Annotated in this window: 48 protein-coding genes, 1 tRNA gene and 1 riboswitch (2 of these 50 cut by a window edge); of the genes, 14 read left to right on the top strand and 35 right to left on the bottom strand. The window is 72.5% G+C overall.

The genetic code is table 11. The annotated features are described in order from the left end of the window. Positions 1-1,024, bottom strand: partial view of an acyltransferase family protein gene (locus tag ACZ4WZ_RS12995; protein ID WP_467889041.1) — the 5' portion only. The gene continues 149 nt to the left of window position 1, outside the view; only the first 1,024 of its 1,173 coding nucleotides appear in the window; the start codon lies at positions 1,022-1,024; its stop codon lies off the left edge, out of view. A gap of 131 nt (positions 1,025-1,155) precedes the next feature. Further along, a complete protein-coding gene (locus tag ACZ4WZ_RS12990) occupies positions 1,156-1,692 on the bottom strand; it encodes an acyl-CoA thioesterase (protein WP_467889039.1) in 537 nt (178 codons plus the stop codon). A gap of 107 nt (positions 1,693-1,799) precedes the next feature. Between ACZ4WZ_RS12990 and ACZ4WZ_RS12985 the strand changes: the two genes are divergently transcribed. After that, positions 1,800-3,128 carry an LCP family protein gene (locus tag ACZ4WZ_RS12985; protein ID WP_467889036.1) on the top strand — a complete coding sequence of 443 codons (1,329 nt, stop codon included), beginning with the start codon at positions 1,800-1,802 and terminating at the stop codon, positions 3,126-3,128. A gap of 90 nt (positions 3,129-3,218) precedes the next feature. Here ACZ4WZ_RS12985 and ACZ4WZ_RS12980 read toward each other — a convergent pair whose 3' ends face one another. The 3 genes from ACZ4WZ_RS12980 to ACZ4WZ_RS12970 all read right to left on the bottom strand — a co-directional run bounded on the left by ACZ4WZ_RS12980 (position 3,219) and on the right by ACZ4WZ_RS12970 (position 6,583). After that, positions 3,219-3,935 (bottom strand): polyprenol monophosphomannose synthase, encoded by a 717-nt coding sequence (locus ACZ4WZ_RS12980; RefSeq protein ID WP_467889125.1) that lies wholly within the window; start codon positions 3,933-3,935, stop codon positions 3,219-3,221. A 113-nt stretch (positions 3,936-4,048) separates the two neighbouring features. Continuing rightward, on the bottom strand, positions 4,049-5,131 hold the full coding sequence (gene manB / locus ACZ4WZ_RS12975) for a mannose-1-phosphate guanylyltransferase (RefSeq protein WP_467889033.1): 1,083 nt from the start codon (positions 5,129-5,131) through the stop codon (positions 4,049-4,051). Between the two features lie 294 nt (positions 5,132-5,425). Further along, positions 5,426-6,583, bottom strand: coding sequence for an acyl-CoA dehydrogenase family protein (locus ACZ4WZ_RS12970; RefSeq protein ID WP_385764354.1), 1,158 nt, complete (start codon positions 6,581-6,583; stop codon positions 5,426-5,428). A gap of 239 nt (positions 6,584-6,822) precedes the next feature. Between ACZ4WZ_RS12970 and ACZ4WZ_RS12965 the strand changes: the two genes are divergently transcribed. Together ACZ4WZ_RS12965 and ACZ4WZ_RS12960 are read left to right on the top strand one after the other, a co-directional pair. After that, complete coding sequence (locus tag ACZ4WZ_RS12965; protein WP_467889028.1) at positions 6,823-8,166, top strand: UDP-glucose dehydrogenase family protein; 1,344 nt, start codon at positions 6,823-6,825, stop codon at positions 8,164-8,166. 94 nt (positions 8,167-8,260) lie between these two features. After that, entirely contained in the window at positions 8,261-9,562 is a 1,302-nt protein-coding gene (locus tag ACZ4WZ_RS12960; RefSeq protein WP_467889027.1) for a glycosyltransferase 87 family protein, read from the top strand. Here the strand turns inward: ACZ4WZ_RS12960 and ACZ4WZ_RS12955 are convergent. From ACZ4WZ_RS12955 to ACZ4WZ_RS12940, 4 genes are all read right to left on the bottom strand, one after another. Then, a complete protein-coding gene (locus ACZ4WZ_RS12955) occupies positions 9,559-10,623 on the bottom strand; it encodes a membrane dipeptidase (RefSeq protein ID WP_467889025.1) in 1,065 nt (354 codons plus the stop codon). The two genes, ACZ4WZ_RS12960 and ACZ4WZ_RS12955, sit on opposite strands and share 4 nt — an antisense overlap. A 297-nt stretch (positions 10,624-10,920) precedes the next feature. Next, entirely contained in the window at positions 10,921-12,099 is a 1,179-nt protein-coding gene (locus ACZ4WZ_RS12950) for a dipeptidase (protein WP_467889022.1), read from the bottom strand. Continuing rightward, on the bottom strand, positions 12,096-12,623 hold the full coding sequence (gene purE / locus ACZ4WZ_RS12945; RefSeq protein ID WP_388939153.1) for a 5-(carboxyamino)imidazole ribonucleotide mutase: 528 nt from the start codon (positions 12,621-12,623) through the stop codon (positions 12,096-12,098). The genes ACZ4WZ_RS12950 and purE overlap by 4 nt, the downstream gene beginning before the upstream one ends. Further along, positions 12,620-13,759, bottom strand: a complete 1,140-nt coding sequence (locus ACZ4WZ_RS12940) for a 5-(carboxyamino)imidazole ribonucleotide synthase (protein ID WP_467889019.1) — start codon at positions 13,757-13,759, stop codon at positions 12,620-12,622. Before ACZ4WZ_RS12940 ends, purE begins: the two co-directional genes overlap by 4 nt. Before the next feature lie 206 nt (positions 13,760-13,965). On the opposite strand from ACZ4WZ_RS12940, the gene ACZ4WZ_RS12935 reads away from it, so the two are divergent. Further along, entirely contained in the window at positions 13,966-14,502 is a 537-nt protein-coding gene (locus ACZ4WZ_RS12935) for a GtrA family protein (protein WP_467889017.1), read from the top strand. Positions 14,503-14,505: 3 nt separating this feature from the next. Here ACZ4WZ_RS12935 and ACZ4WZ_RS12930 read toward each other — a convergent pair whose 3' ends face one another. Beyond that, the gene (locus ACZ4WZ_RS12930; protein WP_467889014.1) at positions 14,506-15,771 is read right to left on the bottom strand and encodes an ATP-binding protein; all 1,266 of its coding nucleotides are present in this window, start codon (positions 15,769-15,771) and stop codon (positions 14,506-14,508) included. Between the two features lie 36 nt (positions 15,772-15,807). Continuing rightward, positions 15,808-16,485 carry a response regulator transcription factor gene (locus tag ACZ4WZ_RS12925; RefSeq protein WP_388939157.1) on the bottom strand — a complete coding sequence of 226 codons (678 nt, stop codon included), beginning with the start codon at positions 16,483-16,485 and terminating at the stop codon, positions 15,808-15,810. 470 nt (positions 16,486-16,955) lie between these two features. Here ACZ4WZ_RS12925 and ACZ4WZ_RS12920 point away from each other — a divergent pair, with 470 nt between their 5' ends. Next, positions 16,956-18,476, top strand: a complete 1,521-nt coding sequence (locus ACZ4WZ_RS12920; RefSeq protein WP_467889011.1) for a peptide MFS transporter — start codon at positions 16,956-16,958, stop codon at positions 18,474-18,476. 62 nt (positions 18,477-18,538) lie between these two features. On the opposite strand, the gene ACZ4WZ_RS12915 is transcribed toward ACZ4WZ_RS12920, so the two are convergent. The 8 genes from ACZ4WZ_RS12915 to hutU form a co-directional block, all read right to left on the bottom strand. After that, entirely contained in the window at positions 18,539-19,927 is a 1,389-nt protein-coding gene (locus ACZ4WZ_RS12915) for a hypothetical protein (protein WP_467889008.1), read from the bottom strand. Then, positions 19,924-21,021 carry a neocarzinostatin apoprotein domain-containing protein gene (locus tag ACZ4WZ_RS12910; protein WP_467889005.1) on the bottom strand — a complete coding sequence of 366 codons (1,098 nt, stop codon included), beginning with the start codon at positions 21,019-21,021 and terminating at the stop codon, positions 19,924-19,926. The genes ACZ4WZ_RS12915 and ACZ4WZ_RS12910 overlap by 4 nt, the downstream gene beginning before the upstream one ends. Then, entirely contained in the window at positions 21,018-22,022 is a 1,005-nt protein-coding gene (locus ACZ4WZ_RS12905) for a COG1470 family protein (RefSeq protein WP_467889003.1), read from the bottom strand. The genes ACZ4WZ_RS12910 and ACZ4WZ_RS12905 overlap by 4 nt, the downstream gene beginning before the upstream one ends. Positions 22,023-22,037: 15 nt before the next feature. Beyond that, a complete protein-coding gene (locus ACZ4WZ_RS12900; RefSeq protein WP_467889000.1) occupies positions 22,038-22,733 on the bottom strand; it encodes an LPXTG cell wall anchor domain-containing protein in 696 nt (231 codons plus the stop codon). Between the two features lie 138 nt (positions 22,734-22,871). After that, a complete protein-coding gene (hutI, locus tag ACZ4WZ_RS12895; protein WP_467888997.1) occupies positions 22,872-24,050 on the bottom strand; it encodes an imidazolonepropionase in 1,179 nt (392 codons plus the stop codon). A gap of 34 nt (positions 24,051-24,084) precedes the next feature. Continuing rightward, a complete protein-coding gene (locus ACZ4WZ_RS12890; RefSeq protein WP_467888995.1) occupies positions 24,085-25,425 on the bottom strand; it encodes a formimidoylglutamate deiminase in 1,341 nt (446 codons plus the stop codon). After that, complete coding sequence (locus tag ACZ4WZ_RS12885; RefSeq protein ID WP_467889122.1) at positions 25,416-26,606, bottom strand: allantoate amidohydrolase; 1,191 nt, start codon at positions 26,604-26,606, stop codon at positions 25,416-25,418. The genes ACZ4WZ_RS12890 and ACZ4WZ_RS12885 overlap by 10 nt, the downstream gene beginning before the upstream one ends. 62 nt (positions 26,607-26,668) lie before the next feature. Next, complete coding sequence (hutU, locus tag ACZ4WZ_RS12880; RefSeq protein WP_467888993.1) at positions 26,669-28,354, bottom strand: urocanate hydratase; 1,686 nt, start codon at positions 28,352-28,354, stop codon at positions 26,669-26,671. A gap of 105 nt (positions 28,355-28,459) precedes the next feature. Between hutU and ACZ4WZ_RS12875 the strand changes: the two genes are divergently transcribed. Continuing rightward, positions 28,460-29,806 carry a type III PLP-dependent enzyme domain-containing protein gene (locus tag ACZ4WZ_RS12875; RefSeq protein ID WP_467888990.1) on the top strand — a complete coding sequence of 449 codons (1,347 nt, stop codon included), beginning with the start codon at positions 28,460-28,462 and terminating at the stop codon, positions 29,804-29,806. Positions 29,807-29,833: 27 nt separating this feature from the next. Here ACZ4WZ_RS12875 and ACZ4WZ_RS12870 read toward each other — a convergent pair whose 3' ends face one another. Beyond that, positions 29,834-30,676, bottom strand: coding sequence for a MurR/RpiR family transcriptional regulator (locus tag ACZ4WZ_RS12870; protein WP_467888987.1), 843 nt, complete (start codon positions 30,674-30,676; stop codon positions 29,834-29,836). Positions 30,677-30,823: 147 nt separating this feature from the next. On the opposite strand from ACZ4WZ_RS12870, the gene ACZ4WZ_RS12865 reads away from it, so the two are divergent. Then, on the top strand, positions 30,824-31,186 hold the full coding sequence (locus tag ACZ4WZ_RS12865; protein ID WP_467888984.1) for a hypothetical protein: 363 nt from the start codon (positions 30,824-30,826) through the stop codon (positions 31,184-31,186). Positions 31,187-31,648: 462 nt separating this feature from the next. On the opposite strand, the gene ACZ4WZ_RS12860 is transcribed toward ACZ4WZ_RS12865, so the two are convergent. Beyond that, complete coding sequence (locus ACZ4WZ_RS12860) at positions 31,649-33,031, bottom strand: cystathionine beta-synthase (protein ID WP_467889119.1); 1,383 nt, start codon at positions 33,029-33,031, stop codon at positions 31,649-31,651. 125 nt (positions 33,032-33,156) lie between these two features. Here ACZ4WZ_RS12860 and ACZ4WZ_RS12855 point away from each other — a divergent pair, with 125 nt between their 5' ends. The 3 genes from ACZ4WZ_RS12855 (at position 33,157) to ACZ4WZ_RS12845 (ending at position 36,760) form a co-directional block, all read left to right on the top strand. Beyond that, positions 33,157-34,167 (top strand): SGNH/GDSL hydrolase family protein, encoded by a 1,011-nt coding sequence (locus ACZ4WZ_RS12855; RefSeq protein ID WP_467888981.1) that lies wholly within the window; start codon positions 33,157-33,159, stop codon positions 34,165-34,167. Between the two features lie 264 nt (positions 34,168-34,431). Further along, positions 34,432-35,652, top strand: a complete 1,221-nt coding sequence (locus ACZ4WZ_RS12850; RefSeq protein ID WP_467888978.1) for an acetyl-CoA C-acetyltransferase — start codon at positions 34,432-34,434, stop codon at positions 35,650-35,652. Between the two features lie 304 nt (positions 35,653-35,956). After that, positions 35,957-36,760, top strand: coding sequence for a hypothetical protein (locus ACZ4WZ_RS12845; RefSeq protein ID WP_467889117.1), 804 nt, complete (start codon positions 35,957-35,959; stop codon positions 36,758-36,760). Here the strand turns inward: ACZ4WZ_RS12845 and ACZ4WZ_RS12840 are convergent. Next, complete coding sequence (locus ACZ4WZ_RS12840; protein ID WP_467888975.1) at positions 36,744-37,100, bottom strand: hypothetical protein; 357 nt, start codon at positions 37,098-37,100, stop codon at positions 36,744-36,746. The genes ACZ4WZ_RS12845 and ACZ4WZ_RS12840 overlap by 17 nt on opposite strands. A gap of 102 nt (positions 37,101-37,202) precedes the next feature. On the opposite strand from ACZ4WZ_RS12840, the gene ACZ4WZ_RS12835 reads away from it, so the two are divergent. Next, entirely contained in the window at positions 37,203-37,433 is a 231-nt protein-coding gene (locus tag ACZ4WZ_RS12835) for a DUF4287 domain-containing protein (RefSeq protein WP_361601228.1), read from the top strand. Positions 37,434-37,544: 111 nt separating this feature from the next. On the opposite strand, the gene ACZ4WZ_RS12830 is transcribed toward ACZ4WZ_RS12835, so the two are convergent. Both ACZ4WZ_RS12830 and ACZ4WZ_RS12825 read right to left on the bottom strand, forming a co-directional pair. Further along, positions 37,545-38,399 (bottom strand): Bax inhibitor-1/YccA family protein, encoded by an 855-nt coding sequence (locus ACZ4WZ_RS12830; RefSeq protein ID WP_467888972.1) that lies wholly within the window; start codon positions 38,397-38,399, stop codon positions 37,545-37,547. Between the two features lie 136 nt (positions 38,400-38,535). Then, positions 38,536-38,618: transfer RNA gene (locus ACZ4WZ_RS12825), tRNA-Leu, on the bottom strand. A 419-nt stretch (positions 38,619-39,037) separates the two neighbouring features. Here ACZ4WZ_RS12825 and ACZ4WZ_RS12820 point away from each other — a divergent pair. Together ACZ4WZ_RS12820 and ACZ4WZ_RS12815 are read left to right on the top strand one after the other, a co-directional pair. Next, the gene (locus tag ACZ4WZ_RS12820) at positions 39,038-39,808 is read left to right on the top strand and encodes an ABC transporter ATP-binding protein (RefSeq protein ID WP_467889114.1); all 771 of its coding nucleotides are present in this window, start codon (positions 39,038-39,040) and stop codon (positions 39,806-39,808) included. 76 nt (positions 39,809-39,884) lie between these two features. Further along, positions 39,885-42,434 carry an ABC transporter permease gene (locus ACZ4WZ_RS12815; protein WP_467888969.1) on the top strand — a complete coding sequence of 850 codons (2,550 nt, stop codon included), beginning with the start codon at positions 39,885-39,887 and terminating at the stop codon, positions 42,432-42,434. 61 nt (positions 42,435-42,495) lie between these two features. On the opposite strand, the gene ACZ4WZ_RS12810 is transcribed toward ACZ4WZ_RS12815, so the two are convergent. The 9 genes from ACZ4WZ_RS12810 to ACZ4WZ_RS12770 all read right to left on the bottom strand — a co-directional run bounded on the left by ACZ4WZ_RS12810 (position 42,496) and on the right by ACZ4WZ_RS12770 (position 53,484). Beyond that, complete coding sequence (locus ACZ4WZ_RS12810) at positions 42,496-43,884, bottom strand: class I SAM-dependent methyltransferase (RefSeq protein WP_467888967.1); 1,389 nt, start codon at positions 43,882-43,884, stop codon at positions 42,496-42,498. 249 nt (positions 43,885-44,133) lie between these two features. After that, on the bottom strand, positions 44,134-45,519 hold the full coding sequence (locus tag ACZ4WZ_RS12805; RefSeq protein WP_467888964.1) for an NAD(P)/FAD-dependent oxidoreductase: 1,386 nt from the start codon (positions 45,517-45,519) through the stop codon (positions 44,134-44,136). Positions 45,520-46,061: 542 nt separating this feature from the next. Continuing rightward, the gene (locus tag ACZ4WZ_RS12800; protein WP_467888961.1) at positions 46,062-47,039 is read right to left on the bottom strand and encodes a Ppx/GppA phosphatase family protein; all 978 of its coding nucleotides are present in this window, start codon (positions 47,037-47,039) and stop codon (positions 46,062-46,064) included. Beyond that, positions 47,036-47,578 (bottom strand): DUF501 domain-containing protein, encoded by a 543-nt coding sequence (locus ACZ4WZ_RS12795; protein ID WP_467888959.1) that lies wholly within the window; start codon positions 47,576-47,578, stop codon positions 47,036-47,038. The genes ACZ4WZ_RS12800 and ACZ4WZ_RS12795 overlap by 4 nt, the downstream gene beginning before the upstream one ends. A gap of 43 nt (positions 47,579-47,621) precedes the next feature. Beyond that, entirely contained in the window at positions 47,622-48,110 is a 489-nt protein-coding gene (locus ACZ4WZ_RS12790) for an FtsB family cell division protein (RefSeq protein ID WP_467888956.1), read from the bottom strand. A 123-nt stretch (positions 48,111-48,233) separates the two neighbouring features. Continuing rightward, on the bottom strand, positions 48,234-49,520 hold the full coding sequence (eno, locus tag ACZ4WZ_RS12785; protein ID WP_467888954.1) for a phosphopyruvate hydratase: 1,287 nt from the start codon (positions 49,518-49,520) through the stop codon (positions 48,234-48,236). 314 nt (positions 49,521-49,834) lie between these two features. Continuing rightward, positions 49,835-50,569 (bottom strand): transglycosylase family protein, encoded by a 735-nt coding sequence (locus ACZ4WZ_RS12780; protein WP_467888951.1) that lies wholly within the window; start codon positions 50,567-50,569, stop codon positions 49,835-49,837. A 2-nt stretch (positions 50,570-50,571) separates the two neighbouring features. Then, positions 50,572-50,743, bottom strand: a riboswitch (cyclic di-AMP (ydaO/yuaA leader). A gap of 274 nt (positions 50,744-51,017) precedes the next feature. Further along, positions 51,018-52,076: a LysM peptidoglycan-binding domain-containing protein gene (locus ACZ4WZ_RS12775; protein ID WP_467888949.1), complete on the bottom strand. Its 1,059-nt coding sequence runs from the start codon at positions 52,074-52,076 to the stop codon at positions 51,018-51,020. 115 nt (positions 52,077-52,191) lie between these two features. Then, positions 52,192-53,484: a cytochrome P450 family protein gene (locus ACZ4WZ_RS12770; protein WP_467888946.1), complete on the bottom strand. Its 1,293-nt coding sequence runs from the start codon at positions 53,482-53,484 to the stop codon at positions 52,192-52,194. Positions 53,485-53,606: 122 nt separating this feature from the next. Here ACZ4WZ_RS12770 and ACZ4WZ_RS12765 point away from each other — a divergent pair, with 122 nt between their 5' ends. Then, complete coding sequence (locus ACZ4WZ_RS12765) at positions 53,607-54,809, top strand: globin domain-containing protein (protein ID WP_467888944.1); 1,203 nt, start codon at positions 53,607-53,609, stop codon at positions 54,807-54,809. Between the two features lie 28 nt (positions 54,810-54,837). Here ACZ4WZ_RS12765 and ACZ4WZ_RS12760 read toward each other — a convergent pair whose 3' ends face one another. Together ACZ4WZ_RS12760 and ACZ4WZ_RS12755 are read right to left on the bottom strand one after the other, a co-directional pair. Further along, positions 54,838-55,839 carry a nucleoside triphosphate pyrophosphohydrolase gene (locus ACZ4WZ_RS12760; RefSeq protein ID WP_467888942.1) on the bottom strand — a complete coding sequence of 334 codons (1,002 nt, stop codon included), beginning with the start codon at positions 55,837-55,839 and terminating at the stop codon, positions 54,838-54,840. A gap of 28 nt (positions 55,840-55,867) precedes the next feature. Then, positions 55,868-56,322: the 3' portion of a SurA N-terminal domain-containing protein gene (locus ACZ4WZ_RS12755; RefSeq protein ID WP_467888939.1), read on the bottom strand. The gene runs 172 nt beyond the window's last position; the window shows 455 of its 627 coding nt (coding positions 173-627); its start codon lies beyond the right edge, outside the window — the gene reads right to left on this strand; it ends in the stop codon at positions 55,868-55,870.

Raw genomic sequence — 56,322 nt, 5'->3', positions numbered from 1 at the left:
GGGGGAACGGCGCGAGCCCGTGGTCGCGGCCCCACCGGATCAGCGCCCAGCCGATTTCCTGGTGGAGCAGGTACAGGGGGTAGGTGAGGGCGCCGGCGACCGTGAGCCACTTCCACTGGATCCTGTTGAAGGCGCCCGTCGCGGCGGCCAGCATCACCAGGAAGAACACGGCCGTGACGGTGGCGGCGACCGGCCACGACAGGGCGTGACCCACCTCGTGCCGGTAGGCCCCCACGGTGACGTGCAGCCGGTTCTGCGCGATCAGCCAGGAGAAGGCGACGACCGCGATCAGCAGCGGGTTCGCACCGAACCGGTAGATCAGGTACATGGCCACGCCCGCGATGAAGTACGGGGCGTCGTTCGGCAGGAACAGCAGGTCCATCAGGCCGAGCTGCGTGTACGGGGCGATCACGGCCAGGATCGTCCAGATCCCGCAGAACGCCAGGACCCGGCGGTAGGTGAGGCCCATGACGGCGAGGACGGCGAAGAGCAGGTAGAAGCGGAGCTCGACCCACAGGGTCCAGTAGACGCCGTCCGCGTCGGGCACCCACAGGGGCTTCTGCAGCATCGTGAGGTTGGCCAGCAGTTCGCTGAAGCTCAGGGGCTTGCGGGCGGCCCGCACCGTGGCGGCGAAGTTCACCACGAGGGCGGTGGCGATGACGGCGAACCAGTAGCCGGGGTAGAGCCGCACGACACGGGAGATGAAGTACTCGCGCGGGGAACGGCCCCAGCACGACATGCAGATGACGAAACCGCTGATCAGGAAGAAGAGCTGGACTCCCATCCAGCCGTACGCGGTGATGCCGTTGACGGTCGGCATCAGCGCCTCGGGCTTCTGTCCCCACACCTCCGGGTGGAGGTTGACGCCGGTCCAGTGGAAGGCCACCACGGCCAGCGCGGCCATGAGGCGCAGCGCGTCAAGGACGTACAGGCGGGGGCGGCGCGCACGGCTCTCGCCCCCCTGTTCCTTCTGCTGCGGTATGGCGTCGAGCAGTACGGGGACTTGTGCGGCAGACGTCGTCATGAGGGGAACAGCTCCACGAAGTGTCCGGCTGGGAATCCGACGCCCCCCGGTCGTCGCCCGACACTCTAGGGGGTGTTCGGGCGCGGACGCCGCCCTGATGGCCGTTCAGTGCCCGCCGCCCCGCACGGGCGTCAGTCGTCGAGCCCCTCGGCCGCCCGGCGTTCGCGCAGCTCGGTGATCGCCTGGCGGCGGGCGAGCCGGTGGGTGCGGCGGATCTGGGCCTCCTGGTAGCGGCGTTCGTCCTGCTCGGTCTCCGGGATCACGGGCGGGACCGGGCGGGGCTTGCCGTCGGAGTCCACCGCCGTGAAGACGAGGTAGGCGCTGCCGACCTGGGTGGCGGGGGTGGACTCGTTCCACCGCTCCGCGAGGACCCGTACGCCGATCTCCATCGAGGAGCGGCCCGTCCAGTTGACCTGCGCCCGGACGTGCACCAGGTCGCCGACGCGGACGGGGGCCAGGAAGGCCATCTCGTCCATGGACGCGGTGACGGCGGGCCCGCCGGAGTGGCGTCCGGCCACGGCGCCCGCCGCGTCGTCCACCAGCTTCATGATCACGCCGCCGTGCACGGTGCCCAGGAGGTTGGTGTCGTTGGCGGTCATGATGTGGCTGAGGGTGGTCCGGGACGCCGAGATCGGCTTGCCCTCGGGTGCCTCCGGTATCTGTGTCATACAGCCACCTTAAAGTGCGTCCCGGAGGCATCAGGTGTGCAACAGCCCCGGTACGAAGACCGGGCCGGGGTGTCGTGCGGCGCTCCCGGCCAGGCATCCTTGTCCGCATGAGTGACTGGGACGGGTGGAACGGCGAGCGCGACGCGCGAGGCCGCCGCGATGACGGGTACGGGCGCGGCAGCGGGCAGCCGCAGCCGGAGGGGGCGCAGCGGATGCGCCACGTCCAGCGGCAGCCCCAGCAGCGGCAGCCGCAGCGCCCGGCGCGGCCGCCGGTCCCGCCGCAGGCCCCGCCGCCGGGCGCCCGTCCGGGGCGCGGGGTGCCGCCGCAGCAGGCGCAGGGCCCCGACGCCGCGTACGACAGCGGGTACAACACCGGGCAGGTCTACGGCCGCCCCGCCGGCCCCGGCGGTCCGGGACAGCGTCCGCCGGGCGGTCCCGGCCGTCCGCAGGGGCCCGCCCCGGACTGGCGCAAGCGGATCAAGATCGGCTCGATCGGGGTGGTCTCCGTCCTGCTCGTGACCGGGATCGGCACCTACTTCTGGGCGGACTCCCAGGTCCGCCGCGAGGTCGACCTGTCGAAGGTCATCGAGCGCCCGAAGGAGGGCGACTGCACCACGTACCTGATCGTGGGCTCCGACAGCCGCGAGGGGATGTCCGACGAGGAGAAGAAGAAGCTCCACACGGGCTCGGCCGACGGCAAGCGGACCGACTCGATGATGATCCTGGCGAAGTGCTCCAGCGGGAACACGATGATCTCCCTGCCCCGTGACTCGGACGTGGAGATCCCCTCCTTCGTCGGCTCCCAGTCGGGCAAGAAGTTCCCCTCGCAGGGGCGCCGGGTCAAGCTGAACGCCGCGTACGCGGAGGACGGGCCCGAGCTGCTGGTGCGGACGGTGGAATTCAACACCGGCCTGCGCATCGACCACTACGCCGAGATCGGCTTCGCCGGTTTCGCGAACATCGTGGACGCGCTCGGCGGGGTCGAGCTGGACATCGAACAGGCCTTCAAGGACGACAAGTCGGGAGCCGACTTCAAGGCGGGCCGCCAGACCCTGAACGGCGAGCAGTCCCTGGCCTTCGTACGCACCCGGTACGCCTTCGCCGAGTCGGACCTCCAGCGGACGAAGAACCAGCAGAAGTTCCTCTCCGCGCTCGCGAGCCAGGCCGCCACCCCGGGCACGGTCCTCAACCCCTTCTCCCTCTACCCCGTCCTGGGCGCCGGCCTGGACACGCTGATCGTGGACAAGGAGATGGGGCTGTGGGACATGGGGCAGATGTTCTTCGCGATGAAGGGCATCAGCGGCGGTGACGGCGTGTCGATGAACATGCCGATCTCCGGCCAGCGGGGCGGCAACCTCGTCTGGGACAAGGCGAAGGTGCAGCAGCTGGTCAAGGAGATCCAGAACGACCAGAAGGTGACCGTCAGGGGCCAGTGACCCGGCCGTGGGATCCGGCCGCTGAGGGCCCTGTGGACGAAGAAGGAGGAGGGGCGCCCCCGTCGGGGCGCCCCTCCTCCTCGCGTGCTGCTACTTGCCGGCGCGGGCGCGGAGCTTCCACGGCATGGCGATGGACTCCAGCTGGACGGCCAGGTTCATCTTGGACTCGCCGACGGTGCGGTCCTCGAAGTGGATCGGGACCTCCATCACCCGGAAGCCGCGGCGCAGGGCCTTGTACTTCATCTCCACCTGGAAGCTGTAGCCGGCACTGCCGATCGACGCCAGGTCGATCGCCTTCAGCGCGGGGGCGCTCCACAGGTTGAAGCCGCCGGTGATGTCGCGGACCCGGGTGCCGAGGATGGTGCTCGCGTACGCGTTGGCCCAGCGGGAGAGCAGCTTGCGGTGCGCGCCCCAGGCGTCGGAGAGGGTGCCGCCCGGCACGTAGCGGGAGCCGACGACGAGACCGGCGCCGGTGGAGCGGGCGACGCCCAGCATCTCGGCGATCTTGCCGGCCGGGTGGGAGCCGTCCGCGTCCATCTGGAGCACGTACTCGGCGCCGTCCTCGACGGCCTTGGCCATGCCGGCCGCGTAGGCACGGCCGAGGCCGTCCTTGGCGGTGCGGTGCAGGACCGACATGCGGGGCTTGCCGTCCTCGGTGACGAAGCCCTCGGCGAGCTCGTCGGCGATCTTGCCGGTGCCGTCGGGCGAGGAGTCGTCGACGACCAGCAGCCGCAGGCCCGGCTGCTCGAGACCCATGAGCAGCTCCACCATGCCCGGCAGGTTGCCCGCCTCGTTGTAGGTGGGCATGACCACGGTGAGCGGCGTGTCCGCCCAGGCGTCGGGGAGCTTCGTGGTTGCGACGTCCGTCGCGCGGGGAGTCTGCTGCTCGCCTATCACAGGTTGTGCCTCACTGAAGTTGGTCACCGGTCGGAGGAGAAGCGGACGGCGGCGTCGGGCAGTTCAGCCTCGCACCACACCCGCACCCCTGCGCGAAGTTCGTTGTCAGCCCCCACGACGGCACCGTCGCCGATGACCGCGCCCGTCACGACCGTGCGCGTACCCACCGAAGCGCCCGCGCCGATGAGGCTGGCGCTCACCACCGTGTCCGCGCCGAGGATCGCGCCGTCCAGCACGATGGAGCCCTGGACGACAGCACCCGATTCGATCCGGGCGCCGGCACCCACAACGGTACCGCCCGAGAGCTTGGCGTCTTCCGCCACCTCGGCACCGGGGAGCACGAGGGCCTCGCCGCGCGGTCCGGGGACGGCCGGGGAGGCCACGACTCCGCGCACGAGGTCGGCGGAGGCCTGGACGAAGGACTCGGGCTTGCCGAGGTCCAGCCAGTAGGTGTCCTCGGTGACGCCGTGGAGCTTGGCACCGGAGGCGAGCAGACCGGGGAAGGTCTCGCGCTCGACGGATACCGATCGGCCGGCCGGGATGGAGTCGATCACGCTGCGGCGGAAGACGTAGCAGCCGGCGTTGATCTGGTCGGTGATGATCTCCTCGGGAGTCTCCGGCTTCTCGGTGAAGGCCAGCACCCGCCCGTCGGCGTCGGTGGGGACCAGGCCGAAGGCGCGCGGGTCCTCGACGCGTACGAGGTGCAGGGAGACGTCGGCGTCGGCCGCCCGGTGGGACTCGACCAGGCCGGCGATGTCGAGACCGGTGAGGATGTCGCCGTTGAACACGAGGACCGGGGAGTCCGGACCGCCCGTCAGACGCTCGGCGGCGTTGCGGATGGCGCCGCCCGTACCCAGCGGCTCGTCCTCGACGACGTACTCGAGGGTGATGCCGAAGTCGGAACCGTCGCCGAAGTACGGCTCGAAGACCTCGGCGAGGTAGCAGGTGGCCATCACGATGTGCGTGACACCGGCGGCTGCGGCCCTGGCTATCTGGTGGGCGAGGAACGGGACGCCCGCTGCCGGAACCATCGGCTTGGGGGTGTTCACCGTCACGGGGCGCAGTCGCGTCCCCTGCCCGCCGACCAGCAGGATCGCTTCCGTCATTTTGTTCTCTCCCCAACCGGTTCGGGCGTACGAAGCTTCAAAGTTAGCCCATCCCGGGCGGTGCGAAGCCCGGAGGCGGGCCGTGCGGGCCGCCTCCGGCAACGTTCCGGTTACGGCGGGTTCCTCACTCTGCGCATGCGCGGTGTCCCGCCGTCCCCTCTTCATGAGCGGCGTCCGGAGCCGGGCGCGGCAGATCCGCTGCCCGATGGATCGGAATCGTTACAAAGGAGGGGACATGCGGAAAGGCCCCCGGCGGACGCGGGGGCCTTTCACATGGCTGCGGGCCGGGCGCCGTTACGGCAGGTTCCTGGCCATGACGATGCGCTGGACCTGGTTCGTGCCTTCGTAGATCTGCGTGATCTTGGCGTCGCGCATCATGCGCTCGACCGGGTAGTCACGGGTGTAGCCGTAGCCGCCGAGGAGCTGGACGGCGTCCGTGGTGACCTCCATCGCGACGTCGGAGGCGAAGCACTTGGCCGCGGCGCCGAAGAAGGTCAGGTCGCCGTCGACGCGCTCCGACTTGGCGGCGGCCGCGTAGGTCAGCTGGCGGGCGGCCTCGATCTTCATGGCCATGTCCGCGAGCATGAACTGGACGCCCTGGAAGTCGCCGATCGGCTTGCCGAACTGCTTGCGCTCCTGGACGTAGCCCTTGGCGTAGTCCAGGGCGCCCTGGGCGATGCCGAGGGCCTGGGCGGCGATGGTGATGCGGGTGTGGTCGAGGGTCTTCATCGCGGTGGCGAAGCCGGTGCCCTCGGCGCCGATCATGCGGTCGGCCGGGATGCGGACGTTGTCGAGGTAGACCTCGCGCGTCGGGGAGCCCTTGATGCCGAGCTTCTTCTCCGGGGCGCCGAAGGAGACGCCCTCGTCGGACTTCTCGACCACGAAGGCCGAGATGCCCTTGGAGCGCTTCTCCGGGTCGGTGACGGCCATGACCGTGTAGTAGTCGGAGACACCGGCGTTGGTGATCCAGCGCTTGACCCCGTTGAGGACCCAGAAGTCGCCGTCGCGCACCGCGCGGGTCTTCATGCCGGCCGCGTCGGAGCCCGCGTCGGGCTCGGAGAGGCAGTACGAGAACATGGCGTCGCCCTTGGCGAGCGGGCCGAGGTACTTGGCCTTGAGCTCCTCGGAACCGGAGAGGATCACCGGGAGCGAGCCGAGCTTGTTCACGGCCGGGATGAGGGAGGAGGAGGCGCAGACGCGGGCCACTTCCTCGATCACGATGACGGTGGCCAGGGCGTCGGCGCCGGCGCCGCCGTAGGTCTCGGGCACGTGGACGGCGTGCAGGTCGTTGGCGACCAGGGCGTCGAGGGCCTCCTGCGGGAATCGGGCCTCCTCGTCGACCGCGGCCGCGAACGGGAGGATCTTCGCCTCGCAGAGCGCGCGGACCGACTCGCGGAGCATGTCGTGCTCCTCGGCCGGGCGGTACAGGTCGAAGTCGGCAGAACCCGCCAAGATCTCTCACTCCCCAGGGTGACGCGCCGTGGAACGCAGACAGCGGTGTGTCGCTGTCGTGCCCTTGGCGCGGGATGCTAACTACCGTTAAGTAACCCAAATTCTAGTTCCCGGCGCCCACGCAGCGATATGCGGCACGTACGTGAGCTGCGTGACAGCCGGGTCCTCGGGGGAACGTCCCCCCGGACCGGCCCGACTATGCTCGGGGCCGCAAACGGCCCCGCACCTCTGGAGCATCCATGGCCCCCCTCAAGATCACCGTGATCGGCACCGGCTACCTCGGCGCCACCCACGCCGCGGCCATGGCGGAGCTCGGCTTCGAGGTGCTGGGACTGGACGTGGTCCCGGAGAAGATCGAGATGCTGGCCGCCGGCCGCGTCCCCATGTACGAGCCGGGGCTGGAAGAGCTGCTCGCGCGGCACGTGGCGGGCCTGCCGGGGTCCAGCGGGCGGCTGCGTTTCACGCAGTCGTGGGAGGAGGTCGGGGAGTTCGGCGACGTCCACTTCGTCTGCGTGAACACCCCGCAGAAGCACGGCGAGTACGCCTGTGACATGTCGTACGTGGACTCGGCGCTGGAGTCGCTGGCTCCGCACCTGACCCGCTCCGCGCTGGTGGTCGGCAAGTCGACGGTGCCCGTGGGCTCGGCGGACCGGCTCGCCGCGAAGCTGTTGGCGCTGGCCCCGGCGGGTGCGGACGTGGAGCTGGCGTGGAACCCGGAGTTCCTGCGCGAGGGCTTCGCCGTGCAGGACACCCTGCACCCGGACCGGATCGTCATCGGCGTCCGGGGCGAGCGCGGCGAGAAGCTGCTGCGCGAGGTGTACGAGACCCCGATGTCCGAGGGCACCCCGCTGGTGGTCACCGACTTCCCGACCGCCGAGCTGGTGAAGACCGCCGCCAACTCGTTCCTGGCGACCAAGATCTCCTTTATCAACGCCATGGCGGAGGTCTGCGAGGCCGCCGGCGGTGACGTGGTGAAGCTGGCGGAGGCCATCGGCTACGACGAGCGGATCGGCTCGAAGTTCCTGCGCGCCGGGATCGGCTTCGGCGGCGGCTGCCTGCCCAAGGACATCCGCGCCTTCATGGCCCGCGCCGGCGAGCTCGGCGCCGATCAGGCACTGACCTTCCTCCGGGAGGTCGACTCCATCAACATGCGCCGCCGCGGTCACATGGTCGAGCTGGCGCGGGAGGCCGTCGGCGGCTCCTTCCTCGGCAAGCGGGTCGCCGTCCTCGGCGCCACCTTCAAGCCCGACTCCGACGACGTCCGCGACTCCCCCGCGCTCAACGTCGCCGGGCAGATCCACCTCCAGGGCGGCCAGGTCACCGTCTACGACCCCAAGGGCATGGGCAACGCCCGCCGCGTCTTCCCCACCCTCGGCTACGCGGACTCCGCGCTCGAGGCGGCCCGCGGCGCCGAGGTCGTCCTGCACCTCACCGAGTGGCGGGAGTTCCGCGAGCTGGACCCCGCCGCGCTCGGCTCGGTGGTCACCGACCGCCTCGTCCTCGACGGGCGCAACGCGCTCGACCCCGTGCGCTGGCGCGCGGCCGGCTGGACGTACCGGGCGATGGGGCGCCCGCACGCCTGAGGGATTCCGGGCGGCGGGGGGCCGTGCGGGGACGCCCGGTCGTGCGGATCTCGGTCAAGGAGGCCGTACGGGCGCCTGGGTAGACTGCGGCCCGATGTCCACGACCAGCAGCCCCCCGGCCGGCCTCGCCGCACCCGCGACGGCGACGCCCGCCGCGCACCACCGGCGGGGGTCCTTCGAAGCGGCCCTGCGCGGACGCGGCGCCCTGCTCGGCATCGCCGGTTTCTGGCTGGCCAGCCGGGCGGCGATGCTCTGGATGCTCGTCAACGACTTCTTCAGCTCGAACGTCGTACGGGTGGAGGTCACCGCGACCTACCACAACTGGTACGACGTCCTCGTCACGTGGACGCTGCCGCAGAACGACATCATGTGGCAGTACCCGCCGGCGGCCGCGGCGATCTTCCTCTCCCCCGACCTGCTGCCGTTCCTCACCTACTTCCAGGCCTTCGTCGCCCTGACGGCGCTGTGCGACGGCGTGGTCCTGCTGGGCCTCGTCCGGGCGGCGCGCAGGAGCGACGGCAGCATGGCCGGGGCCCTGGTGTGGCTGGTGACCCTGCCGATGATGATGGCGACCCCGTTCGCCCGCTACGACATCCAGGTCACCCTGCTCGCGGTCTTCGCGCTGCTCGCCCTGGGCCGCCGCCCCGTGCTCGGCGGGGTCATCGCCGGCATCGGCGCGATGGTCAAGGTGTGGCCGCTGCTGACCCTGCTCGGCACCCCCCGCGGCAGGTCGACGCGGGAGGCGCTCGTCGCGGCGGCGCTGTCCTGCGCGGCGCTGCTCGCCGTCTTCGCGGCACTGTTCCGCGACACGCTCGGCTTCCTCGGCAACCAGGGCGACCGCGGGGTGCAGATCGAGTCCCTCGGCGGATCGGTGCTGATGGCGGCCCGCCTGCTGGACCTGTGGCCCGGGGAGATCGACTACCAGTACGGCGCCTTCGAGTACGTCGGCCCGTACGTGCCGGGCATCGCGCGGGCCTCGCTCGCCCTGACGGTGGCCGGGTTCCTGCTGCTCCTGCTGTGGCGGGTCAGGGCCAACCACTGGTCGAGCGCGACGCCCTTCGACGCCGCGCTCTTCGCGATCATGGTCTTCACCGTCACCAGCCGTGTCATCAGCCCGCAGTACATGATCTGGCTGCTCGGTCTGGCCGCCGTCTGCCTGACCTCCAGGCACACCACCCAGCGTCCGGTCGCCTGGCTGCTCGTCGCCGCCAACCCGCTGACCACGCTGATCTTCCCCGTCCTGTACGGCACGGACATCCTCGCCGGCACCACGCTCGGCACGGTCCTGCTGTGCACGCGCAACGGCCTGCTGCTCTACGCCACGGTGTGGTCCGGCGTCCGGCTGTGGAAGGCGACCGTCCTGCCGGAACAGGCCCTGGCCGCCCGCTCCGCCTAGGGAGTCCTGCGGCGCTGTGCGGCGCGGGCCGTGAACTCCGCGTCGCGCAGGACGCGCTGGGCGTTGCCCCAGGTGAGCAGGGCGATGTCGGCTTCCGGCCAGCCCCGTTCCAGCAGTTCCGCGATCAGGTGCGGGTAGCCCGAGGGGTCGGTGAGGCCCGCGGGGCGGGGGCCGCCCCGCTCGGCGCCGAAGGCCGCGCCGAGTCCGACGCCCTCGGGGCCCGCGATCGCCCGTACGTGCTCCAGGTGGTCGGCGACGGCGTGCAGGGAGTCCCCGGTCCGGGCGGTGTCGAAGGTGACCATCGCCAGGCCGTTCGCCGCCCGCAGGGCGAGCAGTACCTCGTCGGTGACGTTCCCCGGATGCGGGTTGAGGGCGGCCGCCCCCGTGTTCGAGACGATGACCGGCGCCTTGGAGGCCGCGGCGAGCTGGCAGGCGGCGGCCGGCGGGCAGCCCGTCAGGTCGAGCAGCATCGCCAGCCGGTTCACCTCCTTGACCACCTCGTGGCCGAAGGCCGTCAGGCCCTCCTCGGCCCAGGGGGCGCCCGCGGGCGCGAGGATGCGGACGCCCAGTGCGTGGAAGGCCCGCAGCGCACCGAGGGAATCGGTGAGGGTGCTGCCGGGGACGGGGCCCAGGAACGAGGCGATCAGGCCCCGGTTGCGGGCGTCGGCCATGTCGTCGGCGCTGAGCGCGAGGCACAGGCTGTCGGCATAGCGGCGCATCACGGACCGTGCCACGTCGATCTGTTCGAGGGTGTCGGAGACGACCTGGTCTGCGGCGGCGTCCTCGGCGCGCGGCGGCCCCGGGGGCACGAGCAGCGTCCAGAACTGGGCGCCGACCCCTCCGGCGCGCAGCCGGGGGATGTCGGTGTCGACTCCGGTGTCGGGGGTGTCGATGTCGTGGTACGGGCTCTGGCGCAGGGTCCAGACGAGGGTGTTGCACCCGTCGGCGACGGGGTGGTCGGCGAGCAGGGCGGCCGCCCGGTCCAGGGCGGCGCCGGCGGGGGCGGGGACGTCTTCGGCTCCGACGCCCACGGAGTGGGGTTCATCCTGCAGGTCGGCCATGGCGTTGGCTCCGGTCTCGGCGGCAGCAGGGAGAGAAGATGGTGCCACCGTGACACGTGGGGCGCCGGGGCCGCCCGGCGGGTGTGGCGTTCGGGTGGTGACCCGGCCCGGGGCTCCGACGGGGTCCCGGGCCGGCGGCCGGGGGTCAGGGGGGTCCCGGCCGGGGGGCCGGGGTCAGGGGTCCCGGCCGGGGGCCGGGGTCAGGGGTCCCGGCCGGGGGCCGGGGGTCAGGGGGGTCCCGGCCGGGGGCCGGGGTCAGGGGTCCCGGTCCGGCCCCCGGCCCCGGCCGCCGGGGCGTCAGAGGCAGGCGTTGGACGGTCCCCGGGTCGCCGAGAGCTCCCGGGCGGCCGATTCCGCGTCGCGCAGTACCCGTACCGCGTTGGACCAGGTCAGCTTCGCCAGGTCGGTCCGGGACCAGCCGCGTCCGAGCAGTTCGGCGATCAGGTTCGGGTAGCCCGACACGTCGTCCAGCCCGGCCGGGGTGAAGGCGGTGCCGTCGTAGTCCCCGCCGATGCCGATGTGGTCGACCCCCGCCACCTCGCGCATGTGGTCCAGGTGGTCGGCGACGGTGGCGGCGGTGGCCACCGGGCGCGGGCGGCCCGCTTCGAACGCGCGGTGCAGGGCCATCGCCTCGGGCGTGGTGTCGAGGTGGTGGAAGCCGTGCGCGCGCAGGTTCTCGTCCGCGGCACGCGTCCACTCGACGGCCTCGGGGAGGATGAACTTCGGCACGAAGGTGGCCATCGCCACCCCTCCGTTGGCGGGCAGCCGCTCCAGCACGTCGTCGGGGACGTTGCGCGGGTGGTCGCAGACCGCGCGCGCCGAGGAGTGCGAGAAGATCACCGGCGCCCGGGAGGTGTCGAGGGCGTCGCGCATCGTCGTGGGGGCGACGTGCGAGAGGTCCACGAGCATGCCGATGCGGTTCATCTCGCGCACGACCTCGCGGCCGAAGTCGGTGAGGCCGCCGTGGCGGGGTTCGTCGGTCGCCGAGTCCGCCCAGTCGATGGTGTCGTTGTGGGTGAGCGTCATGTACCGCACGCCCAGCCGGTGCAGGGCGCGCAGGGTGGCGAGCGAGTTGTTGATGGAGTGGCCGCCCTCGGCGCCCATCAGCGAGGCGATCCGGCCGTCGGCGCGGGCCGCCTCCATGTCGTCGGCCGTCAGCGCGCGCACCAGTGAGCCGGGGTAACGGGCGATCAGCTGGTCGACGGCGTCGATCTGCTCCAGGGTGGCGCTGACCGCCTCGTCGCCGCTGTAGTCGGAGCGGACGTAGACGGACCAGAACTGCGCGCCGACCCCGCCGGCGCGCAGCCGGGGGAGGTCGGTGTGCAGGTGGCCGGACTGGTCGCCGGCGATGTCCCGCTGGTCGAGGTCGTAGCGGACCTGCTGGCGCAGCGCCCAGGGCAGGTCGTTGTGCCCGTCGACGACCGGGTACTCGGCGAGCAGCTCCCGGGCCCGCGCGAGCAGGTCCGCCGCGCTCACTTGCCGAACCCGAAGGAGTCCGCGCCCGCGACCTTGGTGCGCAGCCGCTTGCCCTTCTCGGTGGCCTGGTCGTTCAGCTCCTGCTGGAAGTCCCGCATCCGGCCCAGCAGCTCCGGGTCGTGCGCGGCCAGCATCCGTACGGCCAGCAGGCCCGCGTTGCGCGCGCCGGCGACGGAGACGGTGGCGACGGGAACCCCGGCGGGCATCTGGACGATCGACAGGAGGGAGTCCATGCCGTCGAGGTACTTCAGCGGGACCGGCACGCCGATGACGGGCAGCGGGGTGACGGAGGCGAGCATCCCGGGCAGGTGCGCGGCTCCGCCGGCGCCCGCGATGATCGCCTTCAGGCCGCGGTCGGCGGCCTGCTCGCCGTACGCGACCATCTCGCGCGGCATGCGGTGGGCGGAGACGACGTCGACCTCGTAGGGGATCTCGAACTCGGCCAGCGCCTGGGCTGCGGCCTCCATGACCGGCCAGTCGGAGTCCGAGCCCATGACGATGCCTACGACGGGGGAGGTGCTCATTCGGTGATCGTTCCTCTGAGGTAGCCGGCTGCGTGACGTGCGCGCTCCAGCACATCGTCCAGGTCGTCGCCGTAGGTGTTGACGTGGCCGACCTTGCGGCCGTGTTTCACGTCCTTGCCGTACATGTGGATCTTCACCTGCGGGTCGTGGGCCATGCAGTGCAGGTAGGCCGCGTACATGTCGGGGTAGTCACCGCCGAGCACGTTCGCCATGACCGTCCAGCGGGCGCGGGGGCGCGGGTCGCCCAGGGGGAGGTCCAGGACCGCGCGGACGTGGTTGGCGAACTGCGAGGTGACCGCGCCGTCCTGGGTCCAGTGGCCGCTGTTGTGCGGGCGCATGGCCAGTTCGTTGACGAGGATGCGGCCGTCGGTGGTCTCGAACAGCTCCACGGCCAGGTGGCCGGTCACGTCGAGTTCCCGCGCGATGCGCAGGGCCAGGGCCTGGGCCTCGCCGGCGAGGGTTTCCGAGAGGCCCGGGGCGGGGGCGATCACCGTGTCGCAGACGCCGTCCACCTGGATGGACTCGACGACCGGGTAGGCCACCGCCTGGCCGTGCGGGGAGCGGACGATGTTGGCCGCGAGCTCGCGGACGTAGTCCACCTTCTCCTCGGCGAGGACCGGGACGCCCGCCTTGAAGGGGGCCTCCGCGTCCTCCGGGGTGCGGACGAACCACACTCCCTTGCCGTCGTACCCGCCGCGCACCGTCTTGAGGATGACGGGGAACCCGCCGACCTCCTCCGCGAAGGCCGCCGCGTCCGCCGGATCGCTCACGATCCGGTGGCGGGGGCTGGGGGCGCCGATCTCGTCGAGCTTGGCGCGCATCACCCCCTTGTCCTGGGCGTGGACCAACGCGTCGGGCCCCGGCCGGACGGGGATGCCGTCCGACTCCAGGGCCCGGAGGTGCTCGGTGGGTACGTGCTCGTGATCGAAGGTGACCACGTCGCAGCCGCGCGCGAAGGCGCGCAGCGTCTCCAGATCGCGATAGTCGCCGATGACGACATCGCTCACGACCTGGGCCGCCGAGTCCTGTGGGGTGTCACTGAGGATCTTGAACTTGATGCCGAGGGGGATGCCCGCCTCGTGGGTCATGCGGGCGAGCTGACCGCCGCCGACCATGCCGACTACCGGAAACGTCACGCCTCCAGGGTATCCGGCGGTATTCCGCCATTCGGACGTGACCCTGGCGCGGACCCGCCACCGGGCCGCCGAGCCCCGTGTGCCGTGCGTCGCACGGGGTGCCGGGGCGCGGACTCCCGCCGCGGGGGACACTTAGCATGGTGGGGTTGACGAGATCGGGTGACGCGCGGCCGCGGGCGGCGATGACGGACAGGACTGGACCATCCATGAGCAGCACGCCGAAGGCCGTACCGCTGTCCGAGCGCTTCCGCGGTCTGGCCCGGGAGGTCGTCAAGTTCGGAGCGGTCGGCGGAGCGGGCGTCCTGGTCAACTTCGGCGTCTTCAACCTGCTGCGGAGCACGACCGACCTGCAGACGGTGCGCGCGAACGTCATAGCCATCGTGGTCGCCATCATCACGAACTACATCGGCTTCCGTTACTTCACCTACCGTGACCGGGACCTGGGCAGCCGGCGCCGCGAGATGACCCTCTTCGTCCTGTTCAGCCTGATCGGCATGGTCATCGAGAGCGGTGTGCTCTACGTGGCCACGTACGGCTTCGGTTTCGACGGCTCGCTGGCGAACAACGTCTTCAAGTTCCTCGGCATGGGTGTGGCCACCGTCTTCCGCTTCTGGTCCTACCGGACCTGGGTCTTCAAGGCCCTGCCCACGCCGGCCGCGCCCTCGCTGGTCGTCGAGCAGCGCGACGGGCACGAGGCGCCGCTCGCCCCCCGCACCCCCGCGCCCGCGGGCAACCAGGGCTGACGGTTACCTGACCGTCCGCTCCGGCTCCGCGCGTTCCGGGGCGGTGCGGCTGAGGAAGAGCGCGAACACCGGCGGCCGGCCCTGGAGGAGCTCCAGGCGGCCGCCGTCCGCTTCGGCGAGGTCCCGGGCGACGGCCAGGCCGATGCCGGTGGAGTTGCGGCCGCTGATGGCCCGCTCGAAGATCCGGTTGCCGAGGTCGGGCGGGACTCCGGGCCCCTCGTCCGTGACCTCGATGACGGCCTGGTTGCCGGTCACGCGGGTGCGCAGGGCGACCGTGCCGCCGCCGTGCATCAGCGCGTTCTCCACGAGGGTCGCCAGCACCTGGGAGACCGCCCCGGGGGTGCCGACGGCCCGCATGCCGGTCTTGCCGGAGCGGACGACGGCCCGTCCGGCGCTGCGGTAGGCCGGCCGCCACTCCTCCAGCTGCTGCTTGACGACCTCGTCCAGGTCGAAGGGGACGGCCGAGCCGGTCCGCGGGTCCCGGGAGTTCGTCAGGAGCCGCTGGACCACGTCCGTGAGCCGCTCCACCTGGGTGAGGGCGATGGTCGCCTCCTCCCGTACGGTCTCCAGGTCGTCGGTGACCGTGATCTCCTCCAGCCGCATCGACAGGGCGGTCAGCGGGGTGCGCAGCTGGTGCGAGGCGTCGGCGGCCAGGCGCCGCTCGGCGGTCAGCATGCGGGCGATCCGCTCGGCGCTGGAGTCCAGTACGTCGGCGACCCGGTCCAGCTCGGGGACCCCGTAGCGCTTGTGCCGGGGCCGCGGGTCGCCGGACCCCAGCCGTTCGGCGGTCTCGGCGAGGTCGGTGAGCGGGGAGGCCAGCCGGTTGGCCTGGCGTACGGCGAGCAGTACGGCCGCCACGACCGCCAGCAGCGCCACCGCGCCGACCACGGCCAGGGTGCGCCCGACCTCCCTGGTGACCGTGTCGCGGGTCTCCTCGACCACCACGAGCACGCCCTGTTCCCCGCGCGCGGTGCCCCGGATGACGCTGTCGTCGATCCGCTGGCCGACCTCGATGGCGGGCCGGCCGGGGATGGTGATGCGGGCGTACGTGCCGAGATCGAGCTGTTCGGCGAGCGCGCCGGCGTCGACCGGCTGGTGCTCGAGGACGTCCGCCTCGACGATGCCGAGCAGCCGCAGCGCTTCGGAGCCGATGCGGTCCTGGGCGCTGCTGGTGATGGTCCGGGTCTCCACGATGACGAGGGAGACCCCGAACACGGCGATCACGACGAGCACCACGGCGAGCGTGGAGTTGATGAGGCGGCGGCGCATGCCCTAGAGCATGCCCGATGCCCCGGGGGCGGGGGGTCAGCTCCTCTCGAAGCGGAAGCCGACGCCCCGGACGGTGGCGATGTAGCGGGGGTTGGCGGCGTCGTCGCCCAGCTTCTTGCGGAGCCAGGAGATGTGCATGTCGAGGGTCTTGGTGGAGGACCACCAGGTGGTGTCCCAGACCTCGCGCATCAGCTGGTCGCGGGTGACGACGCGGCCGGCGTCGCGGACCAGGACGCGCAGCAGGTCGAACTCCTTGGCGGTGAGCTGGAGCTCCTCCTCCCCTATCCACGCGCGGTGCGATTCGACGTCGATGCGCACGCCGTGGGTGGCGGGGGCCTGGCTGGCCTCGGTGGCGCCGCGCCGCAGCAGGGCCCGGACGCGGGCCAGCAGCTCGGCGAGGCGGAAGGGCTTGGTGACGTAGTCGTCGGCGCCCGCGTCGAGGCCGACGACCGTGTCGACCTCGTCGGCCCGGGCGGTGAGCACCAGGATCGGGAAGCCGTGGCCTTCGGCGCGCAGTCGCCGGGCCACTTCCAGGCCGTCCATGCCGGGCAGGCCCAGGTCCAGGACGACGAGGTCGACGCCGCCCTGCAGTCCGGCGTCCAGGGCGGTGGGGCCGTCCTCCCGGACCTCGACCTCGTACCCCTCCCGGCGCAGGGCGCGGGCGAGGGGTTCCGAGATGGATGCGTCGTCCTCGGCGAGCAGTACACGCGTCATGTGGGTGATGGTAGTCCGCGGCGGCTGGAAGCAGGCCCCTACCTGTACACCCCTCTCGAACAGGGGTTATTGACTACTATCTGCCTTCGAACATGATGGATCGGTTCCCTGAAAGCCTGTGATCCATCTCTCAAGTCCTTCCATATGCGGCGGTGTCCTGTCGTATGGTGGCGAGACGCCTGATGCACTACCCAGGGGATCTTTGTGCCGAAATCCGCGCCGAAGACCTCAAATTCTGCTCTGGTCGGTTGATCCGGCCCAGATGACAGGGAATGACCTATGGGCCGGGCCCGGCGCGCGAGGAGGCGCGCAGGGCGTGGATCCCGGTTACGGCTGCTCCTTCGCCCCCGCCACCACGGGGGACGAGACCCCTGGGCGTGGGGTAGGCGGCCGCCGCCGGTGCCGGCCGCCCCCCACCGGGCGCTGAACAGCTCACGAAGCCGAGCGTCCCGAGCAAGCAAGGATCGACCATGGCTTCCAGCCTGACGAAGGACTCGCCGAGCGCAGCTCACGAGAAAACCGTCCTCGGCCACCCCGTTGGCCTGGCCACGCTGTTCATGACCGAGATGTGGGAGCGCTTCTCCTACTACGGCATGCGTGCGCTTCTCGTCCTGTACTTGGTCTCCGGCGGTGTCGACGCCGCGACCGACAGCCAGGGCGGTGGCCTCGGCTTCACGGCGGCGACGGCCACGGCGATCTACTCCGTGTACGTGGCGATGGTCTACCTCATGGCCATGCCCGGCGGCTGGTTCGGTGACCGCGTCTGGGGCGCCCGCAAGACGGTCGCCATCGCCGGTGGCGTGATCATGGCGGGCCACCTGTCGCTCGCGCTGCCCGGTCAGATCGCGTTCTTCGTCGGTCTGCTGCTGGTCGCGGTCGGCTCCGGTCTGCTGAAGGCCAACATCTCCACGATGGTGGGCCACCTCTACAAGAGCGTGGACGACCCGCGCCGCGACAGCGGCTTCACGATCTTCTACATCGGCATCAACGTCGGTGCCCTCCTCGCCCCGGTCGGCATCGGCATGGTCGGCGAGCTCGTGAACTGGCACCTGGGCTTCGCGCTCGCCGCCGTCGGCATGGGCATCGGCCTCGTGATCTACCTGCTCGCCGGCCGCACCCTGAGCCCGCAGAGCAGCCTGGTCCCGAACCCGCTGTCCGCGGCCGAGCGCAAGGCCGTGATCGTCAAGGCCCTCGCCGCCCTGGCCGTCGTCGCCGTCTTCTACGGCGCCGTGGTCGCGGCGGACATGTTCACCATCAAGTGGGCGCTGTACCCGATCACGATCGCCGGTCTGATCATTCCGGTCGCCGTACTCGTCCGCATCAAGCGGGACAAGGACCTGTCCGCCGTCGAGCAGACCCGGATGAGCGCCTACATCTGGTTCTTCGTGGCCGCCGCCGTCTTCTGGATGATCTACGACCAGGGCGGTTCGACCCTCTCGCTCTTCGGCGACAAGAACTCCGAGCGCAGCCTGCTCGGCTGGGAAGTCCCGACCACCATCTTCCAGTCGCTGAACCCGCTCTTCGTGGTGGCCCTGGCCCCGGTCTTCGCCGCCGCGTGGGTGGCCCTGGCCCGCCGCAACCGCGAGCCCAGCACGATCGTGAAGTTCTCGGCGGCCCTGGTCATGGTCGGCGCCTCGTTCTTCGTCTTCGCCATCCCGCTGAGCCAGACCGCCGGCAACGACACCAAGGTCACCATGTGGTGGCTGGTGCTCATCTTCCTGATGCACACGCTCGCCGAGCTGTGCCTGTCCCCGGTCGGCCTGTCGGTCACCACGAAGATGGCTCCGCAGAAGTACGGCTCCCAGATGATGGGCGTCTGGTTCCTGGCCGTCACCGCCGGTGACTGCATCACCGGTCTGCTCGGTCTGGCCGAGGTGCAGCTGAACGGCGTGGGGATCATCCTCTTCCAGGCGGCCGCCGCCGTCCTCGCCGGTGTCGCGATCTACATGTACCGCCAGAAGGTCAACGCGCTGATGGGCGACATGAACTGACCCACCCCGCGCGAGCGGTGAACGGCCCGGCACACCGGAAGGTGTGCCGGGCCGTTCGCGTGTCAGCGGGTGCCGCGCAGGCGGCGCCAGGGAGTGAAGGTGAAGACCGCGCCGCCGAGGAGGATCACGGTGCCGGCGACCAGGGCCAGCGCCTTGACGCCCCCCTCGTCGTCGGCGCCGGTCTCGGCGAGGCCGCCGGAGGCGGCGGCCGAGGAGCCGCCGGTGGTGGAGCCGCCGGTGGTGGAGCCGCCGGTGGTGGAGCCGGAGCCGCCCGGCTGGGCGGTGGTGTCCAGCTCCAGGGAGACCCCGCTGCTGGCCGCCTTGCAGGGCACGTTGATCGGGGTCGAGCCCGGGGCCATCGTGACGTCGATCGTCAGCTGGTCGGGGCTCAGCGTCACCTTGCCCGTCTTGCCGGGCTTGTAGGTGCCGGTCATGTCGCTGAGGCTGACCGGGGCCTTGTCGGGGATCGGCTCGGCGTTCGCCGGGCCGGTGACCTTGACCGTGCCGCTGTCGGCGCCGCCCAGCTTGATGTCCATCGAGGGCTTGAGGGCGCCGGCGGGCAGGGCCATGGGCGCGGCCATGGCTCCCTTGGCGGTCTTGACGGTGAGGTCGTAGGCGCCGGCCGCGTTCTTCCTGGCGTTGACGGTGACCGGGGTCTTGATGCCGCCGGGGACGACCGCGCCGCAGTCGTAGGCCACCTCGACGGGCTTGCCGGGGAAGTCGGTCTGGCCGCCGCCACCCCCGGTGGTGCCGCCCGTGGTGGTGGTCGAGCCGCCCGTGGTGGTGGACCCGCCGGAGCTGGTGGACCCGCCGGAGGCGCCCCCGCCGGCCGTGCCGCCGCTCGTCGTGCCCCCGCTGGCCGTGCCGCCCGTCGTCGTGCCCCCGCTGGACGTGCCGCCGCTGCCGCCGCCGCCCGACACGTCGATGGTCGCCCCGCCCTTCACCTCGCCCACCGGGGAGCACTTGGTGACGAAGGTGCCGAAGGAGAAGGTGACCGCGACCTCGTACTTGCCCGGGGTGACGGTGATCTTCCCGGCCTTGGTCAGCTTCAGCTTGCCCTTCATGGTGGACATCACCATGGGGGCCTTCTTCGGGATCTCCGGGTTCTTCTTCTCCCCGACGACCTTGACCTCCCCTCCCCCGCCGCCGACGGTGAGCCAGCCGGTGGGCTGCACCGAGTCCTTCGGGATCACCATCAGGTCGGTGTTGTTCGAGGCGGGCTTCACCGTCTCCCACGACACGTCGACCTCGTCGCCGACCTTGGCCGTGGCCGGGGCGGTGATCCTGGCGGTGGTCTCGCCCTCCACCGGATCGCCGCCGCCGGCCGGCGGTACGCACTTGACCTTGAACGTGGCCTCGGCGGCCTGGGCGGGGGAAGCCGCCACGGCGATCCCCGCGCCGCCGAGCAGCAGCGCGGCCACGGCCGCGCTCGCCCTCCGTTGGGTCTTCACGATGGTCCCTTCGTCGTCGGACTGTGATCGGACGGTGCGGACGTCTGTGGGGGCCGCGGTTCCTGCGGTCCCGGGGTGAACCACGGCAGGACCGCCGTCGGGGCGTCGGAGGCCCGTACGGCGGGGAGCTCCGGCAGGCGCGCGGTCGCCGCCGGGGCCGGGGAGGCCGCGTCCGGGGCCTTCCGGGCGCCCCGGTGGCGTCCGGGGGCCCCGGGGCGGGGGCGGACCCGGTCGACGACGGCCATGCCCAGCCGGAAGAGCGCCGTCGGGATCACCACCAGGAGCAGGCCCCAGAACAGCAGCACCCCGTACGGGCGGTCCACGCCCCAGGGCTGGGTGGCCAGGACCGTGTCCCCGTACTTGAGGGAGACGGTGTAGTCGCCGTGGGCGCCCGCCGGCAGGGCCACGTCCAGCGCGACCTCCGCCTTGCCGCCCGGCGGGATCGTCCCCTTCCAGCGGGCCTCCTCCCACACCGGGGCGAAGACCCCGTGCGCGGTGCCGAGCTGGAAGACGGGGTCCTTGACCGGGGCCGCGCCGAGGTTGCCGACGGTGGCGGTGAACGTGCGGCCGGGCGGGGCGCCGAACCAGGTCAGCACTCCGTCCCCGCCCTTGAGCCGGACCCCCGTCAGCAGCGCCAGCCGGGCGGTGCCGGACTCGGCGGGCAGTTCCGCCACCGGATGGCCGGTGATCCTGATCGGCACCGCCACCGTGGACCCGTCCCCGTTGACGGAGGTCACATGGACCACGCAGGGACAGGGCTTGGGCGGTTCCGCGACGGGCAGCCGGGCGGTGAAGCGGCCGTCGTCGGTGACGGAGACGGCCGCTCCTTCGGCGTTGGCGCAGCTGTTGGTGCCGCCGATCATGTTCTGGCCGCAGACCAGCAGCATGACGAGGGTCTTCGCCCGCCAGCCGGTGCCGGTGACCGTGATCTCGGTGCCCTTGGCCGCCTCCTGGAGGGAGAGCGCCGCGGTGGGCTTCGCGTCGTCGGCGGCGGCGGGGGCGGCGGCCTGGAGCAGCGGGAGCAGCGCCAGGGCGAGCGCCGCCAGGGCCGCGCCGAGGAGGGTTGCGGGCTTCGCGCCGGCCGTGCGGCTCACCTGGGGGCTCCCGTCAGCTCGTGCTCGTGTTCCGGGTCGCGCACCTGCGGGCGCCCCGGCGGCCCGTACGGCTCCGCGCGCCGCGAGCGCCGGGCGCGCCGGGCGCGTACGAGGAGCAGCGCGGCCAGTACGGTCCCGCCTGCGGTGAGGGCTCCGGCGGCCAGGGTGGCGCTGCCGCCGGGTGCCAGCCACACCGGGGCGGTGGCGGTGGCCGGGGCCGCGCCGGGGGCGGTGACGGTGAGGGTGAGGGCGACCCGGTCGAGGGCGGGCGCGGCGGGCCAGGGTTCGCTCAGCCGGGCCCGCTGTCCGGGCAGCAGCTCGACGGGCAGGTTGCGGGCGGGCCGGGCGGGGATCTGGCGGAGGGTGCCCTCGGCGCTCAGGGCGAGCTCGGGGGCGAGGGCGACGTTGCCCCGGTTGACCAGGGTGTAGTCGATGACGGTGGCCGCGCCGTGGCCGCGTACGGAGAGGTCCTCGACGGTGAGGGCGGCCACCGCGGGGCCACCGACCCGCAGGTGGACCCGTACCCCGGTCTCGCGGCCGGTCTCCGAGGCGACGACGGCGGCGGGGTGGTCGCCGGGCGGGGCGGCGGGCGGCACGGTGACGGTGAAGGGGACCACCGCGCGGGTGCGGGGCGGGAGCTTCACCGTGGTGGCGCCGCCGAAGCTGATCCAGGAGCCCGCGCCGGACCCGGGGCCCGCCGGGCGGGCGCCGGACCCCGGCGCGGCGGGGCGCACGGCGAAGGCTCCGTCGGGGGTGTTGTGGGCGTCGGCCCCGCGCAGGGTGACGGTGTGCTCGCGGTCGTCGGGGTTGTCGAGGGCGAGGCGGTCCTCCAGGACGGTTCCCGCGGGGCCCGTGAGGTAGAAGTACGGGCGCGCGGGGCCGGGGCGGGCGGTGGCCGGTCCGGCGGTCCAGCCGGGCTCTTCGGCGGCCGCGGTCGGGGCCGCGTACAGGGTGACGGCGGCGAGGAGTGCGGCGCCGGGCCGCTTGAGGGCGTGGAGCACGGGCGGGCGCTCCGTTCAGGACCGGGTCCGCTGGGGCTGCCGGCCTCGCCGGGTCAGCCAGAGCACCCCGGCGGCGCCGGAGAGCAGCACGGTGGCGCCGAGGGTGCCGAGGGCGAGGGCGGAGTCGGCGGGGCCGGTCTGCGGCAGGCTGGGCTCGCCGCCAGGGCCGCCGGGGCCGCCGGGCGGCGGGGCGCCGCCGCCGGCCGCGGTGACGTCCAGCTCCAGGGACGGTCCGGGGCCGTTGCCCGGGGTGCAGGTGGTGGTGGTCCCCATGGCCTTGATGGTGAGGACGCCCGCGGTGAAGGTGACCTTGCCGCTCTTCTTCGGGGTGTAGGTGCCCGAGAGGTCGGTGATCTTGATGGGGGTGTTGGCGGGGGCGGCCTCGGGGTTGGGCGGTCCCGAGACCGGTATGGAGGCCTTCTCCGCACCGTCGGCCATGATCACGGCGCTGGGGTTCATCGCGCCCTTGCCGAGCTCGATGGGGCTGGAGGAGACGCCCTTCTGGAAGGACATCGTCAGCTTGTAGCCGTCGCCCTCCTTGACGGCCTTGATGTCGATGGGCGAGACCGCCGACTTGTCGCCGATCGGGGTCTGGCAGTCGTAGTGGACGTCGACCACGTCGGCGTGGGCCGCGGGGGCGGCGAGCAGGACCGCGGATCCGGCGAGCGCGGACGCCAGCGCGAGTGCGGTGGAACGTTTCCGGTCGGACACCTTCGTCTTCCCCTCGGCCACAAGTTACTGACGACACATCAGATCGGTGGCACAAGGTACGCCCGGGACCTCGCGGAGGGAAGACAAAGGGCGGCCGGCGCTTCGGGCGGTGCGCGGGCGGGCGGGCGCCGCCGCCGGTCAGGCGGCGCGCACCCCCCGCTGCCAGACGGCGGAGACGAGCGGGACGCCCGGCCGGTAGGCGAGGTGGACGTGGCTCGGGGCGTCGAGCAGGGCCAGGTCCGCGCGGGCGCCGGGCGCCAGACGGCCGATGTCGCCCCGGCGCAGGGCGCGGGCCCCGCCGGCGGTGGCGGCCCACAGCGCCTCGTCGGGGGTCATGCCCATGTCCCGGACGGCGAGGGCGATGCAGAACGGCATGGAACTCGTGTACGAGGAACCGGGGTTGCAGTCGGTCGACAGGGCCACGGTGGCGCCCGCGTCGAGCAGCCGGCGGGCGTCGGGCCACTGGGCGCGGGTGGAGAACTCGGCGCCGGGCAGCAGGGTCGCCACGGTGACGCCGGCCGCCTGGGCGAGGGCGTCCACGTCGGCGTCGGTGAGGTGGGTGCAGTGGTCGGCGGAGGCGGCCTCCAGCTCCACGGCCAGCTGTACGCCGGGGCCGTGGGAGAGCTGGTTGGCGTGGACGCGCGGGATCAGTCCGGCGGCGGCGCCGGCGGTGAGGACGGCGCGGGCCTGCTCGCCGTCGAAGGCGCCCTTCTCGCAGAAGACGTCCACCCAGCGGGCGTGCGGGGCGCAGGCCTCCAGCATCTCGCCGGTGACGAGGTCGACGTAGCCCGCCGGGTCGTCGGCGTAGTCGGGGGAGACGATGTGCGCGCCGAGGTAGGTGACCTCCTCGGTGTGCGCGGAGGCGATGCGCAGGGCGCGGGCCTCGTCGGCGACGGTGAGGCCGTAGCCGGACTTGGTCTCGAAGGTGGTGGTGCCCTGGCGGCGGGCTTCGTGGAGGTGGCGCAGGAGGTTGGCCTCCAGCTCCGCGTCGGTGGCGGCGCGGGTGGCGGCGACGGTGGTGCGGATGCCGCCGGCGGAGTAGGCGCGGCCGGACATCCGGGCGTTGAACTCGGCGGTGCGGTCCCCCGCGAAGACGAGGTGGCTGTGGGAGTCGACGAAGCCGGGGATGACGGCGCGGCCCTTCGCGTCGAAGGACGCGTCGGCGGCGGGGGCGGCGCCGGCGGGGCCGGTCCAGGCGATGGTGTCGCCGTCCATGACGAGGGCGGCGTTCTCGATCAGGCCGAGGGGGCCGCCGTCGCCCTGGGCGGGGTCGTTGGTGACGAGACTGCCGATGTTGGTGATGACGGTGGTGCTCATGGGTTCCTCTCGGGAGGTTCCGGTCCCGGCGGCGTCAGCCGCGGACGGCCGCGATCGATGCGGCGAGGGCGGCGGCGACGTCCCCGACCAGCGTGTGGGCGCCGTCGCGGACCACGTGCCGGCCCCCGACCACCGTGTGGCGGACATCGGCGGCCGAGGCGGCGAAGACGGCCGTCTCCGCGCCGAGGCGCGGCGGCGGGCCGGCGGTGCGTACGGAGTCCAGCGCGACGGTGGTGAAGTCCGCCAGGGCGCCCGCCTCCAGGCGGCCGGCGTCCGGCAGGCCCAGCGCGGCGTGCCCGTCGGCGGTGGCGGCAGTCAGCAGGGCGTTCGCGGTCCAGTGCCCCCGCGTCCGGCTGCGCAGCCGCTCGTTCAGCTCCATCGCCCGCGCCTCCTCCAGCAGGTCGATCACGGCGTGGCTGTCGCTGCCGAGCGACAGCGGGCTGCCGGCCCGCTGGAGCCGGCCGGCCGGGCCGATGCCGTCGGCGAGGTCGCGTTCGGTGGTGGGGCACATGCAGGTGCCGGTGGAGGTCCCGCCGAGCAGGGCGATGTCCGCGTCCGTCAGGTGCGTGTTGTGGACGCCGGTGGTGCGCGGGCCGAGCACCCCGTGGTCGGCGAGCAGCTGCGCGGGCGTGCGGCCGTGGGCGGCCCGGCAGGCGTCGTTCTCGGCGGTCTGCTCGGACAGGTGGACGTGCAGGGGCGCCCGCCGCTCCCGCGCCCAGTCGGCGACCGTGGCGAGCCGGCCGGCGGGTACGGCGCGCACGGAGTGGATCGCCGCGCCGATCAGCGCGTGTTCCCGGGGCTTGAGCGCGGACACCCGTTCGGCCCAGGCGTCGGCGGTGCCGTCGGAGAACCGCAGCTGGTGCGCGTTCGGAGCCTCCCCGAAGCCCGAGGACAGGTACGCGGTGTCGAGGAGGGTGATGCGGATGCCCGCCGCGGCCGCGGCCTCGATCAGGGCCTCGCCCATGGCGTTCGGGTCGGCGTAGGGGGTGCCGCCGGGCGCGTGGTGGACGTAGTGGAACTCGCCGACGTTGGTGATGCCGGCCAGGGCCATCTCGGCGTACACGGCGCGGGCGAGGTCGAAGTAGCTGTCCGGGGTGAGGTTCTGGGCGACCTTGTACATGACGTCGCGCCAGGTCCAGAAGGTGCCCGAGCCGACCTGGACGACCGAGCGCAGGGCCCGGTGGAAGGCGTGGCTGTGGGCGTTGGCCAGGCCCGGCAGGGTCAGGCCGCGCAGCACCTCCGCGCCGGGGGGCGGGGTGGCGGTCCCGGTGCGCAGGGCGGCGATCCGCCCGTCGGCCGACACGTCGAGGGCCACGCCCGGCTCGACGGCGCCGCCGAGCCAGGCGTGTTCCAGCCAGTACGTCTTCAGCGGCATGCCAGGCCTTCCAGTACGTCGGCGAGGGCGAGGACACCGGCCACGCAGTCGTCCTCGGCCGCGAACTCCCTCGGGGAGTGGGAGACGCCGGTGGGGTTGCGTACGAACAGCATCGCGGTCGGGGCCGATCCGGAGAGGATTCCGGCGTCGTGTCCCGCGCCCGTGCCGAGGACCGGGACGGACCCGCCCAGGATGCGGTCGATCTCGTCGCGCAGGGCGTGCTCGAACTCGACGACCGGGGTGAAGGACTCCCGTACGACGGTCAGGTCGATGCCGTCGCGGTCGGCGTGCTCGCGGGCCGCCTTCTCGACGGCCGTGACGACCGTGTCGAGGGTGGCCTGGTCGGCGGCGCGGGAGTCGAGCCAGCCCCGGACGAGGGAGGGGATGGCGTTGACGCCGTTCGGCTCGACGGAGATCTTGCCGAAGGTGGCGACGGCGCCGGCGAGGGCCGCCTCCTGGCGGGCGGCGAGCACGGTCTGCGCGTACGCGAGCATCGGGTCGCGGCGGTCCACCAGGCGGGTGGTGCCCGCGTGGTTGGCCTCGCCGTGGAAGTCGAACCGCCAGCGGCCGTGCGGCCAGATCGCGGAGGCGATGCCGACGCGGTCGCCGGACAGGTCGAGGGCGCGGCCCTGTTCGACGTGCAGCTCGACGAAGGCGCCGATGCGGGCGAGGCGTTCGGGGTCGGGGCCGATGGTCTGCGGGTCGTACCCGGCGGCCTCCATGGCCCGCGGCAGGCTGATGCCGTCGGCGTCGCGCAGTTCGTACGCCTTCTCCCTGGTCAGCTGTCCGGCGGCGAGCCGGGAGCCGACGCAGGCCAGCCCGAAGCGGGCGCCCTCCTCGTCACCGAAGTTGGTGATGGCCAGCGGCCGGGTGAGGACGGCGCCGCGGGCGCGGAGCTCGTCGAGGGCGGCGAAGGAGGACACCACTCCGAGGGGGCCGTCGAAGGCCCCGCCGTCGGGGACGGAGTCGAGGTGGGAGCCGGTGACCACGGCGTCCCCGGCGAGGGGGTCGCCGAGCCAGGCCCACTGGTTGCCGTTGCGGTCCACCTCGTACGCGAGCCCGCGCGCCTCGGCCTGCGCCCGGAACCAGGCCCGGCAGTCGGCGTCGGCGCCGGTCCAGGCGTAGCGGCGGTAGCCGCCGCTGCCGCTGTCGCGGCCGATCGGGGCGAGGTCGGCCCACATGGTGTGGAAGGAGGACACCGCCCCCGGCCGGGCGGCGGCCGGGGACGGGTCGTGGGGCGAGGTCACGCGGGGTCACCCTCGCGCATCGGGACGCGGACGCCGCGCTCGTCGGCGACCGTCTCGGCGATGTCGTAGCCGGCGTCGACGTGGCGGATGACGCCCATGCCGGGGTCGTTGGTGAGGACGCGGCGGATCTTCTCGCCGGCCAGCGGGGTGCCGTCGGCGACGGTGACCTGGCCGGCGTGGATGGAGCGGCCCATGCCGACGCCGCCGCCGTGGTGGATGGACACCCAGGAGGCGCCGGAGGCCACGTTGACCATGGCGTTGAGCAGCGGCCAGTCGGCGATCGCGTCGGAGCCGTCGAGCATGGCCTCGGTCTCGCGGTAGGGGGAGGCCACGGAGCCGCAGTCGAGGTGGTCGCGGCCGATGGCCAGCGGGGCGGCCAGCTCGCCACTGGCGACCATGTCGTTGAAGCGCTCGCCGGCCCGGTCGCGCTCGCCGTAGCCGAGCCAGCAGATGCGGGCGGGCAGGCCCTGGAAGTGCACGCGCTCGCCGGCCATCTTGATCCAGCGGTGCAGGGACTCGTTCTCCGGGAAGAGCTCCAGCATCGCCTTGTCGGTCTTGGCGATGTCCGAGGCCTCGCCGGACAGGGCGGCCCAGCGGAAGGGGCCCTTGCCCTCGCAGAACAGCGGGCGGATGTAGGCGGGGACGAAGCCGGGGAAGGCGAAGGCGCGGTCGTAGCCGGCCAGCTGGGCCTCGCCGCGGATCGAGTTGCCGTAGTCGAAGACCTCGGCGCCGGCGTCCATGAAGCCGACCATGGCCTCGACGTGCCTGGCCATGGACTCGCGGGCGCGGGTGGTGAAGCCCGCCGGGTCCTTGGCGGCGTAGTCGGCCATGTCGTCGAATTCGACGCCGACGGGCAGGTAGGAGAGCGGGTCGTGGGCGCTCGTCTGGTCGGTGACGATGTCGATCGGCGCGCCCTCGGCCAGCATCTGCGGGAGCAGCTCGGCGGCGTTGCCGAGGAGGCCGATGGAGAGCGGCCTGCGGGCGTCGCGGGCCTCGGTGGCCAGCTGGAGGGCGTGGGCGAGGCTGTCGGCCTTCACGTCGAGGTAGCGGTGCTCGATGCGGCGCTCGATGGCGCGCGGGTCGACGTCGACGCAGATGGCGACGCCGTCGTTCATCGTCACGGCCAGCGGCTGGGCGCCGCCCATGCCGCCGAGGCCGGCGGTGAGGGTGATGGTGCCGGCCAGGGTGCCGCCGACCCCTCCCTTGCCCATCGAATGCAGCTTGGCGGCGACGGCCGCGAAGGTCTCGTAGGTGCCCTGGAGGATGCCCTGGGTGCCGATGTAGATCCAGGAGCCGGCCGTCATCTGGCCGTACATGGTCAGGCCCAGGTGCTCCAGCCGGCGGAACTCCTCCCAGTTGGCCCAGTCGCCGACCAGGTTCGAGTTGGCGAGCAGGACGCGCGGCGCCCACTCGTGGGTCTGCATCACGCCGACCGGGCGGCCGGACTGGACGAGCATGGTCTCGTCCTGCTTGAGGGTGCGCAGGGTGCGGACCATCGCGTCGAAGGAGCGCCAGTCGCGGGCGGCCTTGCCGGTGCCGCCGTAGACGACGAGCTTGTCGGGGTGTTCCGCGACCTCGGGGTCGAGGTTGTTCTGCAGCATCCGGAGGGCGGCCTCCTGCTGCCATCCCAGGGTGCTGAGCTCGGTGCCTCGCGCGGCCCGTACGGGGCGGGGTCCTGACATGGCGGGTGCCTCCTCCGGTGTTGGTCAATCCATTCACATCCTCGCGGCATGAATAGTTCCAGTCAACAGCTGCGGGCGGGTCGGCCTGATGATGGGATGGCGGACATGGCCGCCGACACGCACACGCAGGGCACCGCCGAGCGCCGTGACCGGGCCGTACGGGCCGCCGTGGAGCAGGGACTGCTGGAGCGCGAGCCGGTGGTCTGCCTGCTGGACGTGGCCGGTATCCGCGCCTCCGCCGCCGCCCTGGCCGGCGCGTTCGAGGCCGCCCTGCCACCGGGCACGCCCGTCCTGCACACCTTCGCGGTGAAGGCCGCCCCACTGGTCCCCGTCCTGCGGCTGCTCGCGGAGGCCGGGATCGGCTGCGAGGCGGCCAGCCCCGGCGAGCTCGCCCTGGCCCGGGCCGCCGGGGTCCCGGCGGAGCGGACGGTGCTGGACTCCCCCGCGAAGACGGCGCGGGAGCTGCGCGCGGCGCTGGCCCTGGGGGTCGCCGTCAACGCCGACAACCGGCAGGAGCTGGAGCGCCTCGACGCCCTCGTGGCGGCGGCCCCCACCCGCTCCCCGGTCGGGCTGCGGATCAACCCCCAGACCGGCGCCGGGGCCATCGACGCCCTGTCCACGGCCACCGCCACCTCCAAGTTCGGCTTCCCGCTGCGCGATCCGGGGGCGCGCGAGCGGCTCGTACGGGCCTTCGTGGAACGGCCGTGGCTGACCCGGCTGCACACCCACTCGGGCTCGCAGGGCGTGCCGCTGCCGCTGATCGCGCAGGGGGTGCGGGAGCTGCACGCGCTGGCCGAGGAGATCAACGCGGCGGCCGGGGAGCGCCGGGTCGACACCCTCGACATCGGCGGCGGGCTGCCGGTGAACTTCACCTCGGACGAGCACACCCCGGGCTGGGAGGCGTACGCGACGGCCCTGCGCGAGGGCGTGCCGGGGCTCTTCGACGGCTCGTACGGGCTGGTCACCGAGTTCGGGCGGTCGCTGCTGGCCAAGCACGGGCTGGTGCTGGCCCGGGTCGAGTACACGAAGGAGGCGGGCGGCCGCCGCATCGCCCTGACCCACGCGGGCGTCCAGCTGGCCACCCGTACCGTGTACGCGCCGGCGGCCTGGCCGCTGCGGATCCTGGCGTACGACGCCGGGGGCGCCCCCAGGAACGGCACCCCGGTGGCGCAGGACATCGCGGGCCCGGCCTGCTTCGCGGGGGACCTGCTGGCCACCGCCCGGGAGCTGCCGGAACTCTCCCCGGGCGACGTGATCGCCGTCCCGGACACCGGCGCGTACTTCTTCACGGCCCACTACGGCTACAACAGCCTCCCCCGCCCGGCGGTCCACGGCTTCACGACCGGTCCCGGCCCGGAGGGCGCCATCCGCTTCGCCCTGGCGCGCCCGGCGCAGTCCCTGGCGGAGATCGTCGCCGAGGCGGGCGGCGCGTACCGGGACGCGCTGCTGTAGGGGCCGGGGGCCCGGGCCGGCCGGCGGCTATTCCACGAAGAGGCCGCGCGCCGCCGCCCGCGCGTCGAAGGACTCCAGCCGTGCCTGCGCGTCCGGCAGGGCGTCCGCCATCGCCTCCAGCAGCACCCGGCCCAGCAGCATCGGGGCGCACGCCGTGTCGAAGGCCAGCCCGGTGCCGACCGGCGCCGGGATCAGCAGGTCCGAGTGCCGGGCGACGGGTGCGAAGGCCGAGTCGGCGACCGTCACCGCCGTCAGCCCGGCCGCCCGCGCGTGCTCCAGGGCCTCCACCACCTCGCGGGGGTGGCGGGGCAGTGCGAAGCACAGCAGCGCCGAGGCCCCGGCGGCGGCCGCCGCGTCGATCCGGTCGGCGAGCATGGAGCCGCCCTCGTCGAGGAGGCGTACGTCCGGATGCACCTTGGCGGCGAAGTACGCGAACCCGCGCGCCTGCGAGGACGCCGCCCGCAGCCCCAGCACCGGCAGCGGCGCCGAGGCCGCGAGCAGCCGGCCCGCCTCCTCGACCGGCGACGGGTCCGCCAGCATCGCCGAGAGCCGCTGGAGGTTCTCGATCTCGCCCTGGACGGCCTGCTGGTACTCGTTGTGCGCGTCCTCGCGCGCGGGCTCCGGACGCCCGGCCGGAGCCACCTCGCGCAGGTGCCGGCGCAGCGCCGGGTACCCGTCGAAACCGAGGGCCACGGCGAACCGGGTCACCGAGGGCTGGCTCACCCCGGCCAGCTCGGCGAGTTCCACGCTCGACAGGAAGGGCACCTCCGCCGCGCCGCGCACCATGCAGTGCGCGATCCGCCGCTGGGTCGGCGTCAGCCGGTGTCCCTCGAACAGCCGTTGCAGCCGTGCGGCCGGGCTGTCGTTCATCGCCGCCCCCTCCGTCCCGTCCCCGGTGAGATATTCAGTCACCCTGCACTCTGCATGCATCTATGCAGCGGAGCAAGCCGTGACCGCGATCCGGATACGGGGGCTATCCCCAGTGCGGGGCCCGGCGGCGGTTCCTAGCGTGGCCTCATGACAGAGCTCGAGAAGGAACTCGCCGCCACGCTGGAGGCCCGGCGGGAGCTCGGGCCCGAGTACGAGGCCGCGCTCGTGGAATCCTTCGTGGACAAGGTCGACACCCAGGTCCGGCGCCGGCTCGCCGAGGAGCGGCTGCACCGGGAGCGCGGCGGACCGGGCTCCGGCGGGACCCCGGTGAGCGCATTCGGGGAGCGCTTCGGCTTCGCGATCGTCACGCTCGTGCTGGCCGTCCCGCTGTCGGCCATCGCCGTCACCCAGGGCACCGGCGGGCTGGTGGTCGCCTGGGCGGGCATCCTGGGCGTGAACCTCGCCCACGCCGGGCGCGCACGTCGGCCCGCCCGCGACCCGCTGGCCTGACCCGACGTCGCTCAGGCCCGACGTCGCTCAGACCCGACGTCGCTCAGACCCGACGTCGCTCAGGCCTGACGGCCTGACGGCCGCTCCCGGCCGGCGGGCGCCCGTCGCGCAAACGGTACGGGGGCGACACGTGACGGCAGCACCGGCTTAACACGGCTGCGCCACAGTGGTGTCGTCGGCGGGGAAGCCCGGGAAGCCGGAACGGCCCCCCGACACCTCGCACGGCGCCTGCGCATCCCCGGAGCGGCTCCCGGAGCACGCCGGCGCCACGGACGCGGACGGCCCTGACCCGGCCCGTGTCCCGGGCGGGGACCGCCGTCGTCCCGCCCCCCGGCCCGCCGGGGTGCGGCGGTCCCCGCCTCCTTCCCGCAGCGGACCCGCGCACACCCCGCACCGCACACCGCACAAACGGGGCGAGGCGGCGGCCCCGTGGCCCGCCGCCCCCCACCGCGCCGCGTCCTGTCAGGCCGTCTTGGCCAGGAACGCCAGCAGGTCCTGCCGGCTCACCACACCGGTGGGCTTGCCCTCGACCAGCACGATCGCCGCGTCGGCCTCACCGAGCACCGCCATCAGCTCGGACACCGGCTCGCCGGAGCCGACCTGCGGCAGCGGCGCGCTCATGTGCTTCTCCAGCGGGTCGCCGAGCGAGGCCCGCTGCGCGAACAGCGCCGCGAGGAGCTCCTTCTCCACGACCGAGCCGATGACCTCGGCGGCCATCACGTCGGGGTGGCCGGCGCCCGGCTTGACGATCGGCATCTGCGAGACGCCGTACTCGCGCAGCACCTCGATGGCCTGGCCGACGGTCTCCTCCGGGTGCATGTGGACGAGCGACGGAATGCCGCCCTCCTTGTCGGCGAGGACATCGCCGATGCGCGCGGCGGGGCCCGCCTCCTCCAGGAAGCCGTGCCCGGCCATCCACTCGTCCGAGAAGATCTTGCTGAGGTAGCCGCGGCCGCTGTCCGGCAGCAGGACGACGACCACGTCGTCCGGGCCCAGGCCCTCGGCGGCGCGCAGCGCGGCGACGACCGCCATGCCGCAGGAACCGCCGACCAGGAGGCCCTCCTCCTTCGCCAGGCGGCGGGTCATCTGGAAGGAGTCCTTGTCGGACACCGCGATGATCTCGTCGGTGACGTTCGGGTCGTAGGCGGTCGGCCAGAAGTCCTCGCCGACACCCTCGACGAGGTACGGGCGGCCGCTGCCGCCGGAGTAGACGGAGCCCTCCGGGTCCGCGCCGATGACCTTGACCTTCCCGCCGCTGACCTCCTTGAGGTAGTTGCCGGTGCCGGAGATGGTGCCGCCGGTGCCGACGCCCGCCACGAAGTGCGTGATCTTCCCGTCCGTCTGCTCCCACAGCTCCGGACCGGTGGTCTCGTAGTGCGAACGGGGGTTGTTCGGGTTGCTGTACTGGTCCGGCTTCCAGGCGCCCGGGGTCTCGCGCACGAGGCGGTCGGAGACGTTGTAGTACGAGTCCGGGTGCTCCGGGTCGACGGCGGTGGGGCAGACCACGACCTCGGCGCCGTACGCGCGCAGCACGTTGATCTTGTCGAGGGAGACCTTGTCAGGGCAGACGAAGATGCACTTGTAGCCCTTCTGCTGGGCCACGATGGCGAGTCCGACACCCGTATTGCCGCTGGTGGGCTCCACGATGGTGCCACCGGGCTTGAGGGCACCGCTCTGCTCGGCGGCCTCGATCATCCGTACGGCGATCCGGTCCTTCACGGAACCGCCGGGGTTGAAGTACTCGACCTTGGCAAGCACGGTGGCCTGCAGGCCTTCGGTCACGCGGTTGAGCTTCACCAGCGGGGTGTTGCCGACGAGGCTGATCATCGAGTCGTGGAATTGCACCATGTTCTCCAAGAAGGGGACTCCACGGGTTCTCCGGGAGGTCCGGCCAGAGTAAGCGGAAAGGGATTGGCCGACCGGCAGTACGGGGCAGGAAGGTCAACACGACGGAGGAGGTGGCTCGGAGGATGTCCAGGGCGAGGACGGCCCGCCGGATCGCGGCGGGGGCGGCGTACGGCGGAGGCGGACTCGGGCTGGTCGGGGTCGCCGCGGTCGGGCTGGTCCTGGCGGAGGTGCAGTTCGCGAAGCGGACGGTGGGCAACGGGCTCGGCGATCCGCCGCGCGCCGACGGCCTGTACGGGAGCGAGTTCAGCGGGCCGGAGCTGAGCCCGGGGCCGCTGCGGATGGGCATGCTGGGCGACTCCACGGCGGCCGGGCTGGGCGTGCACCGGGCCCGCCAGACCCCGGCCGCGCTGCTGGCGTCCGGGCTGGCGGCGGTGGCCGAGCGGCCGGTGGAGCTGCGCAACGTGGCCCTGTCCGGGGCCATGTCCGACGACCTGGACCGCCAGGTGAGCCTGCTGCTGGACGGGAACCGCCCCGCCCCGGACGTCTGCGTGATCATCATCGGCGCGAACGACGTGACCAAGCGGATGCCGCTCACCCAGTCGGTGCGGCTGCTGACGGCGGCGGTACGCAGACTGCGGCTCGCGGGCTCCGAGGTGGTGGTCGGGACCTGCCCCGACCTCGGCACGATCGAGCCGGTGTACCAGCCGCTGCGGTGGATGGCCCGCCGGGTCTCGCGGCAGCTGGCGGCGGCCCAGACGATCGGCGTGGTGGCGCTGGGGGCGCGGACGATCTCGATGGGGGACCTGCTGGGCCCGGAGTTCGCGGCGAACCCGCGCGAGATGTTCGGCCCGGACTCCTACCACCCCTCGGCGGAGGGGTACGCCACCGCGGCGATGGCCGTGCTGCCGACGCTGTGCGCGGCGCTGGGGCTGTGGCCGGGCTCCGACCGGCTGGACGTCTCGCGGGACGAGGACATGCTGCCGGTGGCGAAGGCGGCGTCCGCCGCGGCGGGCGAGGCGGGCACGGAGGTCACCCCGGCCCGCGGCCCGTGGGCCCTGCTCAAGCACCGCCGCCGCCGGCGCCTCCCGGAGACCCAGAACCCGGAGCCGACCCCGGCCGGGGACCACGCGTAGCCGCCGATCCGCGGGCGCGCCTCCGCCCGGCCTCCGGCGCGCCCCGGCCCGGTCTCCACTCCGGCGGCCGCCGGGGCGGGGTACCGCCGCCTCAGGGGGCCCCGCGCGCCCGGGCGGGGCCCCCGGCCGTTCACGCCGTTCCGGCGCGGGCGGCGGGCACAATGGCGAGAGCGACCGGCATCACATCCCGACCCCGGTGACCTCGACGGTACGGGGCGGTAACTTCGCATGCGGTCCCGCAACGACGCACCCCTTGGAGTCCCGATGCCCGAAGCCGTCATCGTTTCCACCGCCCGCTCCCCGATCGGGCGCGCCGGCAAGGGCTCGCTCAAGGACGTCCGCCCGGACGACCTGACCGCCACGATCATCCAGGCGGCCCTCGCCAAGGTCCCCGAGCTGGACCCGCGCCAGATCGACGACCTGATGCTCGGCTGCGGCCTCCCCGGCGGCGAGCAGGGCCACAACCTCGCCCGTATCGTCGCCGTGCAGATGGGCATGGACTACCTGCCCGGCACCACGATCACCCGTTACTGCTCCTCCTCCCTCCAGACCTCCCGCATGGCGCTGCACGCCATCAAGGCGGGCGAGGGCGACGTCTTCATCTCCGCCGGCGTCGAGACCGTGTCCCGGTTCGCCAAGGGCTCCTCCGACGGCCTGCCGGACACCCACAACCCGCTCTTCGCCGACGCCGAGGCCCGTACCGCCGCCGTCGCGCAGAGCGAGGGCAGCGACTGGCACGACCCGCGCGAGGACGGCCTGATCCCCGACGCCTACATCTCCATGGGGCAGACCGCCGAGAACCTGGCCCGCCTCAAGGGCGTGACGCGCCGGGACATGGACGAGTTCGGCGTGCGCTCGCAGAACCTCGCCGAGGAAGCCATCAAGAACGGCTTCTGGGCCCGCGAGATCACCCCCGTCACCACCCCGGACGGCACGGTGGTCAGCAAGGACGACGGCCCGCGCGCCGGCGTCACCCTGGAGGGCGTGGAGGGCCTCAAGCCCGTCTTCCGCCCCGACGGCCTGGTCACGGCCGGCAACTGCTGCCCGCTCAACGACGGCGCCGCCGCGCTCGTCATCATGAGCGACACCAAGGCGCGGGAGCTGGGCCTGACCCCGCTGGCGCGGATCGTCTCCACCGGCGTCACCGCCCTGTCCCCCGAGATCATGGGCCTGGGCCCGGTCGAGGCGTCCAAGCAGGCCCTGAAGCGGGCCGGGCTGACCGTCGGCGACATCGACCTGTTCGAGATCAACGAGGCCTTCGCGGCCCAGGTCATCCCGTCCTACCGCGACCTGGAGATCCCGCTCGAGAAGCTGAACGTCAACGGCGGGGCCATCGCCGTCGGTCACCCGTTCGGGATGACCGGTGCCCGTATCACCGGCACCCTGATCAACAGCCTCCAGTTCCACGACAAGCAGTTCGGCCTGGAGACGATGTGCGTCGGCGGCGGCCAGGGCATGGCCATGGTGATCGAGCGCCTGTCGTAGTCCCGCGGGGTCGCCGCTCGACCGGGACCCCCAAGCCCCGCAAGGGATCCTCGAGGTCCGTGCGCTCTACTGACGGCAAATCCAATCCCGTCGCGGCCGACCTGTGACCGAATCTCCCCCAGGATGTGACCTTTGTCCTGGGGGAGCGGCATTTGCCCAGGTCAGACGCCATCCCCCTAGGCCCGCGAGGACGAAAGACCTGTCCAATTCATGACGTAATGCACTGCACGCCATTCACAGCACGGGACAAGCTGATGTAGGAAGTCGGGGGATCGAATCAACCAGGAGTTAGTCAGTGAGCGCCATGTCTCTTGCCCTGCTGCTGACCACGGCCGCTGCCACGGCCGTGGGCGCTGCTGCGCTGCACGCCGTCCACGGACTGCGCAAGCAGGTCACCGCCCTGCGCGGTGAGCTTGCGGTGTCGGCCGATCCGCGCGCCGCGACCGTTCCGCACGCCCGCAGCGCGGTGCAGTCCCCCGCCGCCGAGATACGAGCCGCCGTGGCCGAGGCCCTGGCCGAGGAGCGCGAGCGCGAGCTGGCCGAGGCGCGGGCCTTCTGGGCCGCGCAGGAGGCCCGCGACGCCGCGGACGCGCCGTCCCTGCTGGGCGGCCTCTCCGGCCTCGGTGAGGACAGCCCGGTCTTCCTGCCCCGGCAGGCGGACCTGGTCGGCCTGGAGCCGGTCCTGGGCGACGACCTCGCCGACGAGTACCCCGAGGATTCGGCCGAGCTCGCCGCGGCCCGCCGCCGCCACCCCTCGCACCCGGACTTCGTCCCGGTCCAGCCGCACCCCGGCGCCGACCACGAGCGCACCGTCAGCCGCCTGGAGGAGCTCGCGGAGGCCCGTACGGCCCTCGCGGACGTCCGCCCGGGCCCGCTGGGCACCCTCGACGTGTACGTCTTCACCGACGGCACCACGCTGTGCATGACGCCGGGCCACCGGGAGACCGCGGAGCGGCTCGCCGAGGCCCTGCGTTCGGGCACCGCCCCGGTGCTGCTCGGCGGCTCGGGCATCTCCGGCGCCTACGCGCTGACGTTCTCCTGCGGTGACGCCGAGGACCCCGACAGCAACGTGTACATCCTGGCGGACCGGGTCATCGCATCGCTCTGATCTCCGCCTGCTCCACCAGCGCCACGGCCTCGTCCAGCATCTCGGACGGGGCCTTCGCGCCGTCCGCCCCGCCACCGGCCTCCGCCGCGCGCAGCGCCTCGGCGAGGTCGAGCCCGGCCACGGCCACCTGGTCCCCCACGACGAAGAGACCCGCGTCCGGCACCACACGCGCCGGAGCCGCCCCCTCCGGCTCCTCCAGCCGCTGGGCCCGCAGCGCGAGCTCCCGGGCCAGCTCCAGGGCCTCGGCGGCGGCGCCCTTCAGGAGGCGGCTCTGCGGCGCGGCCCGCAGCCGGTCGGCGAAGCGTTCCACGGCGGCGTCCAGGGGTGAGGTATCGAGCACCCGGCCGACCTTACGCGCCGTCCCGGCGCCATTGCCAACGGGCGAACTCTGCGGCACGGTGACGTGAAGAGAACAGCACGGCGACACCCCCCGGAGGCGCCCATGTCCGTAGAGTTCTCCGAGCAGACCCACCGCAACATGATCGACAGAATCCCCCAGACCACCGGTCGTGAGATCTCCGACTGGCTCCGCACCGTCGACGAGGGCCCCTCGCTCGTCCGGTTCGAGGAGAAGGTCAGCTGGCTGCTCGGCGCGCACGACCTGTCGTACGGCCAGGCCAAGGCGATCATCCACGAGCACGGCCTGCGCAGAGCCGCCCGCAGGTTCGGCTGAGCCGCCCGGCGACCTCTTACCCCCTCACGAGCCCAGGACGCGGGAAGGCCCCGCGAGCGGTCCGCTCGCGGGGCCTTCCCCTGGTCCTGCCGGCTCGTACCGCCGGTACGGCTAGTCGTCGCCCGAGAGGATCTGGAACAGGCGCAGCAGCTCCAGGTAGATCCACACCAGGGTCAGCGTCAGGCCGAAGGCCGCCAGCCAGGCCTCCTCGCGCGGAGCGCCGTACGTGACGCCGTCCTCGACCTGCTTGAAGTCCAGGGCCAGGAAGCAGGCGCCCAGGATCACGCCGACGATGCCGAAGACGATGCCGAGCGGACCGCTGCGGAAGCCGAGGCCGTCACCGCCGCCGAACAGCATGAACAGCGAGTTCGCCACCATCAGCAGGACGAAGCCGAGGGCCGCGGCCATCACGAAGCCGGTGAACCGGCGGGTGACGCGGATCCAGCGCATCTTGTACGCCACGAGCACCGCGGCGAAGACGCACATCGTGCCGAGCACGGCCTGGACGACCACGCCGGGGCTGATGTAGGTGCTGGTCGCCATCGAGATGACGCCGAGGAAGACGCCCTCGAACGCCGCGTAGCCCAGGATCAGCGCCGGCGTCGGCTTGCGCTTGAAGCTCTGGACCATGGCGAGGACGAACGCAATGAGCGCCGAGCCCACGGCGATGCCGTAGGACTTGCCCACGTTGGCCGGGTCGACCGGCAGGACGAGCCACGCGAGGGTCGCGGTGACGATCAGGGTGCCGAGCGTCATGGCCGTACGGGTCACGACGTCGTCGATGGTCATCGCGTTGCCGCGGACCGGGGCCGTCGGCATGCCGGTGGCCGGGTCGGTGGCGTAAGGATTCGTCGCGTACGGGTTGGGCGCGGTCCCGGCCTGCGCGTGCTGCGCCTCGAAGCCCGCGTAGCCGCTGTTGTCGCGGCTGAACCCCCGTCGCGAGAAGACCGGGTTACTGCTCCTCATCTCACTCCTCCATGGCCTCCGTGTGTGGCCTTGCTTCAAGAGTAATGCGCTCGCAAAGAAAGCACCCTACTGCTGGAGGAGGATCTTAGGAGAAGGTACGGCGAAGCGCCGGAGATAAACGGTGGAGCCGCGGAAGTGCCCGGAGCCGGACTTGAACCGGCACGGCCCGAGGGCCAGCGAGGTTTAAGCTCGCCGTGTCTGCCTTTCCACCATCCGGGCAAGGCGCGGCGGGGCCCCGTGGAAAATGCCTTGTACGCAGTGATGAGCCTATCCGGAAGACCATGCCCGGCCGAGGGCCCTCTATCCGATGTTGTCTGATTTTATTGGCGATTGAGTGGGCGTCAGACCCGATAAGTCGCGGTCGGCACCCTTCCGGACGACGCTCCGCACCGCCCCGGGATTGACCTGATTCCGCTGCCCCCCGCCACCCCGCCCGCCACCCCGGGCCACCCCCTGCCCGGCCCCCCGCGAGCAGCCCTCCTGTCATACCAGAGGAGGAGACACCGTCACTCGCGGTCAGACTCCAGAGGGCCGTCGAACGGGCACCTCGGCTGATCCCCGGCGGGGAGTCCCCCGGTGAGGATGGATGGTCCCGGCACATCGCAGAACCGTTCGACAGGAGTCCCCCCGTGACCGCCATGAACTACGCCCGGCACACCGCACAGGCACAGGCCGTGGCCGCCCGCGCCACGCAGCTCTCCAAGGTGTACGGCCAGGGCGAGACCCAGGTGGTCGCCCTGGACAACGTCTCCGTCGACTTCGGCCAGGGCCAGTTCACCGCGATCATGGGCCCCTCGGGCTCCGGCAAGTCCACGCTGATGCACTGCGTGGCCGGCCTGGACACCTTCTCCGCCGGCTCGGTCCGCATCGGCGACACCGAGCTGGGCTCCCTCAAGGACAAGCAGCTCACCCAGCTGCGCCGGGACAAGATCGGCTTCATCTTCCAGGCGTTCAACCTGCTGCCGACCCTGACCGCCCTGGAGAACATCACCCTCCCCATGGACATCGCCGGCCGCAAGCCGGACAAGCAGTGGCTGGACACCGTGGTGGACATGGTCGGCCTCTCCGGCCGCCTCTCCCACCGCCCCACCCAGCTCTCCGGCGGCCAGCAGCAGCGCGTCGCCGTGGCCCGCGCCCTCGCCGCCCGCCCCGAGATCATCTTCGGCGACGAGCCGACCGGGAACCTGGACTCCCGCTCCGGCGCCGAGGTGCTCGGCTTCCTGCGCAACTCGGTGCGCGAGCTCGGCCAGACCGTCGTGATGGTCACCCACGACGCCGTCGCCGCCTCCTACGCGGACCGCGTCATCTTCCTGGCCGACGGCCGCATCGTCGACGAGATGTACGCGCCCACCGCCGACGGCGTGCTCGACCGGATGAAGGCCTTCGACGCCAAGGGCCGCACCAGCTGACCCGGAGCCGGACCGCCCCGCCCCGCGGAGCTCCCGCGCCCTCCTCACAGACCTCCAGCCCCAGGACCGAGATCCCATGTTCCGTACCGCCCTGCGCAACGTCCTCGCGCACAAGGCGAGGCTGCTGATGACGGTCCTCGCCGTCACCCTCGGCGTCGCCTTCGTCTCCGGCACCCTCGTCTTCACCGACACCCTCAGCAAGTCCCTGTCCGGCCAGTCCGCCAAGAGCTACAGCGGCGTCGCCGTCTCCGTCACCTCCTACGGCCAGGCCCGCGGCGAGGACGGCCGGAAGGAGGGCGACCCCGGCATCAGCCGGCAGACCCTGGAGAAGGTCAAGGCCGTCAAGGGCGTCGCCTCGGTCTCCGGCCGCGTCTCGGGCTTCGCCGGCGTCGGCGACGAGAACGGCAAGCTGATCGGCTCCGGCTGGGCCAACAAGGGCTCCAACCACGCCCCCGTCAAGGACGGCAAGGACCCCCGCTACACCTTCACCGAGGGCGCCGGCCCGGTCCGGGACGACCAGGTCGCCCTCGACAGGGAAACCGCCGCCAAGGGCGGGTACGCGACCGGCGACAAGGTCCGCGTCGCCACCAACGGCCCGGTCCGCGAGTTCACCCTCTCCGGCGTCTTCACCACCGAGGACGGCGCCGTCAACGCCGGCGGCAGCCTCGTCCTCTTCGACACCAAGGTCGCCCAGGAGCTCTACCTCCAGCCCGGCTTCTACGACGAGCTCTCCGTCGCCGCCGCCCCCGGCGCCTCCGCCGAGCAGCTGCTCGCCGACATCAAGCCGCTCGTCGACGGCAAGACCACCAAGGCCCAGACCGGCGCCGCGCTCGCCGCCGAGCAGGCCAAGGACATCGAGAAGGGGATGAGCAGCATGAGCACCATGCTGCTCGCCTTCGCCGGCATCTCCCTCTTCGTCGGCGTCTTCCTGATCTACAACACGTTCACGATGCTGGTCGCCCAGCGCACCAAGGAGCTGGCCCTGCTGCGCGCCGTCGGCGCCAACCGCGGCCAGGTCATGCGCTCCGTGCTCTCCGAGGCCCTGGTCGTCGGCGCCCTCTCGGCCGCCATCGGGCTGGCCGGCGGCATCGGCCTGGCGGTCGCCATGCGCTCCCTGATGGACTCCCTCGGCGCCAAGATCCCCGCCGGGGACCTGGTCGTCGCCCCGGGCACGGTCATCGCCGCCCTGGTCATCGGCGTCCTCGTCACCACCCTCGCCGCCCTGCTGCCCGCCTGGCGCACCGGCCGGATCGCCCCGGTCGCCGCCATGGGCAGCGCCCACCTGCCGGCCTCCGCCAAGTCCCTCGTGCTCCGCAACGTCATCGGCTCCGTCATCAGCCTCCTCGGCATCGGCGTCGTCCTCCTCGGCGTCTCGATGGGCGGCGACGGCCGCGAGGTCATCGGCGGCGGCGCGGCCCTCCTGCTCATCGGCATGATCGTGCTGCTCCCGCTGCTCTCCCGGCCGGTCATCGCGGCTGTCCGCCCGGCGCTCCAGAAGGTCTTCGGCGTCCCCGGCAAGCTGGCCGCGCAGAACGCCGTGCGCAACCCGCGCCGCACCGCCGTCACCGCCGCCTCGCTGGCGATCGGCCTCACCCTCGTCACCACCATGTCCGTGCTCGGCGTCACCATGGGCAAGGCCGTGGACCGGATGAGCACCGACAAGCTCAAGGCCGACTACAAGGTCACCATGTCCGGCGGCAACGGCAGCCTGGACAAGTCGGTGGCCGAGACCCTGGCCAAGGCCCCCGGCATCAAGGCGGTCTCCCCGCAGGCCGACGGCTACTTCAAGATCGGCGACGACTTCCGCGCGGCCTCCGGCGTCAACCCGGCCGCCATCGGCGAACTGCTGAACATCCAGGTCGTCAGCGGCTCGCTGGACAGCCTCCGCAAGGGCGAGGTCGCCGTCGCCGAGAGCACCGCGAAGAAGCAGCGGCTCGCCGTCGGCTCCGCCCTCCCCGCCCAGTTCGAGGACGGCCAGAAGGCCACCCTGAAGGTCGGCGCCGTCTACGAGGACCTGGAGGGCCTGCTCTCCCCGTACGTCCTGGACAACAAGATCCTCGCCGAGCACACGGACGAGCAGTACATCCGCGAGGTCTACGTCAACACCACCGGCGGCCAGTCCAAGGCGAGCCAGCAGGCCGTCATCGACGCCCTCGGCAAGAACCCGGCGATGACCGTCGCCACGCAGCAGGACATGCGCAACGAGATGGGCGGCATGATCAACACGATGCTGAACATCATGTACGGCCTGCTCGGCATGGCCCTGATCATCTCGGTGCTGGGCGTGGTCAACACCCTCGCGATGTCGGTCTTCGAGCGGACGCAGGAGATCGGCATGCTGCGCGCCATCGGCCTCGACCGGGCCCGCGTCAAGAACATGATCCGCCTGGAGTCCGTGGTCATCTCGCTCTTCGGCGCCGTCCTCGGCATCGGCATCGGCGTCTTCCTGGCCTGGGCCGTCGGCTCGACCCTCAAGAAGTCGGTGCCGAACTACGAACTGGTCCTCCCCTACGACCGGATCGGCGTCTTCCTCCTGCTGGCCGCCGTCGTCGGCGTCCTGGCCGCCATGTGGCCGGCCCGCAGCGCCGCCCGGCTGAACATGCTGACCGCCATCAAGACCGAGTAGCGGGCACCGCACCGCGCACACCGAAGGGCCCCGGGGCACACCCCGGGGCCCGTCCCGCTTTTCACACCCGTCCGTCCCGCGCGCCCCAGACGCGCGCCCGCAGCGGCATCCCCGAGGCCCCTCCTTCCACGGGCCGTACCGCCATCACCTGGTTGACCCCCAGGCGGCCCCGCTCGAAGCCGAGCGCGGAGGCCGCCATGTACAGCAGCCACACCCGGGCCCGCCCGGGCGAGGTGAGCCGTACGGCCTCGTCCCAGTGCCGCTCCAGGCGCGCCACCCAGGCCCGCAGGGTCAGCGCGTAGTGCTCGCGCAGCGCCTCCACGTCGCGGACCTCGAAGCCGGCCTTCTCCAACTCGCCGACCGTGGTGCCGATCGGGGAGAGCTCCCCGTCCGGGAAGACGTACGCGTCGATGAACTCGTCGACCTGGTACGCCTCCTCGTCGGGCTCCGGGCGACGGGCGATCTGGTGGTTCAGCAGCCGGCCGCCGGGAGCCAGCAGGGCGTGCAGGATCCCGGCGTACTCGCGGTAGCGCTCGGAGCCCACGTGCTCGGCCATGCCGATGGAGGAAATCGCGTCGTACGGGCCGTCCTTGACGTCCCGGTAGTCCTGCACCCGGATCTCGATCCGGTCGGTCAGGCCCTCCTCGGCGATCCGCTTGCGGGCGTACGCGGCCTGCTCGCGCGAGAGCGTGATGCCGGTGACCCGCACCCCGTACTCGCGGGCCGCGTGCAGGGCCATGGAGCCCCAGCCGCAGCCGACGTCCAGGAGGCGCTCCCCCGGCTCCAGGCCGAGCTTGCGGCAGACCAGGTCGAGCTTGTCCCGCTGGGCGTCCTCGAGGGTGCCGTCCGGGGCCCAGTAGGCGCAGGAGTAGACCATCGAGGGGCCGAGGACGCGCTCGTAGAAGTCGTTGCCCACGTCGTAGTGGTGGCTGATCGCCTCGCTGTCGCGCTTCTTGGAGTGGCGCGGCCCGCCGCGGCGGACGGCCTCCTCCGGCGGCGGCGCGGGCGCCGTCCAGGGGCGCGCCAGGGCCACGAGGTCGCGTACGGCGCTCCGTGCGGCCGGGTCGCGCAGGAGCGCGGCGGTCTCGGCGGCGCCGGAGCCGTGCCCGGGCAGGTGGGGCCGCAGGGCGGCGAACCGGGCCGGGCCCGTACGGGCGGGGGCGGGGGCGGGCGCGGCGGGCTCGCGCTCCCAGAGCAGGCCGGCCACCCGGTCGAGCAGCTCGAACAGGTCGCCCTCGACGGTCAGCTCCCCGGCGACCCAGGCGCGGGCGAGTCCGAGCTCGCCCGGCTTCCACAGGATCCGGCGCAGGGCGCGGCGGTGGTTGATCACCAGCACGGGGCCGGCGGCGGGGCCGGCCTCACTGCCGTCCCAGGCCCTTATCCGCACGGGCACGGGGGCGCCCAGCAGGGTTTCGGCAATCGCTGCCAGCCGCGGCGCGGCGTCGCTCATCTCAGGCACCTCCAGAAGGTCGTGGAACGACTTCCCACTTCCCCTCCGGGGCAATCACGGCCGGGTCGCCCGCTGGAGCGGCCTTCGAGCGGGCCTCCACCCGCCCGCGCCGGACCCGGGGTACGGGCCCTCCGGCCGGGCGGCGGCCGCTCCGGCAGACCTGCGGGTACGCCGAAGGGGCCGCCCGCACCACGGATGGCGGGCGGCCCCTTCGGGGTCGTGCTCAGTGTCCTGCCGGAGCGGCCGGGGTCAGGAGGCCTTGGCCTTCTCGGCCGGGGCAGCGGCGGCGGCCGGGGCCGGCGCCGGCTTGGCGGCCTCGTAGAACTCCTCGCGCGGGGTCTCCAGCGCTCCGAGGGAGACGACCTCGCGCTTGAGGAACATGCCGAGGGTCCAGTCGGCGAAGACGCGGATCTTGCGGTTCCAGGTCGGCATGGCCATGCCGTGGTAGCCACGGTGCATGTACCAGGCGAGTCGGCCCTTGAGCTTGATCTTCATCTTGCCCATGACGATCATCGCGACGCCCTTGTGGAGGCCGAGGCCCGCCACCGCACCCTTGTTGGAGTGCGCGTACTCCTTCTGCGGGAAGCCCCGCATGCCGGAGACCACGTTGTCGCCGAGGACCTTGGCCTGGCGCAGCGCGTGCTGGGCGTTCGGCGGGCACCAGGCGTTCTCGACGCCGGCCTTGCGGGCGGCGACGTCCGGGACCTGGGCGTTGTCGCCGGCGGCCCAAATGTAGTCCGTGCCCTGGACCTGGAGGGTCGGGGCGGTGTCCACGTGGCCGCGCGGGCCCAGCGGCAGGCCGTAGCGGGCCAGCGCCGGGTTCGGCTTGACGCCGGCGGTCCACACGATGGTGTTGGAGTCGACCTCGAGGCCGTTCTTCAGCACCACGTGGCCGTCCACGCAGGAGTCCATGGAGGTGTTGAGGTAGATCTCGATGCCGCGGGACTCGAGGTGCTCCTTGCCCCAGGTGCCGAGCTTCGGCCCGACCTCGGGAAGGATCTTGTCGGCCGCGTCGACCAGGATGAAGCGCATGTCCTCGCGCTTGATCGTGGAGTAGTACTTCACGGCGTCGCGGGCCATGTCCTCGACCTCGCCGATCGTCTCGGCGCCGGCGAATCCGCCGCCGACGAAGACGAAGGTGAGCGCCTTGCGGCGGACGTTCTCGTCCGTCGTGGACTCGGCCTTGTCGAGCTGCTCGAGGACGTGGTTGCGCAGGCCGATGCCCTCCTCGACGCCCTTCATGCCGATGCCCTGTTCGGCCAGGCCGGGGATCGGGAAGGTGCGGGAGACGGCGCCGAGCGCGATCACCAGGTAGTCGAAGGGCAGCTCGTACGCCTCGCCGACCAGCGGCGTGACGACGGCGACCTTGCGGTCCTGGTCGATGGTGGTGACCCGGCCGGTGAGAACCTCAGCCTTGGGCAGCACGCGTCGCAGCGGGACGACAACGTGCCGAGGCGAGATGTTGCCTGCGGCCACTTCGGGGAGGAAGGGCTGGTAGGTCATGTACGACCGCGGGTCGACGACCGTGACGGTCGCCTCGCCGTAGCGCATCTTCTTCATGATGCGCTTGGCCGCGTACAGGCCTACGTACCCACCTCCTACTACGAGGATCCTGGGACGCTCCGTGGTGCTCATGGAACGAGTATCCAGCACCCCAAGGAGTGACGCTCGTGAGCCCCTTCACAAGGTGTTCCGGGGCCTCTGTTACACTGCGCGGCCCGCGTGACCCAGGTCATGGCGCGCAACGGGAACCAACAGGTAACGGGAGTCGTTGTTCACCCGTCCTGAACTGGCCTCCAAGGCCTCAACCGGACTGGACCACTGGGTTTCGTCCTTACCTCTGATACGAAACCCGTTGCGGCCGCGCATCGCACAAACAGGTGCTGAAACGGCCCTGCGACCCCCAAGAAGGTCCCGAAGGGCCCTCTTGTTGACCCGGCGGAGCCTTTTTCCTTGTGAAGAACTTCACGAACCTCGTTCCCGCGGAGGCACTTTCGGCCGCCCCGGGGGCCCCTCACCGCCCTCGCCCTGCCGCCGCACCGGGCCCCCTCCCCCTGCCCACCAGCCGCCCATCGGGCGGAACACGATGTTCAGCCGCACGCCCCGCACAGCCGTCACCGTGTACAGCGCAGCCCGCCCGGAAGCGCCGGCTTCCGGGCGGGCTGCGGCACGGGGCCTCACACGGCCGCGGCTGCCGTGGACCAGGCGATGCCGTCCAGGATGTCGTGCTCGGAGACCACGACCTCCGTGGCTCCGATGCGCTCCATGATCGCGAGCAGGACCAGGGCGCCCGCACCGATCACGTCGACCCGGCCCGGGTGCATCACGGGGATGGCGGCGCGCTCCGCGTGGGTGGCGGTCAGCATGCGTCCGCTGATCTCGCGGACCTGCTCGTAGGAGATCCGGGCGTGGTGGATGGCCGACGAGTCGTACTCGGCCAGGCCGAGGGCGATCGCGGCGACCGTGGTCACCGAGCCCGCCAGGCCCACCAGGGTGCGGGCCTCGGCCAGCGGGACCTTCTCGGCCGCCAGGTCCAGGGCCGCCTCGATGTCGGCCCGCATCGCGGTGATCTGCTCCCGGGTCGGCGGGTCGGTGACCCGGCCGTCCACCACCAGGTGGCGCTCGGTCATCCGTACGCAGCCCACGTCCACCGACCGGGCGGCGCGCACGTGCTCCTCGCCGACGACGAACTCGGTCGAGCCGCCGCCGATGTCCACCACCAGGAACGGCCGTTCCAGGTGCTCGTGGGCGACGAGTTCCCCGGTGGCGCCGGTGAAGGAGAGCTCCGCCTCCTGGTCGCCGGAGATCACCTCGGGCTCGACACCGAGGATGTCCATGACCCCCTGGACGAACTCGTCCCGGTTCTCCGCGTCGCGCGACGCGGAGGTGGCGACGAAGCGGACCCGCTCGGCGCCGAACTCCTCGATCACGGCGGCGTACTCGCGGCAGGCCGCGAAGGTGCGCTCCAGCGCCTCCGGGGCCAGCCGGCCGGTCTGGTCCACGCCCTGGCCGAGCCGGACGATGGTCATCCGGCGGTCGAGCTCGACCAGCTCCTTGACGGCCCCCTCGCCGGAGGCGCCGGCGGACACCGTGCAGTCGGCTACGAGGAGGCGGATGGAGTTCGTGCCGCAGTCGATGGCCGCGACCCGGGTCACTCGGACCCCTCCGCCTTCTGCTCCCCGCACGGGGTGACGCACGCGCCCTTGGCCCACCACTCGGGCAGCATGGCCAGCGCCTCGTCGCCGAACGGGTTCACCCCGGGACCGGCGGCCAGCGAGTGGCCCACCAGCACGTGCAGGCACTTGACCCGGTCCGGCATGCCGCCGGCGCTCGGGAAGCCCTGGAGCACCTCGATGGCGTCACGGCGCCGGATGTAGTCCTCGTGCGCCTTCTGGTAGGCGGCGGCGAGCTCCGGGTCCTCGGCGAGCCGGGCCTGCATCTCCTTCATCACGCCGTTGGCCTCCAGCGTGCCGATCGCGGAGGCCGCGCGCGGGCACGTCAGGTAGTACAGGGTGGGGAAGGGGGTGCCGTCGGGCAGCCGGGGTGCGGTCTCGACGACGTCCGGCTGGCCGCAGGGGCAGCGGTGCGCGATGGCGCGGAGCCCGCGCGGCGGGCGGCCGAGCTGCTGCTCGAACGCCTCGATGTCCGCGTCGGTCGGCTCGGTCCGGTCGGTCTGGGGCGGGGGCGTCTGCATGCCTGGAGGAAGTCTCTTCGTTCGGTCGTACGTGATGGGTGGGTCATTCGCCGGGGCGGTCGGCCTTGTCGACGCCGTCCCAGACGTTGGAGTACCAGGGCCGGTCGGAACCGTCCTGACCGCCGCGGCGGTGCTCCGGGGCCGCGGCCCCGGGGTCGCTCATGATGTAGCCGATCTCCCCCGGGCGCAGGAAGTGCAGGTGCTTGCGCGCCTGCTGCTCCGCGTAGGCGGGGTCCTGCCAGCGGGCCTTCTCGTCGCGGAGCTGTTCGAGGCGCTTGCGCGCGGTGTCGGCGGCCCGCTGCTGGTCCGTGATCTCCGAGCGCTGGGAGACGTACTGGCGCATCGGATACGCGAGGGCGACGACCAGCGTACAGAGGACGAGCACCAGCAGCGCCGCCCGGCCGGTGAGCCGGCTGCGGCGGATGTGCCGGCGGGACTGCGAGCGGTAGACGTGGGCCGCGGTCCGTTCGCCGAGCTGTCTGAGCCGGGTCGCCGTCGAGAAGGTGGAGAACCGGTCCCGGTTCCCGGTCATGGCCCCGCCTCCCCTGTGCGCGCACTACGCAATACGTCCCCGCACACGGTACGGGACCGAGTGCGGGGACGTACGGAGGCTAAGCCCCAGGGTGTCCCCGAGGGGTTTCGCCCTGAAGGCGTGTCAGCCCTTGAAGCGCGGGAAGGCGCTGCGGCCGGCGTACACGGCGGCGTCGTCGAGGATCTCCTCGATGCGCAGCAGCTGGTTGTACTTGGCGACGCGGTCCGAGCGGGCCGGGGCGCCGGTCTTGATCTGACCGCAGTTCACGGCGACGGCGAGGTCGGCGATGGTGACGTCCTCGGTCTCGCCGGAGCGGTGCGACATCATGCACTTGAAGCCGTTGCGCTGGGCCATCTCGACGGCGTCGAGGGTCTCGGTCAGGGAACCGATCTGGTTCACCTTCACGAGCAGGGCGTTGGCGGAGCCCTCCTCGATGCCGCGGGCGAGGCGCTCGGGGTTGGTGACGAAGAGGTCGTCGCCGACGATCTGGACCTTGGAGCCCAGGCGGTCGGTGATGGTCTTCCAGCCGGCCCAGTCGTCCTCGAACAGCGGGTCCTCGATGGAGACCAGCGGGTACGCGTCGACGAGCTCGGCGTAGTAGTCGGTCATCTCGGCGGCCGAGCGGGACTGGCCCTCGAACTCGTACTTGCCGTCCTTGTAGAACTCGGACGCGGCGACGTCGAGCGCGAGCGCGATGTCCTTGCCCGGGGTGTAACCGGCCTGCTTGATGGCCTCGATGATGAGGTCGAGCGCGGCGCGGTTGGACTCCAGGTTCGGGGCGAAGCCGCCCTCGTCGCCCAGGCCGGTGGACAGGCCCTTGGTGTGCAGGACCTTCTTGAGGGTGTGGTAGACCTCGGCACCCCAGCGCAGCGCCTCGGAGAAGGACTCCGCGCCGATCGGGGCGATCATGAACTCCTGGATGTCGACGTTGGAGTCGGCGTGCGACCCACCGTTGAGGATGTTCATCATCGGAACGGGCAGCAGGTGCGCGTTCGGGCCGCCGAGGTAGCGGAACAGCGGCAGGTCCGAGGCCTCGGACGCGGCGTGCGCGACGGCCAGGGAGACGCCGAGGATGGCGTTGGCGCCGAGCGAGCCCTTGTTGTCGGTGGCGTCGAGGTCGAACATGGCCTGGTCGATCAGGCGCTGCTCGGTGGCGTCGTAGCCGACGAGCTCCGGGCCGATCTGCTCGATGACGGCGAGGACGGCCTTCTCCACGCCCTTGCCCATGTAACGGTTGGGGTCACCGTCACGGAGCTCGATGGCCTCGAAGGCACCGGTGGAGGCGCCGGACGGAACGGCAGCACGGCCGGTGCTGCCGTCGTCGAGGCCCACCTCGACCTCGACCGTGGGGTTGCCTCGGGAGTCCAGGATTTCCCGGGCTACGACGACGTCGATGGACGGCACGAGCATCTCCTTCTGGGATGTGACGCTGGGTGTGCGGTGGCGTGGGGCCGTGGGACGGCCCTGCCGACTAGAGCCTAACCGGCTCGGGGCAGTGGGCTGCCCGACCGCCCGGGTCCTGGGACGAAAAAGGTGCCGAATGCCCGCCTTCCGGGACATAGGGCCCGTGTTCCTGTGCGTTCCGCGGCGGGCCGGGCATCGGAAGCCGGAGGTCCGGTTCCGCTATGCGGGTACCGGCGCACGACATGCCGCCGCCCGGCGCGTGGGGGATACGCGCCGGGCGGTGGGGATGCTGCGGGGTGCCGCGAGTGTTACGCGGACGTTCAGGCGAGCTTCAGCTTCTGGCCCGGGAAGATCAGGTCGGCGTCGGACACGGTGTCCTTGTTGAGCTCGAAGAGCTTCTCCCAGCCGCCCTTGACCTTGTTGGCCTCGGCGATGGTGCCCAGGGTGTCGCCCTCCTTGACCACGTAGGTGCCGTTGCCCGTCTTCGGGGCCTCGGTCTTCGGGGTCGACGGCTTGGCCGGGGTCCAGTTGCCCGAGCCGGAGCCGGAGCCCTTGGTCTCGGTGTCGGCCTTCGGCGTGGACGGCTTCGCCGGGGCGGGCTTGGCCGGGGCCGGCTTGGCCGGGGCGGGCTTGGTGGCGGGCTTCGGCTTGGCCGGGGTGGCCGTGCCGCCGCCGGTGTACGCGGAGTTGGACAGGCCGACGCCGCAGTGCGGCCAGGCGCCCTTGCCCTGGCCCTTGAGGACCTTCTCGGCGATGGCTATCTGCTGGGCCTTGCTGGCCTGGTTGGCCTGCGAGGCGTAGGCCTTGCCGCCGTACGCCGCCCAGGTGGAGGCCGAGAACTGCAGACCGCCGTAGTAGCCGTTGCCGGTGTTGATGGACCAGTTGCCGCCGGACTCGCAGGCGGCGACCTTGTCCCACTCGGACGCCGTGGCGGCGCTGGCGGTGCCCGCGGCCATCAGCGGGGCCGCGACGGCGACACCGGCGACACCGGCGAGCGTGACGATGCGGACGGCCTTGGAGCCGCGGCGGTGCTTGCCCTTGCCGGAAAGCAGCATGGATTTCTCCTCACCGACGCCTTCGAGGTGAGCTGTCGGGTTCGGGCGGATGAGTTGCCCGGTCACGCGGCGCGGCGCGTGTCTTCACCCCTAGCCGGTACGCGGCCGTCTCTCAACGGCCTCTCCCGGCGCCTACCTTGGTTCCCCCGCTCCTGCCTTCGGCGCTTGCGCGACGACTGTTCCCTCCGTCCGCCGGCAGGATTCGGCGATGCGGTCGAAGGAGCCCGCGGTGGCGAGCGATTCAGAAGGTAGACAGGTCTCTCCCCGATGTTCAACGTGTGATTTTGGGGAGAAACCGGCCTACTTGCGTTCCTCAAAGGCGCGTTTGCGCAGGTCGGAGCGGGGTTTGCGGAAGTTCCGGAACGAGACACGCCAGTTGACCGGAAGAGATGCATGTCTCATTTACCGATAACGGACATTCAAGTCTTATTGGATGCCCGAACTGCCCCTATTCCTTGGTTAGATCCAGGTTCTGGCCCGGCTTGATGAGGTCCGCGTCCCCGCCGATGACCTGCTCGTTGGCCTTGTAGAGCTCGTTCCAGCCCCCCTTGACCCCCTTGGCGTCCGCGATGGCCGCGAGGCTGTCGCCCGGCTTCACGGTGTACGTGGGATCGGTGGCGGCGGCTGACGCCGCGCCAGGCGCCGCCGGCAGCTCGACGGCGGCCGGGCCGCGGTGCTTGCCCCCGCCGTCGCCCGCCTCGGCGGACGGGGTGGCCGACGGGGTGCCGGACGGGGTGCCCGACGGGGTGCCCGGGACGGCCGGGGCGGTCGGCGTGAGGCCCGGGACGGCCGGGGCCGTCGGGTCGGCCGGGGAGGTCGGGGTGCCGGGCGCGGTCGGGGAGACCGGGGCGACGGGGGTGCCGGGGGCGGTCGGGGAGACCGGGGGCGTGGTGGGCTGCACGGTGAAGTCCGGCTCCGGCATGACGGGCAGTCCGCTGGAGGGGCCGAGCGGGTAGTCCGGCAGCACGCTCGGGCCGGTGGACGGGCTGTTCGGCGCCGGGGTCGGCGCCCCGAAGTCGGTGGAGGGCTTGCCCTTGCCGGTGACCGGCACCGATTCGTCCGGCCGGGCCGGGGTGGGCGCGACGGGCCCCGGGTTCTTGTTGTCGCCCGGGTCCACCTCGGGCTTCGGCCCCTGCTGGGTCAGCCCGGCCGAGGCGGAGCACAGCGGCCACGCCTGGGGGCCCTGGGAGGCCAGCACCCGCTCGGCGACCGCGATCTGCTGGGAGCGGCTGGCGAGGTCCGGGCGCTCCGCGTACGCGAGTCCGCCCGCGTTCTTCCACTGCTCCAGCGTGAACTGCAGGCCGCCGTAGGCGCCGCTGCCGGAGTTCGCGCTCCAGGTGCCGCCGCTCTCGCAGTCGGCGACCTTGTCCCACGTGGCGGTGTCGGCCGCGCTCGCGCCGGTGGCGGCGAGCAGCGGCATGGCCAGCGCGGAGCCGGTGACTCCTGCGGTGACGACGATCGCGGGTACCTGGCGGGGGCGTCTGTGGCGGCCGTTCCCGGGAAGCATGAGACTGCACCTTTCGTATAACGGCGGGGTAACGGCAGAACCTAGCCGCCTTCGAACGGATGTCACAAGTTCGGGAGTGGACTGACTTCCGGTCAGTTCCGCTTCGCGCGCGCCCTCAGGCGTTCGGGACTGTGAAGCGGACCGGGAGGGTGCGCAGGCCACGCATGATGAGTCCGCCGCGCCAGCGCAGGTCCGTGGGGGGAACGGCGAGTTCCAGATCCGGCAGACGCTTCAGCAAAGTTCCGAGGGCCGTCTGGCCTTCGAGGCGGGCGAGCGGAGCGCCGAGGCAGTAGTGGATCCCGTGGCCGTATCCGAGGTGCTGATTGTCACTCCGGGAGAGGTCGAGGGTGTCCGGGACGGCGAACCGCTCCGGATCGCGGTCGGCCGCCGCGAGGACCACGAGCACGGGGTCCCCGGCCGCGATGTCCTGGCCGCCGAGGGTCAGCGACCCGGTGGCGAACCGCCAGGTGGCGAGCTCCACCGGGCCGTCGTAGCGCAGCAGTTCCTCGACCCCGGTCTCCAGCAGCGCGCTCTCCCCGGCCGCGAGGGAGGCCTGGAGGCGCTCGCGCTGGTCCGGGTTCATGAAGAGGGAGTGGATCCCGTTGCCGATGAGGTTCACGGTCGTCTCGAAGCCCGCGAAGAGCAGGATGAAGGCCATCGCCGTGGCCTCGGCCTCCGTCAGATGGTCTCCGTGGTCACTTGCCCGGATCAGATCTGAGATGAGGTCATTGCCCAGATCGTCCCGCTTGCGGTGGATGAGTTCCCCGAGATAGGTGCGCATCCGCTTCACGGAGCGGGCCACCCCGCCGCGCGGTCCGCCCCCGTGCCGGATCATCATCCCGGCCCAGTCCCGGAAGTCGTCCTGGTCCTCGCGCGGTACGCCGAGCATCTCGCAGATGGCGTAGATGGGGAGGGGGAAGGCGAACTCGTGGATGAGGTCCGCCTCCCCCTTCCCCTCGGTCCGCGCCCTCGCCACGATCTGGTCGATGAGGTGGTCGGTCAGCTCCTGCACGCGCGGGGTGAACTCGGCCACGCGGCGCGGGGTGAACGCCTTCGACACCAGCCGCCGCAGCCGGGTGTGGTCCGGCGGGTCGATGTTCAGCAGGTGCGTCATCAGCTCCGCCTTGCGCTCACCCGGGATCCCGGTCTTGCCCTTGGCGTGCGCCGGCTCCGCGTGGTGCGCCGGGTTCTTGCTCAGCCGCTGGTCGGCGAGGGCCTGGCGGGCGTCCGCGTACCGGGTGACCAGCCAGGCCTCCACCCCGCTGGGGAGCCTGGTGCGGTGCACCGGGGAGTGCTCGCGCAGCCAGGCGTAGGCGGGGTAGGGGTCGGTCGCGAACTCCCAGTCGAAGAGCGTCGGCCCCTGGGGGCGGGACGGGTCGGACGGGGCGGCGGGGGTCTGCTCGTGCACCCGTCGACCGTATCCCGGCCCACCGCCGGCCATCCCATATGACCGCTTCGTCGCGGCTGTCCGCAGATCGGAGATCACTTGACGCCGGGTTCCGCGGCGCTCCTACTGTCGGTCCTGTGGACGTGAGGATCTTGAAAAGCAGTTTCGCGGTGGTGGAGAGACGGGCCGAACACGCGGTCAAGTACTTCTACTCCCACCTCTTCTGGCACAACCCCGGGCTCCGCGAACTCTTCCCGGACTCCTCCGAGGACATGGAGCGCCAGCGCGACCGGCTCTTCGCCGCCCTGACCCATGTGGTCGACCACCTGGAGAGCGGGACCCTCCTCCCCTATCTACGCGACCTCGGACGCGACCACCGCAAGTTCCTCGTCGGCCCCGGGCACTACGCCGCCGTCGGCACCAGCCTGCTCGCCGCCCTCGCCGAGACCTCCGGCGCCGCCTGGTCCCCGGCCGTCGAGAAGGCCTGGTCCGAGGCCTACCAGTGCATCGCCGACGCGATGACCGCCGGCGCCGCCGAGAGCGACGAACCCCCCTGGTGGGAGGCCGAGGTGGTGCGCCACCTCCGGTACGGAGAGGACATCGGCGTCCTGACCCTCGCCCCGCGCGTCCCGCTGCCCTACCGGCCCGGCCAGTACGTGAGCGTGAGCAGCGACCGCGTCCCGGTCACCTGGCGCACGTACTCCCTCGGCAACGCCCCCCGCCCCGACGGCACCGTCGACCTGCACGTCAGCCGGATCGACGGCGGCCGGCTCAGCACCGCCCTGGTCCGCGACGTCCTGCCCGGCGAGGTGCTGAGGCTCGGCGCCCCCGGCGGCCGGCTCACCCTGCGCCGCGAGGACCGCCCCCTCACCCTCATCGCCGCCGGCACCGGCTGGGCGCCCGTACGGGCCCTGCTGGAGGAACTCGTCCAGCACCCTCCCGACCACGACGTGCGGCTCTTCGTGGTCGCCCGGGACTCCGCGCACCTCTACGACCGGCCCCTGATCGACGGGCACGCCGCCGCCTGCCCCTGGCTCGGCGTCACCTACATCACCCCCGCCCCCGGACAGCACCGCGACCAGGCCACCGCCCGGCTGGCGACCGCGCTCGGCCACCGCGGCCTGTGGCGGGAGCAGGACGTCTACCTCAGCGGGCCGGCGCGGTTCATCGAGGAGACCGTCCACCTCCTGGAGGAGCTCGGGGCCCGCCCCGACCGGCTCTTCCACGACACGATCCCCCTCGGGGGCGCCCCCGGCACCCGGCCGCTGGGCTTCGGCGAATGGTTCCTGCACCGCCCGGCCCCGCACTGGCACGACCCGTCGGGCCGCGCCCCCCGCCCCTACTGAACCCGGGCCGGCGGGCCGACGCCGACGGCTACTCGCCGGCTCCCTCGGCCGCCCGGATCGCGTCCCGGTAGACGCGGGCCGCCGCGCGCAGCGCCGTCTCGGGATCGGTCCCCGACGCCTCGGCGCGCGCCGCCAGCTCGAGCAGCTCGTACCCCACGCCCTCGCCCCGGGGCAGCTCCACGGCCACCCCGCCCGTACGGGCCCGCCCCGCGAGCTTGGCCGCGAGCGCCAGGCCGGGCTGGCCCAGCGGGATCCCGTCGGTGACGGAGTCCCGCTGCTTCTCGACCGCCTTCGTGGCCTGCCAGTGGGCGCGGACGTCGTCCGGGGAGTCGGCGGTGGCGTCCCCGAACACGTGGGGGTGGCGCCGGATCAGCTTGTCGACGAGGTCGCCCGCGACGTCGTCGATGGAGAAGGCCTCCGCGCCGTCCTCGCCGCCGCCCTCCTCCTCGGCGATGCGCGCGTGGAAGACCACCTGGAGCAGGACGTCGCCGAGCTCCTCGCGCAGTGCGTCCCGGTCGCCGTCCTCGATCGCCTCGACCAGCTCGTACGCCTCCTCGATGGCGTACTTCACCAGCCCCTCGTGGGTCTGGCGCGAGGTCCAGGGGCACTCGCGGCGCACCCGGTCCATGACCTGCACCAGGTCCAGCAGCCGCGCGCCCGGCAGGTCGTAGGAGCCGGGCAGCAGCTCCAGGTCGGGCATGGCGACCCGGCCCGAGCCGGCCAGCCGGGCCAGCCCGTCCGTCAGCCGCTGGTCGCCCTCGCCGCCGGGCAGCACCACGACGGTGCGGCCCCCGGCGCAGGCCTCGACCAGCCCGTGCGCGTCCGGGACCTCGTGCGCCACCTCGACCCCGGCCTCGCGCAGGTACGGCAGCTGCGGGTGGCCCGGGTCCGCGCACAGCACCCGGTCCGCGGCGTGCAGGGTCTGCCAGGCCGGCCAGGACAGCAGCCCGGGGGCGACCCGGTGGCTGGCGGTCAGCAGGACGATCCGGCCGGTGGGCTCGGCGGGGGCGGGGGCGGCGGTGTCGGTCACACTCCGAACCTACCTCCGCCCGCGGCCGTCACGCTCCGGCGGGTGCCGCCTGCTCGGGGCGGGTCCGCTGGGTGATCCACGGCGTCTCCTGGTCGCCGAGCAGGATCTGCTGCGCGTCCCAGCGTCCGTAGCGCGGGTTGACCTCGATGTGCAGGGCCTTCGCCGCCTCCGCCAGCTTGGCCACGGCCTTGTCCTGGTTCCCGTAGTGCGCGAAGAGCTTGTCGCGCAGCAGCTTGAAGCGGGTGTCCGCCTCGATCTGGCCCGGGGCCAGCTGCGCCTGCTGGAGCGCCGCGTCCCGGAGCTCCTCCTCGCCGCCCAGCTGCTGGAGCTGCGCCTTGCGGACGTCCTCGACCTCCTTGGGGCTGACGCTCAGCCCGGCGTCCTTCGCGGCCCGTTCCAGGACGGCGCTCTGGATCATCTTGTTCAGTTTCAGCCGTTCCAGCCCGGCGGTGGCTCCGATCAGCTGCGCCCCCTGCTCGGACC

The sequence above is a fragment of the Streptomyces sp. NPDC029122 genome (genome assembly GCF_055569445.1).
This window is presented reverse-complemented; position numbering and strand designations above follow the sequence as displayed.

Coding starts and splice junctions, on each gene's coding strand:
- ACZ4WZ_RS12935 (WP_467889017.1), top strand. CDS start 13,966: ATGAGCAGCACGCCGAAGGCCGTACCGCTGTCCGAGCGCTTCCGCGGT.
- ACZ4WZ_RS12875 (WP_467888990.1), top strand. CDS start 28,460: ATGGCCGCCGACACGCACACGCAGGGCACCGCCGAGCGCCGTGACCGG.
- ACZ4WZ_RS12890 (WP_467888995.1), bottom strand. CDS start 25,425: ATGCCGCTGAAGACGTACTGGCTGGAACACGCCTGGCTCGGCGGCGCC.
- ACZ4WZ_RS12930 (WP_467889014.1), bottom strand. CDS start 15,771: ATGCGCCGCCGCCTCATCAACTCCACGCTCGCCGTGGTGCTCGTCGTG.
- ACZ4WZ_RS12960 (WP_467889027.1), top strand. CDS start 8,261: ATGTCCACGACCAGCAGCCCCCCGGCCGGCCTCGCCGCACCCGCGACG.
- ACZ4WZ_RS12985 (WP_467889036.1), top strand. CDS start 1,800: ATGAGTGACTGGGACGGGTGGAACGGCGAGCGCGACGCGCGAGGCCGC.
- ACZ4WZ_RS12820 (WP_467889114.1), top strand. CDS start 39,038: ATGAACTACGCCCGGCACACCGCACAGGCACAGGCCGTGGCCGCCCGC.
- ACZ4WZ_RS12955 (WP_467889025.1), bottom strand. CDS start 10,623: ATGGCCGACCTGCAGGATGAACCCCACTCCGTGGGCGTCGGAGCCGAA.
- ACZ4WZ_RS12870 (WP_467888987.1), bottom strand. CDS start 30,676: ATGAACGACAGCCCGGCCGCACGGCTGCAACGGCTGTTCGAGGGACAC.
- ACZ4WZ_RS12865 (WP_467888984.1), top strand. CDS start 30,824: ATGACAGAGCTCGAGAAGGAACTCGCCGCCACGCTGGAGGCCCGGCGG.
- ACZ4WZ_RS12810 (WP_467888967.1), bottom strand. CDS start 43,884: ATGAGCGACGCCGCGCCGCGGCTGGCAGCGATTGCCGAAACCCTGCTG.
- ACZ4WZ_RS12775 (WP_467888949.1), bottom strand. CDS start 52,076: ATGCTTCCCGGGAACGGCCGCCACAGACGCCCCCGCCAGGTACCCGCG.
- ACZ4WZ_RS12980 (WP_467889125.1), bottom strand. CDS start 3,935: ATGCCCACCTACAACGAGGCGGGCAACCTGCCGGGCATGGTGGAGCTG.
- ACZ4WZ_RS12835 (WP_361601228.1), top strand. CDS start 37,203: ATGTCCGTAGAGTTCTCCGAGCAGACCCACCGCAACATGATCGACAGA.
- ACZ4WZ_RS12805 (WP_467888964.1), bottom strand. CDS start 45,519: ATGAGCACCACGGAGCGTCCCAGGATCCTCGTAGTAGGAGGTGGGTAC.
- purE (WP_388939153.1), bottom strand. CDS start 12,623: ATGAGCACCTCCCCCGTCGTAGGCATCGTCATGGGCTCGGACTCCGAC.
- ACZ4WZ_RS12780 (WP_467888951.1), bottom strand. CDS start 50,569: ATGCTGCTTTCCGGCAAGGGCAAGCACCGCCGCGGCTCCAAGGCCGTC.
- eno (WP_467888954.1), bottom strand. CDS start 49,520: ATGCTCGTGCCGTCCATCGACGTCGTCGTAGCCCGGGAAATCCTGGAC.
- ACZ4WZ_RS12845 (WP_467889117.1), top strand. CDS start 35,957: ATGTCTCTTGCCCTGCTGCTGACCACGGCCGCTGCCACGGCCGTGGGC.
- hutI (WP_467888997.1), bottom strand. CDS start 24,050: ATGAGCACCACCGTCATCACCAACATCGGCAGTCTCGTCACCAACGAC.
- ACZ4WZ_RS12885 (WP_467889122.1), bottom strand. CDS start 26,606: ATGTGGGCCGACCTCGCCCCGATCGGCCGCGACAGCGGCAGCGGCGGC.
- ACZ4WZ_RS12855 (WP_467888981.1), top strand. CDS start 33,157: ATGTCCAGGGCGAGGACGGCCCGCCGGATCGCGGCGGGGGCGGCGTAC.
- manB (WP_467889033.1), bottom strand. CDS start 5,131: ATGACGGAAGCGATCCTGCTGGTCGGCGGGCAGGGGACGCGACTGCGC.
- ACZ4WZ_RS12920 (WP_467889011.1), top strand. CDS start 16,956: ATGGCTTCCAGCCTGACGAAGGACTCGCCGAGCGCAGCTCACGAGAAA.
- ACZ4WZ_RS12830 (WP_467888972.1), bottom strand. CDS start 38,399: ATGAGGAGCAGTAACCCGGTCTTCTCGCGACGGGGGTTCAGCCGCGAC.
- ACZ4WZ_RS12795 (WP_467888959.1), bottom strand. CDS start 47,578: ATGCAGACGCCCCCGCCCCAGACCGACCGGACCGAGCCGACCGACGCG.
- ACZ4WZ_RS12790 (WP_467888956.1), bottom strand. CDS start 48,110: ATGACCGGGAACCGGGACCGGTTCTCCACCTTCTCGACGGCGACCCGG.
- ACZ4WZ_RS12815 (WP_467888969.1), top strand. CDS start 39,885: ATGTTCCGTACCGCCCTGCGCAACGTCCTCGCGCACAAGGCGAGGCTG.
- ACZ4WZ_RS12850 (WP_467888978.1), top strand. CDS start 34,432: ATGCCCGAAGCCGTCATCGTTTCCACCGCCCGCTCCCCGATCGGGCGC.
- ACZ4WZ_RS12925 (WP_388939157.1), bottom strand. CDS start 16,485: ATGACGCGTGTACTGCTCGCCGAGGACGACGCATCCATCTCGGAACCC.
- ACZ4WZ_RS12965 (WP_467889028.1), top strand. CDS start 6,823: ATGGCCCCCCTCAAGATCACCGTGATCGGCACCGGCTACCTCGGCGCC.
- hutU (WP_467888993.1), bottom strand. CDS start 28,354: ATGTCAGGACCCCGCCCCGTACGGGCCGCGCGAGGCACCGAGCTCAGC.
- ACZ4WZ_RS12990 (WP_467889039.1), bottom strand. CDS start 1,692: ATGACACAGATACCGGAGGCACCCGAGGGCAAGCCGATCTCGGCGTCC.